The organism is Ensifer sp. LC11 (assembly GCF_001695835.1).
GTDB lineage: Bacteria > Pseudomonadota > Alphaproteobacteria > Rhizobiales > Rhizobiaceae > Ensifer.
On sequence record NZ_MBSO01000025.1, the window covers coordinates 1 to 57,671 of the forward strand.

Annotated in this window: 44 protein-coding genes and 1 riboswitch (1 of these 45 running past the window's edge); of the genes, 26 read left to right on the forward strand and 18 right to left on the reverse strand. The window is 63.1% G+C overall.

Annotated elements, in window-relative coordinates; all coding sequences use genetic code 11:
• Nucleotides 1-501: 501 nt before the first annotated feature.
• Nucleotides 502-1,839, reverse strand: coding sequence for an aspartate aminotransferase family protein (locus BBX50_RS18610; protein ID WP_065776816.1), 1,338 nt, complete (start codon nt 1,837-1,839; stop codon nt 502-504).
• Between the two features lie 148 nt (nt 1,840-1,987).
• On the opposite strand from BBX50_RS18610, the gene BBX50_RS18615 reads away from it, so the two are divergent.
• The gene (locus BBX50_RS18615) at nt 1,988-2,536 is read left to right on the forward strand and encodes a cupin domain-containing protein (RefSeq protein WP_065776817.1); all 549 of its coding nucleotides are present in this window, start codon (nt 1,988-1,990) and stop codon (nt 2,534-2,536) included.
• 201 nt (nt 2,537-2,737) lie between these two features.
• Here BBX50_RS18615 and BBX50_RS18620 read toward each other — a convergent pair whose 3' ends face one another.
• The 4 genes from BBX50_RS18620 to BBX50_RS18635 form a co-directional block, all read right to left on the reverse strand.
• Entirely contained in the window at nt 2,738-3,970 is a 1,233-nt protein-coding gene (locus tag BBX50_RS18620) for a pyridoxal phosphate-dependent aminotransferase (protein ID WP_065776818.1), read from the reverse strand.
• Nucleotides 3,971-3,996: 26 nt separating this feature from the next.
• Nucleotides 3,997-5,529 carry an aldehyde dehydrogenase family protein gene (locus BBX50_RS18625; protein WP_065776819.1) on the reverse strand — a complete coding sequence of 511 codons (1,533 nt, stop codon included), beginning with the start codon at nt 5,527-5,529 and terminating at the stop codon, nt 3,997-3,999.
• Nucleotides 5,530-5,619: 90 nt separating this feature from the next.
• The gene (locus BBX50_RS18630; protein ID WP_065776820.1) at nt 5,620-7,041 is read right to left on the reverse strand and encodes an FAD-binding oxidoreductase; all 1,422 of its coding nucleotides are present in this window, start codon (nt 7,039-7,041) and stop codon (nt 5,620-5,622) included.
• A 10-nt stretch (nt 7,042-7,051) separates the two neighbouring features.
• Complete coding sequence (locus BBX50_RS18635) at nt 7,052-8,452, reverse strand: VOC family protein (RefSeq protein WP_083213536.1); 1,401 nt, start codon at nt 8,450-8,452, stop codon at nt 7,052-7,054.
• A gap of 113 nt (nt 8,453-8,565) precedes the next feature.
• Between BBX50_RS18635 and BBX50_RS18640 the strand changes: the two genes are divergently transcribed.
• The 3 genes from BBX50_RS18640 (at nt 8,566) to opgC (ending at nt 19,857) form a co-directional block, all read left to right on the forward strand.
• The gene (locus tag BBX50_RS18640) at nt 8,566-9,459 is read left to right on the forward strand and encodes a LysR family transcriptional regulator (RefSeq protein WP_065776822.1); all 894 of its coding nucleotides are present in this window, start codon (nt 8,566-8,568) and stop codon (nt 9,457-9,459) included.
• 361 nt (nt 9,460-9,820) lie between these two features.
• On the forward strand, nt 9,821-18,445 hold the full coding sequence (ndvB, locus tag BBX50_RS18645) for a cyclic beta-(1,2)-glucan synthase (RefSeq protein WP_065776823.1): 8,625 nt from the start codon (nt 9,821-9,823) through the stop codon (nt 18,443-18,445).
• Nucleotides 18,446-18,702: 257 nt separating this feature from the next.
• On the forward strand, nt 18,703-19,857 hold the full coding sequence (opgC, locus tag BBX50_RS18650) for an OpgC domain-containing protein (RefSeq protein WP_065776824.1): 1,155 nt from the start codon (nt 18,703-18,705) through the stop codon (nt 19,855-19,857).
• 34 nt (nt 19,858-19,891) lie between these two features.
• On the opposite strand, the gene BBX50_RS18655 is transcribed toward opgC, so the two are convergent.
• Both BBX50_RS18655 and BBX50_RS18660 read right to left on the reverse strand, forming a co-directional pair.
• A complete protein-coding gene (locus tag BBX50_RS18655) occupies nt 19,892-20,524 on the reverse strand; it encodes a LysE family translocator (RefSeq protein WP_065776825.1) in 633 nt (210 codons plus the stop codon).
• A 226-nt stretch (nt 20,525-20,750) separates the two neighbouring features.
• Nucleotides 20,751-22,508 carry a glucan ABC transporter ATP-binding protein/ permease gene (locus BBX50_RS18660; protein ID WP_065776826.1) on the reverse strand — a complete coding sequence of 586 codons (1,758 nt, stop codon included), beginning with the start codon at nt 22,506-22,508 and terminating at the stop codon, nt 20,751-20,753.
• Nucleotides 22,509-22,893: 385 nt separating this feature from the next.
• Here BBX50_RS18660 and BBX50_RS18665 point away from each other — a divergent pair, with 385 nt between their 5' ends.
• Nucleotides 22,894-23,634, forward strand: a complete 741-nt coding sequence (locus BBX50_RS18665) for an autoinducer binding domain-containing protein (protein WP_065776827.1) — start codon at nt 22,894-22,896, stop codon at nt 23,632-23,634.
• Nucleotides 23,635-23,751: 117 nt separating this feature from the next.
• Complete coding sequence (gene pyc, locus BBX50_RS18670; RefSeq protein WP_065776828.1) at nt 23,752-27,210, forward strand: pyruvate carboxylase; 3,459 nt, start codon at nt 23,752-23,754, stop codon at nt 27,208-27,210.
• A 309-nt stretch (nt 27,211-27,519) separates the two neighbouring features.
• Here pyc and BBX50_RS18675 read toward each other — a convergent pair whose 3' ends face one another.
• From BBX50_RS18675 to BBX50_RS18685, 3 genes are all read right to left on the reverse strand, one after another.
• Entirely contained in the window at nt 27,520-28,281 is a 762-nt protein-coding gene (locus tag BBX50_RS18675) for an amino acid ABC transporter ATP-binding protein (protein ID WP_065776829.1), read from the reverse strand.
• Complete coding sequence (locus BBX50_RS18680; protein ID WP_083213535.1) at nt 28,278-28,958, reverse strand: amino acid ABC transporter permease; 681 nt, start codon at nt 28,956-28,958, stop codon at nt 28,278-28,280. Before BBX50_RS18680 ends, BBX50_RS18675 begins: the two co-directional genes overlap by 4 nt.
• Nucleotides 28,959-29,163: 205 nt before the next feature.
• Nucleotides 29,164-29,937, reverse strand: coding sequence for an amino acid ABC transporter substrate-binding protein (locus tag BBX50_RS18685; protein WP_065776831.1), 774 nt, complete (start codon nt 29,935-29,937; stop codon nt 29,164-29,166).
• 273 nt (nt 29,938-30,210) lie between these two features.
• Here BBX50_RS18685 and BBX50_RS18690 point away from each other — a divergent pair, with 273 nt between their 5' ends.
• From BBX50_RS18690 to ispG, 4 genes are all read left to right on the forward strand, one after another.
• On the forward strand, nt 30,211-30,996 hold the full coding sequence (locus tag BBX50_RS18690) for a DeoR/GlpR family DNA-binding transcription regulator (protein WP_083213534.1): 786 nt from the start codon (nt 30,211-30,213) through the stop codon (nt 30,994-30,996).
• Nucleotides 30,993-31,376, forward strand: coding sequence for a VOC family protein (locus BBX50_RS18695; protein ID WP_065776833.1), 384 nt, complete (start codon nt 30,993-30,995; stop codon nt 31,374-31,376). Before BBX50_RS18690 ends, BBX50_RS18695 begins: the two co-directional genes overlap by 4 nt.
• A gap of 28 nt (nt 31,377-31,404) precedes the next feature.
• Complete coding sequence (locus BBX50_RS18700; RefSeq protein WP_065776834.1) at nt 31,405-32,589, forward strand: MFS transporter; 1,185 nt, start codon at nt 31,405-31,407, stop codon at nt 32,587-32,589.
• A 241-nt stretch (nt 32,590-32,830) separates the two neighbouring features.
• The gene (ispG, locus tag BBX50_RS18705) at nt 32,831-34,084 is read left to right on the forward strand and encodes a flavodoxin-dependent (E)-4-hydroxy-3-methylbut-2-enyl-diphosphate synthase (RefSeq protein WP_065776835.1); all 1,254 of its coding nucleotides are present in this window, start codon (nt 32,831-32,833) and stop codon (nt 34,082-34,084) included.
• A 72-nt stretch (nt 34,085-34,156) separates the two neighbouring features.
• Here the strand turns inward: ispG and BBX50_RS18710 are convergent, their stop codons facing one another.
• From BBX50_RS18710 to BBX50_RS18720, 3 genes are all read right to left on the reverse strand, one after another.
• On the reverse strand, nt 34,157-34,798 hold the full coding sequence (locus tag BBX50_RS18710; RefSeq protein WP_065776836.1) for a LysE family translocator: 642 nt from the start codon (nt 34,796-34,798) through the stop codon (nt 34,157-34,159).
• Between the two features lie 80 nt (nt 34,799-34,878).
• Nucleotides 34,879-35,934 carry a histidinol-phosphate transaminase gene (gene hisC / locus BBX50_RS18715; RefSeq protein ID WP_065776837.1) on the reverse strand — a complete coding sequence of 352 codons (1,056 nt, stop codon included), beginning with the start codon at nt 35,932-35,934 and terminating at the stop codon, nt 34,879-34,881.
• A 4-nt stretch (nt 35,935-35,938) separates the two neighbouring features.
• Complete coding sequence (locus tag BBX50_RS18720) at nt 35,939-36,853, reverse strand: polyprenyl synthetase family protein (RefSeq protein WP_065776838.1); 915 nt, start codon at nt 36,851-36,853, stop codon at nt 35,939-35,941.
• 172 nt (nt 36,854-37,025) lie between these two features.
• Here BBX50_RS18720 and mtgA point away from each other — a divergent pair, with 172 nt between their 5' ends.
• The 5 genes from mtgA (at nt 37,026) to BBX50_RS18745 (ending at nt 40,127) form a co-directional block, all read left to right on the forward strand.
• Entirely contained in the window at nt 37,026-37,772 is a 747-nt protein-coding gene (gene mtgA, locus BBX50_RS18725; protein ID WP_065776869.1) for a monofunctional biosynthetic peptidoglycan transglycosylase, read from the forward strand.
• A 102-nt stretch (nt 37,773-37,874) separates the two neighbouring features.
• Complete coding sequence (locus tag BBX50_RS18730) at nt 37,875-38,609, forward strand: DUF1868 domain-containing protein (RefSeq protein ID WP_065776839.1); 735 nt, start codon at nt 37,875-37,877, stop codon at nt 38,607-38,609.
• Complete coding sequence (locus BBX50_RS18735; RefSeq protein WP_065776840.1) at nt 38,606-39,253, forward strand: glutathione S-transferase family protein; 648 nt, start codon at nt 38,606-38,608, stop codon at nt 39,251-39,253. The genes BBX50_RS18730 and BBX50_RS18735 overlap by 4 nt, the downstream gene beginning before the upstream one ends.
• A 145-nt stretch (nt 39,254-39,398) precedes the next feature.
• Nucleotides 39,399-39,584, forward strand: coding sequence for a 50S ribosomal protein L32 (rpmF, locus tag BBX50_RS18740; protein WP_034802928.1), 186 nt, complete (start codon nt 39,399-39,401; stop codon nt 39,582-39,584).
• Nucleotides 39,585-39,725: 141 nt separating this feature from the next.
• Nucleotides 39,726-40,127: a hypothetical protein gene (locus BBX50_RS18745; RefSeq protein ID WP_065776841.1), complete on the forward strand. Its 402-nt coding sequence runs from the start codon at nt 39,726-39,728 to the stop codon at nt 40,125-40,127.
• Between the two features lie 99 nt (nt 40,128-40,226).
• Here the strand turns inward: BBX50_RS18745 and phaR are convergent, their stop codons facing one another.
• A complete protein-coding gene (gene phaR, locus BBX50_RS18750; RefSeq protein ID WP_065776842.1) occupies nt 40,227-40,805 on the reverse strand; it encodes a polyhydroxyalkanoate synthesis repressor PhaR in 579 nt (192 codons plus the stop codon).
• Between the two features lie 224 nt (nt 40,806-41,029).
• On the opposite strand from phaR, the gene BBX50_RS18755 reads away from it, so the two are divergent.
• The 8 genes from BBX50_RS18755 to BBX50_RS18790 all read left to right on the forward strand — a co-directional run bounded on the left by BBX50_RS18755 (nt 41,030) and on the right by BBX50_RS18790 (nt 50,160).
• The gene (locus BBX50_RS18755; protein ID WP_065776843.1) at nt 41,030-42,211 is read left to right on the forward strand and encodes an acetyl-CoA C-acetyltransferase; all 1,182 of its coding nucleotides are present in this window, start codon (nt 41,030-41,032) and stop codon (nt 42,209-42,211) included.
• Nucleotides 42,212-42,224: 13 nt separating this feature from the next.
• Nucleotides 42,225-42,584, forward strand: coding sequence for a hypothetical protein (locus tag BBX50_RS18760; protein ID WP_139108516.1), 360 nt, complete (start codon nt 42,225-42,227; stop codon nt 42,582-42,584).
• Nucleotides 42,585-42,601: 17 nt separating this feature from the next.
• Nucleotides 42,602-43,327, forward strand: a complete 726-nt coding sequence (locus tag BBX50_RS18765; RefSeq protein WP_065776845.1) for a beta-ketoacyl-ACP reductase — start codon at nt 42,602-42,604, stop codon at nt 43,325-43,327.
• 662 nt (nt 43,328-43,989) lie between these two features.
• The gene (locus BBX50_RS18770; RefSeq protein WP_065788388.1) at nt 43,990-47,040 is read left to right on the forward strand and encodes a DEAD/DEAH box helicase; all 3,051 of its coding nucleotides are present in this window, start codon (nt 43,990-43,992) and stop codon (nt 47,038-47,040) included.
• An 8-nt stretch (nt 47,041-47,048) separates the two neighbouring features.
• Nucleotides 47,049-47,462, forward strand: coding sequence for an RNA-binding S4 domain-containing protein (locus BBX50_RS18775; protein ID WP_065776847.1), 414 nt, complete (start codon nt 47,049-47,051; stop codon nt 47,460-47,462).
• 203 nt (nt 47,463-47,665) lie between these two features.
• Nucleotides 47,666-48,004: a ferredoxin FdxA gene (gene fdxA / locus BBX50_RS18780; RefSeq protein ID WP_065776848.1), complete on the forward strand. Its 339-nt coding sequence runs from the start codon at nt 47,666-47,668 to the stop codon at nt 48,002-48,004.
• Between the two features lie 411 nt (nt 48,005-48,415).
• A complete protein-coding gene (locus BBX50_RS18785; protein WP_065776849.1) occupies nt 48,416-48,985 on the forward strand; it encodes a CarD family transcriptional regulator in 570 nt (189 codons plus the stop codon).
• Between the two features lie 308 nt (nt 48,986-49,293).
• Nucleotides 49,294-50,160: an RNA polymerase factor sigma-32 gene (locus BBX50_RS18790; protein ID WP_065776850.1), complete on the forward strand. Its 867-nt coding sequence runs from the start codon at nt 49,294-49,296 to the stop codon at nt 50,158-50,160.
• A 214-nt stretch (nt 50,161-50,374) separates the two neighbouring features.
• On the opposite strand, the gene BBX50_RS18795 is transcribed toward BBX50_RS18790, so the two are convergent.
• The 4 genes from BBX50_RS18795 to thiB form a co-directional block, all read right to left on the reverse strand.
• Nucleotides 50,375-51,886 (reverse strand): M48 family metalloprotease, encoded by a 1,512-nt coding sequence (locus BBX50_RS18795; protein ID WP_065776851.1) that lies wholly within the window; start codon nt 51,884-51,886, stop codon nt 50,375-50,377.
• A 296-nt stretch (nt 51,887-52,182) separates the two neighbouring features.
• Entirely contained in the window at nt 52,183-52,902 is a 720-nt protein-coding gene (thiQ, locus tag BBX50_RS18800; RefSeq protein WP_065776852.1) for a thiamine ABC transporter ATP-binding protein, read from the reverse strand.
• The gene (thiP, locus tag BBX50_RS18805) at nt 52,899-54,527 is read right to left on the reverse strand and encodes a thiamine/thiamine pyrophosphate ABC transporter permease ThiP (RefSeq protein WP_274533987.1); all 1,629 of its coding nucleotides are present in this window, start codon (nt 54,525-54,527) and stop codon (nt 52,899-52,901) included. The genes thiQ and thiP overlap by 4 nt, the downstream gene beginning before the upstream one ends.
• A gap of 7 nt (nt 54,528-54,534) precedes the next feature.
• The gene (gene thiB / locus BBX50_RS18810; RefSeq protein ID WP_065776853.1) at nt 54,535-55,563 is read right to left on the reverse strand and encodes a thiamine ABC transporter substrate binding subunit; all 1,029 of its coding nucleotides are present in this window, start codon (nt 55,561-55,563) and stop codon (nt 54,535-54,537) included.
• 48 nt (nt 55,564-55,611) lie between these two features.
• A riboswitch (TPP riboswitch) is annotated at nt 55,612-55,729 on the reverse strand.
• 137 nt (nt 55,730-55,866) lie between these two features.
• Here thiB and BBX50_RS18815 point away from each other — a divergent pair.
• The 3 genes from BBX50_RS18815 to BBX50_RS18825 all read left to right on the forward strand — a co-directional run.
• Entirely contained in the window at nt 55,867-56,352 is a 486-nt protein-coding gene (locus tag BBX50_RS18815) for a GNAT family N-acetyltransferase (protein ID WP_065776854.1), read from the forward strand.
• An 84-nt stretch (nt 56,353-56,436) separates the two neighbouring features.
• Nucleotides 56,437-57,087 (forward strand): thiamine diphosphokinase, encoded by a 651-nt coding sequence (locus tag BBX50_RS18820; protein ID WP_065776871.1) that lies wholly within the window; start codon nt 56,437-56,439, stop codon nt 57,085-57,087.
• A 3-nt stretch (nt 57,088-57,090) separates the two neighbouring features.
• On the forward strand, nt 57,091-57,671 hold the start of the coding sequence (locus BBX50_RS18825; protein ID WP_065776855.1) for an ABC-F family ATP-binding cassette domain-containing protein. The gene runs 1,249 nt beyond the window's last position; the window shows 581 of its 1,830 coding nt (coding positions 1-581); it begins with the start codon at nt 57,091-57,093; its stop codon lies off the right edge, out of view.

The following is a 57,671-nucleotide window of genomic DNA, read 5'->3' on the forward strand; positions in this document are numbered from 1 at the left end:
AGATCATTCGAAAGGGCTCGTGTCATCAGAAGCTGGCCTCCGCCCAGCCAGCATCTTGAATCACAAAACCGACCGGCCGGGAATCCCCCCAGATTCAGACAAGCAATGAAACGCTCTAAAGATCCGCTACAAGCCGAATAACGTTGCAGGACTGCAGCTTTGTGATTTGATCGCCCATCCAAGTCACATGTACATCAGGACGCGGATGCAACACAACGTCACGCTGGGCCCGTTTTGTGAACGGGTTAGGGCGCTTCTAATCGACACTAAGTACGACCGATCGGCCAGCGGCCAGATAAATGGCTATGGCTACAAATGGTTGCCATAAACAAAAATGGGGCTTTCGCCCCATTCGATGGATTATTGTACCATCTGGATACCGATCGCGTTAGCACCGGATTGTAGATGAGAATAATACCTTTAGCCGGATTCGTCAAGTCGACATAAAGAAACCTTTATGTCGTTTCGGAACCGATTCGATTTTGCTAGTCCGCAGCCAGACTACTTCGCGCGCTTTAGCGCATCGCCGAGGATCGAGACGATCTCGCCGAAATGCTTCTCTTCGGCGATCAGCGGCGGCGAGAAGGCGATGATGTCGCCGGTGACGCGGATCAGCAGGCCCTTTTCGAAGCAATCGACGAAAACATCGTAGGCGCGGGCGCCGATCGCACCGTCGCGCGACTGCAGTTCGATGCCGGCGATCAGGCCGATCGTGCGGATGTCGATGACATTTGGCAGACCTTTCAGCGAATGCATCGCGTCGTGCCAGGCGTCCTGCAACTCGACGGCGCGGGTCATCAGGCCCTCGTCGCGGTAGATGTCGAGCGTAGCGATGCCGGCGGCGCAGGCGGCCGGGTGGCCGGAATAGGTGTAGCCGTGGAAGAGCTCGATCGCGTTTTCCGGGCCATGCATCAGCGCATCATGCACCTTGCGGCTGGCAAAGACCGCGCCCATCGGGATGGCACCGTTCGTCAGGCCCTTGGCGGTCGTCACCAGATCCGGCGTGACGCCGAAGAAGTCGGTGGCGAAGGGGGCGCCCAGGCGGCCGAAGCCGGTGATGACTTCGTCGAAGATCAACAGAATGCCGTGCTTGTCGCAGATCGCGCGCAGCCGCTCGAGGTAGCCCTTCGGCGGGATCAGCACGCCGGTGGAGCCGGCGACCGGTTCGACGATGCAGGCGGCGATGGTTTCGGCACCGTGCAGCGCCACCAGCCGCTCGAGGTCGTCGGCAAGTTCGGCGCCGTGTTCCGGCTGGCCCTTGACGAAGGCGTTCTTAACGGGATCGTGGGTGTGGCGCAGGTGATCCGAACCGGGAAGCTGCGGGAAGACGCGGCGGTTGTTGAGAATGCCGCCGACCGAAATGCCGCCGAAGCCGACGCCGTGATAGCCGCGCTCGCGGCCGATCAGACGGGTGCGCGTGCCCTGGCCGATGGCGCGCTGATAGGCAATCGCCATCTTCAGCGCCGTGTCGACCGATTCAGAGCCGGAGCCGGTGAAGAAGACGCGGTCGAGCTTTTGGCCCTCAGGCCCGGGCGCGATCTCGGCGAGGCGCTCGGCAAAGTCGAAGGCGATCGGGTGGCCCATCTGGAAGGAGGGGGCGAAATCCATGGTCGACAGCTGGCGCTCGACGGCGGCTGCGATCTGTCGGCGGCCGTGGCCGGCGTTGACGCACCAGAGCCCGGCGGTACCGTCGAGGATCGTGCGGCCGTCGGTGCTGGTGTAGTGCATGCCCTCGGCCGAGGCGAGCAGGCGCGGCGCCTGCTTGAATTGCCGGTTGGCGGTAAAGGGCATCCAATAACTGTCGAGAACGGGGGCGTTGGGTTTGGTGTGCTGGTTCATGGCATCCTCCTGAAGTCGCGCGATTGACGCCATGATTTGATTTGCCAAACAAGTCCTTTTCTGCTGGCATTCAAGTCATTGAATTTCATGGAATGGTGTTCGACAATTTGCGGTATTTCGAACAACCTGAACACCTGGACGGAGACTCATGAGCGTCGACATCGGAAACCGGCTTCGTCACCTCCGGCTGATGCACAATCTGTCGCAGCGCGAACTCGCCAAACGGGCAGGTGTCACCAACTCGACGATCTCGCTGATCGAATCGAACGCGTCCAACCCGTCCGTCGGAGCGCTCAAGCGCATTCTCGACGGCATACCGATCGGGCTTGCGGAGTTCTTCTCCTTCGAGCCGGAGAAGCCGCGCAAGGCGTTTTACGCGGCGGAGGAACTGGTGGAGATCGGCAAGGGGCCGATTTCCTACAGGCAGATCGGCGAGAACCTCTTCGGCCGCAGCCTGCAGATCCTGAAGGAATGTTACCAGCCGGGCGCCGATACGGGGAAGGTACCCCTGGTGCATGATGGCGAGGAGGGGGGAATCGTGCTTTCGGGCCGCATCGAGGTCACCGTCGACGATGAGCGACGGATCCTGGGGCCGGGCGATGCGTATTATTTCGAAAGCCGGCGGCCGCATCGGTTCCGCTGCGTCGGGCCGGTGCCCTGCGAGGTGATCAGCGCCTGTACGCCACCGACGTTTTGAGGGGCAGGGATATCCTATTCAAATTGGTCGAGTGGAAGAATGCCCCTCATCCCGCTGCCGCGACCTTCTCCCCGTTTTGACGGGGAGAAGGGATATGCCGCACCCCATTCGCCCTACGTCACCGCACTTTGGTTTGTTTCGTGTGGCACGTCCCCTCTTCCCGCAAGCGGGGAGAGGGCTAGAGTGAGGGCAAATACCCAGTTACGCGAGCCTTGCGCAGGCGTCGGCGATGCGCGTGAGCGCTTCCTTCAGTTCCGCTTCCGAGGTTGCGTAGGAGATGCGGAAGAAGGGCGAGAGGCCGAAGGCGGAGCCCGGAACGACCGCCACATGGGCGTCATCGAGCAGGTAGGCGCAAAAGTCCGTATCCGTCTCGATCTTCTTGCCCGAAGGCGTGACCTTGCCGAGCATGCCGGCGCAGCCGGAGAAGGTGTAAAAGGCACCTTCCGGAACGCGGCAATCGAGACCAGCGATGGCGTTGAGGGCGCTCACGACGAGATCGCGGCGGTGCTGGAAGCTGGCCGTGCGTTCCTTCAGGAACTCCTGCGGCCCAGTCAGCGCGGCAACCGAGGCGGCCTGGCTGACGGAGGAGGGGCAGGAGGTTGCCTGGCTCTGGACCACGGCCATCGCCTTGATCAGGTCGCGCGGGCCGCCGGCATAGCCGATGCGCCAGCCGGTCATGGCATAGGCCTTGGAGACGCCGTTGACCGTCAGCGTGCGGTCCTTGAGGCGGGGCTCCAGCTGCGCCGGGGTCACAAACCGGAAGTCGTCATAGACGATATGCTCGTACATGTCGTCGACCAGCAGCCACACATGCGGATGCTTCAAGAGTACGTCGAGCAGCGGCCGATAGTCGGCAGCGCTGTAGGCGGCACCCGACGGGTTCGACGGCGAGTTCAGCAGCACCCAACGCGTCCTGGACGTGATTGCCGCTTCGAGCTTGTCGGCGGTCAGCCGGAAGCCTGAGGAAGCGTCGCAAGGGATGAGAACCGGCTTGCCTTCGCAGATCTGGACGATATCCGAATAGGAGGTCCAGTAGGGCGTCGGGATGACCACTTCGTCGCCGGGATTGATCGACGCCATCATGGCGTTGAACAGGATCTGCTTGGCGCCTGTTGCCACCGTGATCTCGTCCTGCTCGTAGGCGAGGCCGTTTTCACGCTGGAACTTCTCGCGGATCGCCTTCTTCAGGTCCGGCGTGCCGTCGAGTGCGGTGTACTTGGTTTCGCCGCGCTTGATCGCCTCGCAGGCAGCGTCCTTGACGTAGTCGGGCGTGTCGAAATCCGGCTCGCCGGCGCCCAGAATGATGACCGGCTTGCCTTCGCGCTTCATCGCCTGCGCGCGCGCGCCGATCTTCAGGATTTCGGAGACTCCGATCGAGGAGATCCGCGAGGCGGGCGCAAAGCCCGCCTCCTTGACCGTTTGGTTGATGGTCATGGTCTCTACCTACCTGGTCGCGCCGGTTATTCGATATCGAACGACACGCCCTGCGCCAGCGGCAGAGCCTTCGAATAGTTCACCGTGTTGGTGGCGCGGCGCATATAGGCCTTCCACGAGTCAGAGCCGGATTCGCGACCGCCGCCGGTTTCCTTTTCGCCACCGAAGGCGCCGCCGATTTCAGCACCCGAGGTGCCGATATTGACGTTGGCGATACCGCAATCCGAGCCGTCGACGGCGAGGAAGCGTTCCGATTCCTGCATGTCGCGGGTGAAGATCGAGGACGACAGGCCAGCTGCGACCGCATTGTGGTCGGCGAGAACGGCGTCGAAGTCGCTGTACTTCATGACGTAGAGGATCGGCGCGAAGGTTTCTTCGAGAACCGGGCCGGCCTGCTTCGGCATTTCGACGAGGGCAGGCTTGGCATAGTAGCCGTTGTCGTAGCCGAGTTCGACGCGTTCGCCGCCGGTGACGCTGCCGCCATGAGACTTGGCTTCACCGATCGCCTTCTGCATGCTGTCGAAGGCGGCCTTGTCGACGAGCGGGCCGACGAGGGCGGTCGATTCCAGCGGGTTGCCGACCGAAACCGAGCCGTAGGCCTTCTTCAGGCGCGGAACGAGCTGGTCGTAGACGCTTTCGTGCACGAACAGGCGGCGCATGGTGGTGCAGCGCTGGCCGGCGGTGCCCATGGCGCCGAAGGCGATGGCGCGCAGGGCCATGTCGAGATCGGCCGACGGGCAGACGATGCCGGCATTGTTGCCGCCGAGTTCGAGGATGGCGCGGGCGAAACGCTTGGCAAGGCGCGGGCCGACGTCGCGACCCATGCGGGTCGAGCCGGTGGCCGAAACCAGCGGAACCTTCGGGTTGTCGACGAGGACTTCACCGATGGCGCGGTCGCCGATCAGCACCTGCGACAGGCCCTCCGGTGCGTCGCCGAAGCGGGCGACCGCGCGCTCGAAGATCGCCTGCGAGGCAAGGGCTGTGAGCGGGGTCTTTTCCGACGGCTTCCAGACGACGGAGTTGCCGCAGACGAGCGCCAGCGCCGTGTTCCACGACCAGACGGCGACCGGGAAGTTGAAGGCCGAGATGACGCCGACGACGCCGAGCGGATGCCAGGTTTCCATCATGCGGTGGCCGGGGCGCTCGGTGGCGATCGTGAGACCATAGAGCTGGCGGGAGAGACCGACGGCGAAATCGCAGATGTCGATCATTTCCTGGACTTCGCCGAGGCCTTCGGAGGTGATCTTGCCGGCTTCGATCGAAACCAGGCGGCCGAGATCGGCCTTGAAGGAGCGCAGTTCTTCGCCGAGCAGGCGGATCAGTTCGCCGCGCTTCGGTGCCGGGACAAGGCGCCAGGCCTTGAAGGCTTCGTGGGCCTTTTCGATCTTGGCGGCAGCTTCGGCGGCCGAAACCGTCTTGAGGTTGCCGATCTTTTCGCCGGTGACCGGGCTGTAGGACGGCATGTCGCCGCCGGTGTAGAGTTCCTTGGCGACGCCCATCTTTTCGAGAAGCGCAGCGGCTTCCTTGGTCACGTCGACTTTCTTGGTTGCGATGTTCATGGTCTGACTCCCGTTTTCCTGGCTTAGATCATTGGTTAGAGCGGAATGCGGGCGGAAAACCGCATACACTTTTCCTCATTCCGCTCTGGCCTATCCGAAGCGCACGCTGCCGAGTTTCCCCGGCGAGGTGAGCGTCTTCAGGCCTTTGGCCATGTCCTTGAGTTTGTCTGGCGTATAAAAGTCGTAATAGGCCTGATTGCGGCGGCCGATCGCATGTTCCGCGCTGAAGCTGCCGTGATACTCCTCGACGGCGACCGCGAAAACCCATTCGCGCAGCCGCGGTTCGAAGGTTTCGTCCTGAAGCAGCGGGCTGTCCTTCGCAACGACGAGGTTGAAGTGCACGCCGCCGTCGCCGATGTGGCCGAAATCGCAGACGGTTACGTCAGGAAATTTCGCGGGCATTTCGGCCTTCATATGGTCGCAGAAGGCCATGATGTCACCCCTGCGGAAGGAGACGTCGAAGGCGATCAGCTTGCCCAGGTGCTTGACGCCCTCCGACAGTGCGTGGCGCAGCGCCCAGATCTCGTGCGGCGGGCCGACGAAGGCGTCGGCGAGTGGTGCTGATTCCAGCTCCCAGATCTCGGCAAGTGCCGCTTCCAGCACGGCGTCGAGCGATTGTTCGCCCTCGCGCGGTGCCCAGGTGCGGCTGATTTCGGCGAGGATGACGTAATCCGGAACGTTGCCGCCCTGGAATGGGTTCTTCAGCGACGGCACATGGGCAAAGGCCGCCTTGACGGCATTCTTCGACATGCCCTCGAAAGCCGAGAGATAGGCGCCGAGCCGCTCTTCCATGGCGCGTAGCAACGGCAGCACCTGGGCGCCGCTGGCCGGAACGAGCAGCGCGGTCGCCGTCTGCTGCGGCAGGCGCTCGAGATTCAGCACGCATTCGGTGACGATGCCGAAAGCGCCCGAGGTGCCGACGAAGAGCTGCTTCCAGTCGACGCCGGTGTTGTTCTTGCGCAGGTCGCTTTGCAGGTCGAGCACGGTACCGCTCTCGTCGGCGAGCACGACCTTGAGCCCGAGCGTGTTGCGGCGCACGTCGCCATATTTCAGGAAGCGCGAACCGCCGGTGTTGGTGGCGATCATGCCGCCGATGCGCGGGTCGGCACCGAGGTCGATCGGGAAAAACAGCCCATGCTCTTCCAGCCGCCGGTTGAGATCGGACAGGCGGAAGCCGGCATCCAGTCGCACCGAGCGGTTGTCGAGGTCGAGGTCGAAGCGTTTCGCCAGCCGGTCGAGGCTGAGCACGGCTTCGTCGCCCGACTGGTCCGGCGTCGAGCCGGAAACAAGGCCCGTGTTGCCGGACTGCGGGATCAGCGCGATGCCGTTCGTAACGCAATAGGCAACGGCGGTGGAAACTTCCTCGGTCGTTGCCGGCCGCAGCACGAGCGACGTCCGGCCGCGATCGTAGCGCGCGCCGGTCTCATAGGCTTCGAGGTCTTCAGGACGCGTGACGACACCCTTGTCTCCAAGGATGCCGGTAAGCGCGTCGATGTGCCGTTTGTCGATCATCAGAAGAGCATCATTCCGCAGCGATCGCGCCGGTCAAGGCCCGGATGCAGCTTTCGATCGAAGCCTGCTCGATGCCGGCATAGTGGTCAAACTCGTTGAGCACGGTTGCGCCGAGGTCACTCTCGAAGCGCTTCTGGTTCGGGCTGGCAACGAAGTCCTGCTGGGCGCCGTCGCCGAGGTTCGACTGGAAGATGCCCGCGGCGCTGACCGGCAGGAAGTCTTCGTAGACGATCGCGTCGAACTGGACGAGGCCATCGGCGATCAATGCTTCGATGTCGCGCTTGGCGGAGATGCCGGCCTTGCGGCCCTTCTCCGTCAACGTATAGCTGAAATAGCCGAGGCCCGCCTCGCGGATGCCTGCCCAGGTGTCCGCAAAGGGCTCGAAGGCTTCAGCGAGTGCTGCTCCATATTCACGGGCGTTGGAGCCGTCGGCAACCGGGCGGACGATCTTGCGCGAGGCGTCGAGCAGCTCGTCATAGAGCGCGCGTCCCTTCGGGGTCAGCGCGATACCGCGCTGCTCGATCTCGCCGAAGCGGGCGGTGTGAGACCCCTGCTTCCAGGCGCCGTCGGCGTCCTTGAAGGAAACCGGCTCTTCCAGAGCCTTGAAGGAAGTCTGGCGCAAGAGGATCGGGCACTTGCGGGTCGGCGGACCCTCGACGACCGCCTTCGGCGCAATCGCGTATTCCGGCATCAGTGCCTGCACCTGGTCGATGTCGAGCGTGCGCGGCGTCAGGTGGTTGATGTGCGGACCCTTGAAGGAAACGACGTCGGCGATCAGGCGGTGCGCATCGTGCAGGCGCTTGTACATGTCGGCGCTGACATTGGCCTTGTCGTGCCAGCGGAAGGTTTCGAGAACTTCCGCGACGAAGCGCTCGGCATCCGCCTTGTCGAGGCCGCCGTCACGCTCGGCCTTTTCCACGAGTTCCACGGCACCATCAGTGAAGATCTGGCGCGCTGCCAGAATGACTTCGGCTTCGGCGCGCAGCGCTGCGTCTGCGATCAGGTCGAGGCGCAGCAACGAAGTAAAGACGCGGAACGGGTTGCGCTTCAGCGCGGTCTCGCCGACCGGGCGGAAGGCGGTGGAATGAACAGGAACGCCGGCGGTCGACAGATCGTAGTAGCCGACCGGGTACATGCCCATGACGGCGAAGACGCGGCGCATCATCGAAAGTTCGGCCGGCGTGCCGAGCCGGATGGCGCCGTGACGCTCTTCGGAGATACGGTCGAGCGAATCAGTGGCGTCGAGGCGCTCCTTGAGGGCGGGGTTGGCGGCGAGCGTATCGGCGTTCACCTTGGCGACCAGCTCCATCAGCGTACCGTAGGCCGGTACCTCTTCGCGGTACATGACCGACATGGCTGCGGAAAAGGCCGAACGGATGTCGTCGGCGGATACGAAACTATTCTCTTTCACTGGGGCTCGCCTCGCGCTATGGGTGAAGGACAAGGTCATTCTCATTTCGGATCATATCCGATCGAACTGGCCATTGATCGCGTTGCTTCTGACTATGTTGATGCGAGGCTGGAATGAAGTTGAGCCGCAGGCTGGTTCCCGACGTAACGACGCTGCAGGCGTTCGAATGCGCGGCGCGACATGGCAGCTTCACGCAGGCCGCAGCCGAGCTGAACCTCACCCAGAGTGCGGTCAGCCGGCAGATCAAGGACCTCGAAAACCAACTCGGCGTGCTTTTGTTCGAGCGCGTGCGCCAGCGGGTGATCCTGTCGGATGCCGGCCAGAAGTTTCTGCCGGAGGTGCGTCGTCTTCTCAACCAGACCGAGGAACTGATGGTGCGGGCGATGGCTTCGGCCCGGGCGGACTCGACACTGTCGATCGCCTCGCTGCCCACCTTCGGCAGCCGCTGGCTGGTGCCGCGCCTTCCCGATTTCCTCAGGCGGCATCCGGACACGGTGATCAACATCGCTTCGCGCTCGGCTCCTTTCGATTTCGAAGAGCAGAATTTCGACATCGCCATTCATTACGGCCAGCCGGTCTGGGCGCGCGCCACCTGCAGCTATCTCTGCAGCGAGATCATCGTGCCCGCCGCAAGCCCTGCCTTGCTGGCGGATCATCCGATCGCGACGCCGGAGGATCTCGTCGCCGGTCCGTTGCTGCATCTCGCCACCCGGCCGAAGCTCTGGGCGCAATGGTTCGAGGCGAACGACATGGACGGGCGCGGCGCCTATCGCGGCAACCGTTTCGACCAGTTCTCCATGGTGATCGAGGCGGCGACGGCCGGCCTCGGCTTCGCGCTTTTGCCGCGCTATCTGATCGAGCAGGAACTCGCCGCGGGAACGCTACGCATCGTGCTCGACCGGCCGATGCAGACGGAAAACAGCTATTATCTCGCCGTGCCCGAGGGCAAGCTCGAGAACCCGATCAGCCTGGCTTTCCGCGAGTGGATCACGGAGCAGGTGGGCTGACGGCGCGCGCGCTTTTCTTCAAATTGAAGGAACCTTCCTGGCCCCTTCACGTTTCGCCTTGTCTGCCATCCGCGATGAAGCTTGAGAAGGGGCATTTGAGAGAGCTGTATCAAAGTGCCAAGGGGCGCCGGCAGCGGCCGGTTTCAGCCCTATTCGTCTGTGCGCAAATCGTCCGAACTTGTATGAGCAATCCTTGCAAGCTGTTGGCACCACGGCTAAAAAATGCCATTTTCATGCATCACCGCGGCCTTGAAAAAATCAATGCGCCGCCGGCTTTGCGATCTCCGATGCCCAGTCGAGGGCGGTGCCTGTTACCGCCAGGTCCCGGTTTTCCGGGAAATGACGGTGGATGGGAGGACACATGACCGTGTCTAGCAACGCGCCGGCTACGCCTGAATTCTCAGGACCGCAGCCAACCCGGCACCCCGACGAGGGCCGGGCCGATCAACCCCGGTTGGATTCAGAACCCGTACCCATGCAGCTTCAAACTACGCCGCCCACCTCTCCGCGCGAACCGGAAGCAAAGCAGATCGATTACAACGATTCGATCCGCGCGACCTTCTTCTCGATGGAGGACCTCCGGCAATGCGGCGAGGACCTCGCATTGAAGGGTGTTTCTTCGCTGCCTGGTTTCTTCCCGTTCGAATTCCGGCCGCGGCATCGCGAAAACGAGAGCGAGATCCTGCGCGTCTACCGGGCGACGGCTGCGGACGTAGAGGCGGGAGCGACGATCACGCCGGCGGCCGAATGGCTGCTCGACAACCATCACGTCGTCGAAGAGGCGATCCAGGAAGTTCGTCGCGATTTCCCGCGCCGCTTCTATCGCCAGCTTCCGACGCTTTCGGTTTCGGGCACGGTGATCCCGCGCACCATGGCGCTTGCCTGGCTCTATGTCGCCCATACCCACAGCACCGTGACGCGTGAGAGCATCACGGCCATGGTTGAGGGCTTCCAGAAGCACGAAACCTTCAAGATCGGCGAACTCTGGGCGCTGCCGTCGATCCTGCGCTTCGTTCTGATCGAAAACCTCCGGCGCATTGCCATCCGCGTCGAGCGCTCGCGCGGCATGCGCCGCAAGGCAAACGATATCGCCGACCAGATCATCCGTCTGAACGACCCGGAAAAATGTCGTGCGCTGCTCGCCGAGTCTGAGGCGCTTGCCGCCGACAACACCTTCGTCGCGCAGTTGCTCTACCGCATGCGCGACGGCTCGCAGACCTCGGGCGCCGTGATCGGCTGGATCGAGGAACAGCTTGAAAAGCGCGGCAGCGACGTCGAAAGCGCGCTGGTCGCCGAGCAGAACCGCCTGTCGTCCGGCAACGCGACGATGAGCAACATCATTCGCAGCCTGCGCGAGATCGACGACACCGATTGGGCCGTCTGGTTCGAAAGCGTCAGCAAGATCGATGCGGCGCTGCGCGAAGGCTCCGACTATGCGGCGCTCGATTTCGGCTCGCGCAACAAGTACCGCGACACCATCGAAAAGCTCGCGCGCCGCTCCGGCCACAGCGAATACGAAGTGACCCAGATCGCCGTCGAGATGGTGCGCGAGGCGGAGGAAGCCGCCAAGACCGAGGCGCCGCTGCAGGAGCCGAACGTCGGGTCGTTCCTGGTCGGCAAGCAGCGCAAGGTACTGGAAAGGAAGATCAACTACCGGCCGTCGGTGCTGCAGACCATCATTCGCCTCAGCCGCAAGCTCGATTGGTTTGCGATCGCCGGTCCGAACATTCTGCTGACAATCCTGGCGATGATCGCCGTCTATTCCTTCGTCAGCCCCATGGCGATCCCGAGCGGTGCGAAGCTGATCATGCTGCTTCTCTTCGCGCTGCCGGCCTCGGAAGGCGCCATGGGCCTGTTCAACACGCTGGTGACGCTGTTCGTCAAACCCTCCCGTCTCGTCGGTTACGAATTCATCGACGGGATCCCCGAGCACGCCCGCACGCTTGTCGCGGTGCCGTGCCTTATTTCCAAGCGCGACCATGTCGACGAACTCGTGCGCAATCTCGAGGTGCACTACCTCGCTAACCCGCGCGGCGAGATCTATTTCGCGCTCGTCAGCGACTGGGCCGACAGCAAGGACGAGGAGTCCGGCACCGATACGGACGTTCTCGACTATGCCAAGCGCGAGATCGCCCAGCTCTCGGCGCGCTACGCCTATGACGGCAAGACGCGCTTCTACCTCTTGCATCGCCGCCGCCTGTTCAACGAGCAGGAAGGCGTGTGGATGGGCTGGGAGCGCAAGCGCGGCAAGCTGCACGAACTGAACATGCTGCTTCGCGGCGACCGCGATACCTCGTTCCTGCAGGGCGCCAACACGGTGCCGGACAACGTGCAATATGTCATGACGCTCGATTCCGACACGCGCCTGATGCGCGATGCGGTGACCAAGCTCGTCGGCAAGATGTGCCATCCGATCAACCGCCCGGTGGTCGACCCGAAGACCCAGGACGTGATTGCCGGCTACAGCCTGCTGCAGCCGCGCGTCACGCCGTCGCTGACGACCGGCAGCGAGGCCTCGGCCTTCCAGCGCATCTTCTCGGCCAATCGCGGCATCGACCCCTACGTCTTTACCGTTTCCGATGTCTACCAGGACATCGCCGGCGAAGGCAGCTTCACCGGCAAGGGCCTCTACCACGTCGACGCCTTCGAGGCGGCGCTGAAGGGCCGCATCCAGGAAAACGCCGTTCTCAGCCACGACCTGCTCGAAGGCTCCTATGTGCGCTGCGCCCTGGTGACCGACGTCGAGCTAGTCGAGGACTTCCCGACCCGCTACGAGGTCGAGATGTCGCGCCAGCATCGCTGGGCGCGCGGCGACTGGCAGCTTTTGCCCTATATCTTCAATTTCTCGAACGGGCTGTCGATGCTCGGGCGCTGGAAGATGTACGACAACCTGCGCCGCTCGCTGATCCCGCTTGCCTGGCTCGTCGCCTCGGTCATGGGCTGGTACTACATGGAGCCGACCGAAGCGCTGATCTGGCAGATTGTCCTGATCTTCAGCTTGTTCGTGGCCCCGACCCTGTCGTTGATCAACGGTCTGCTGCCGCGCCGCAACGACATCGTCGCTCGGGCCCACCTTCATGCGGTGCTTACCGAAGTCCGCGCCGCCAATGCTCAAGTTGCCCTTCGCATCGTCTTCATTGCCCACAACGCCGCGATGATGGGCGACGCGATCGTACGCTCGCTCTACCGCACCTTCGTCAGCGGCAAGCTGATGCTCGAATGGCGCACCGCCGCACAGGTGCAGAGCGCCGGCCACGGCACGATCGGCGACTATTACCGCGCCATGTGGATCGCGCCGGCGCTGTCGGCAATCTCGCTGGCGCTTGCGGCGATTTCCGACACCGGCCTGCCGTTCATCGGCATCCCCTTCGCGTTGCTCTGGGCGCTTTCGCCAGCCGTTGCCTGGTTCGTCAGCCAGTCGGCCGAAACCGAGGACCAGCTCGTCGTCTCCGACGAGGCGATCGACGAGATGCGGCTGATTGCGCGCCGCACCTGGCGCTATTTCGAAACCTTCGTGACCGCCGAGCAGCACTTCCTGCCGCCGGACAACTTCCAGGAGACGCCGCAGCCGGTGCTTGCCGAGCGGACCTCGCCGACGAATATCGGCGTCTATCTGCTCTCGGTCATGTCGGCGCGTGATTTCGGCTGGATCGGCTTCGAGGAGACGATCAACCGGCTGGAACAGACGATTGCCACGATCGACCGGATGCCGAAGTATCGCGGCCACCTGTTCAACTGGTATCGGACCAATACGCTCGAAACCATGGAGCCGCGCTACATCTCGTCGGTCGACAGCGGCAACCTTGCCGGCCATCTGATCGCCGTTTCGTCGATGTGCCGCGACTGGGCGGAAGCGCCGTCGGCGCATGTGCTGGGCAGTCTCACCGGTATCGGCGACGTCGTGGCCATCCTCGAGGAAGTGCTGCGCGACCTGCCTGACGACCGCAAGACGGTCCGGCCGCTGCGCCGCCTGATCGAGGAGCGCATCGTCGGCTTCCAGAACGCGCTCGCGGCGGTCATACGCGAGCACGAGTTCGCGTCGATCCGGGTGATCAACCTGGCGGTGCTGGCGCGTGACATGCACAAGCTCACGGTCAATCTCGACCACGAGGTGCGCACGCCGCAGAGCAACGAAGTGACGAAGTGGGCGACCTCGCTCGTCACCACCTGCGAAGCCCATATCGCCGACGGCGTCTTCGACCTCAGCGCCATCGAAACGTTGCGCCAGCGTCTGCTGGTCTTGAAGGATCGGGCGCGCGACATCGCCTTCTCGATGGATTTCGGCTTCCTGTTCCGGCCGGAGCGGCGCCTGCTGTCGATCGGCTTCCGCGTCAATGCCAACGAGCTCGACGAGGCCTGCTACGACCTTCTGGCGTCCGAAGCGCGCCTTACCAGCCTGTTTGCGATCGCCAAGGGGGATCTCCCGACCGAGCACTGGTACAAGCTCGGCCGTCCGATCGTGCCGATCGGCGCGCGCGGCGCGCTGATCTCCTGGTCCGGCTCGATGTTCGAGTACCTCATGCCGCCGCTGGTCATGCAGGAACGGCAGGGCGGCATTCTCAACCAGACCAACAACCTGGTGGTCAAGGAACAGATCAATCACGGCCGCCGCCTCGGTACGCCTTGGGGCATTTCGGAAGCGGCGTTCAACGCCCGCGACCACGAACTCACCTACCAGTACACCAACTTCGGCGTGCCGACGCTCGGCCTGAAGCGTGGTCTTGGCCAGAATGCGGTCATCGCACCCTACGCCTCGATCCTTGCCTGCATGTACGATCCGAAGTCGGCGCTGGCCAACCTTGGGCGGCTTCGCGAAGTCGGTGCGCTCGGCGCCTACGGCTACCATGACGCCGTCGACTTCACGCCGACGCGTGTGCCGGAGGGGCAGAAGTGTGCGGTCGTGCGCAACTACTATGCGCACCACCACGGCATGTCGATCGCGGCCGTTGCCAACGTCGTCTTCAATGGCCGTCTGCGCGAGTGGTTCCATGCCGATCCGGTTATCGAAGCGGCCGAACTGCTGCTGCAGGAAAAGGCGCCGCGCGACATCCCGATCATGAACGCCAAGCGCGAACCGGAATCGGTCGGCAAGGGCCAGGACGATCTCCTGCGTCCGGAAGTCCGCATCATCGAAAATCCGTTGGCGCAGGACCGCGAGACCGTGTTTCTCTCCAATGGCCACTATTCGGTCATGCTGACGGCCAATGGCGCCGGCTATGCTCGCTGGAATGGCCAGGCCGTCACCCGCTGGAAGCCGGACCCGGTCGAAGACCGCACCGGCACCTTCATCTTCCTGCGTGACACAACGACCGGTGAGTGGTGGTCGACGACGTCAGAACCGCGGCGCGCCGCCGGTGAGAAGGTGCTGACGCGCTTCGGCGACGACAAGGCGGAATTCGTCAAGACCGTCGGCGACCTGATCAGCGAAGTTGAGTGCATCGTTGCCACCGAACACGACGCCGAAGGGCGACGCGTCATGCTGCTCAACACCGGCACTCAGGACCGCTTCATCGAAGTGACCTCCTATGCCGAGCCGGTGCTTTCGACCGAAGAGGCCGACAGCGCCCATCCGGCCTTCTCGAAGATGTTCGTGCGCACGGAAATCAGCCGTCGCGGCGACGTTATCCGCGTCAGCCGCAACAAGCGCAGCTCCGGCGATCCGGACATGGAAGTGGCGCATCTCGTCACCGACAATGCCGGCAGCGACCGCCATACGGAAGCCGAAACCGACCGTCGCCGTTTCATCGGCCCCGGCCGGACGCTGGCTGAGGCGGCGGCCTTCGACACGGATTCCGTGCTGTCGGGTACGGATGGTTTCACCCTCGATCCGATCATGTCGCTACGCCGCGTCGTTCGCGTCCCGGCTGGCAAGAAGGTCAGCGTCGTCTTCTGGACGATCGCCACGCCAAGCCGCGAGGAAGTCGATCGCGCGATCGATCGCTACCGCCACCCGGAAACCTTCAACCAGGAGCTCATCCACGCCTGGACCCGCAGCCAGGTGCAGATGCGCCATGTCGGCGTGACCTCTCAGGAAGCTGCAAGCTTCCAGATGCTCGGCCGCTATCTCGTCTATCCGGACATGCATTTGCGCGCCGATGCGGCAACGGTGCAGGCCGGTCTTGATTCGCAATCGAAGCTTTGGCCGCTGGCGATATCCGGCGACTATCCGATCTTCTGCCTGAGGATCAACGACGACGGCGATCTCGGCATCGCCCGCGAAGCGCTGCGTGCGCAGGAATACCTGCGCGCCCGCGGCATCACCGCCGATCTGGTGATCATCAACGAGCGGGCGTCTTCCTATGCACAGGACATGCAGCACGCGCTCGATTCCATGTGCGAGAACCTGAGGCTGCGCGGCCTTTCGGATGGTCCGCGCCAGCACATCTTCTCGGTGCGTCGCGACCTCATGGAGGCGGAGACCTGGTCGACCCTGCTGTCGGCGTCGCGTGCCGTGTTCCATGCCCGCAACGGCACGATCTCCGACCAGATCGCCCGTGCCAACTCGCTCTATTCGCCGGCGCCGGTGAAGGTAGAAAAGAGCGGCGAGTTCGTCGGCCCGCTTTTGGCCGCACCCCAGGACACGACGGACGTTGCTCCGGCAGAGATCCGGGGTGACGGCCTTGCCTTCTGGAACGGTTACGGCGGTTTTGCCGACGGCGGCCGCGAATATGTCGTGCGTCTGCGCGGCGGCGAGGCAACGCCGCAGCCCTGGATCAACGTGATTTCCAACGAGCAGTTCGGCTTCCACATTTCGGCCGAAGGGGCCGCCTACTCCTGGAGCCGCAACTCGCGCGACTACCAGCTGACGCCCTGGACCAATGACACGGTCGTCAACCGGCCCGGCGAGGCGATCTTCATTCGCGACATGGCGAGCGGTACGGTTTCGACGCCCTATGCGGCGCTCTCGCGTCGCCGCTCGGTCGTCTTCGAGACGGCGCACGGGCTCGGCTATTCGACCTTCCGCAGCACCCAGGACGACCTCGAGATCGAGACCACCCAGACGGTGCATCGCAGCCTGCCGGCCAAGCTCGTTCGCGTCTCGATCCGCAACCGTGCGGCAACCGCGCGGCAGCTGCGGGTCTACGGCTATGCGGAATGGGTGCTTGGCAACAACCGTGCCCGCAGTGCGCCGTTCGTCCTTTCCAAATGGGACGAGACGGCCGAGGCGCTGGTGGCGACCAACCCGTACAGCATCGATTTCTCCGGCCGATCCGCCTTCTTCACCGTGGACGGCGGCGAGGCCGCGGGCCATACGGCGAGCCGCCGTGAGTTCCTCGGGGCGTTCGGCGGCATCCTGGTGCCGCAGGCCGTCACCTCGGGCGCTGAGCTCTCCGGTTCCGTCGATGTCGATGGTGATCCTTGCGCCGTCGTCGCGACCGATCTGGTGATCGAGCCCGGTGCCGAGCGGCAGGTGACCTTCATCCTCGGCGATGCCGACAACGAGGACCAGCTTCGCGCCGTCATCGGCGAGCTGCGGCAAACGGCGTTCGACACGGTGCTTGAGGCGACCAAGTCGTTCTGGCGCGATTTCACCGACATCGTGAAGGTGGAAACGCCGGATCCGGCCTTCAATGCGATGATCAACAACTGGCTGCCCTATCAGAGCCTCGGTTGCCGGATCATGGCGCGCTCGGCCTTTTACCAGGCAAGCGGCGCCTTCGGCTTCCGTGACCAGCTGCAGGACACGCTGGCGTTTCTGATCCATCGCCCGGAGCTTGCCCGCGCGCAGATCCTCAACGCCGCCGCCCGCCAGTTTACCGAGGGTGACGTGCAGCACTGGTGGCTGCCGGGAACTGGCGCTGGCGTGCGCACGATGATCTCCGACGACGTCGTCTGGCTCGCCCATGCCGTGACCCGCTACTGCACGGTGACCGGCACCTCGGACCTCCTTTCTGAGCGGCTTGCCTTCATCACCGGGCCGGCGCTGGAGGAGGGGCAGCATGATGCCTTCTACAAGCCGGAAATCTCCGAAGAGATCGGTGACGTCTACGAGCATTGCGCCCGGGCGCTCGATCTTGCGATCAAGCGCACCGGCGATAACGGCTTGCCGCTGTTCCTCGGCGGCGACTGGAACGACGGCATGAACCGGGTCGGCGAGGCCGGCAAGGGCACAAGCACCTGGCTCGGCTGGTTCCTTGCAGGCACGCTCCGCGGCTTCCTGCCCTATGCGCGCGAGCGCAAGGACGAGGCTCGCGTCAGGCGTTGGGAGGCGCATCTCGAAGCCCTCAAGAAGGCCCTTAATGCGGCCGGCTGGGACGGCGACTACTATCGCCGCGGCTATTACGACGACGGCACACCGCTCGGCACGAGCGAGGCGCTGGAATGCCGGATCGATTCGATCGGCCAGTCCTGGAGCGTGCTGTCAGGCGAGGGTGAAGAGCAGCGTTCGCTCAAGGCGATGGATGCGGTCATGGCCGAACTGGTCGATCCGGACCAGCGCATCGTGCGGCTGTTCACGCCGCCGCTCGAACGGACGGCGCAGGACCCGGGCTACATCAAGGCCTATCCGCCCGGCGTGCGCGAGAATGGCGGGCAGTACACCCACGCTGCCACCTGGGTGGCTCTGGCCTTCGCCGAACAGGGCAGGGCGGAAGAAGCCTGGCGCGTCTTCCAGATGCTGAACCCGATCTCGCATGCCGACAGCCGCGAGGCGGCCGAGCACTACCGCGTCGAGCCCTATGTCGTTGCCGCCGATATCTATGGCGAAGGCGATCTGGCAGGGCGCGGCGGCTGGACCTGGTACACCGGGTCGGCTGGCTGGCTCTACCGCGTCGGCGTCGAGGGTATCCTTGGCATCCGCCGGCAGGGCGACAAGCTGGTCATCCGGCCGGTGCTGCCTGCCGCCTGGGAAGGCTACTCCGCCGAAGTTACGCTCAACGGCGCGCGGCACAAGATTTTGGTGCAACGCGACCAGAAAAGCGGCGAGCCGATCGTCAGCGTCAACAATAGTGTCACAAAAAACGCGCATGAAGGCATTTTGCTGTAACGGCCGGTATTGATGACAGGATGAAACCGGCTTTGTTCCCGCAAGGGCAAGGCCGGTTTTTCTTTGCGGATGTTTCGGTGGCACGACCTCGAGGGCCGGGTGTCGTGTCAATTCAAATGCCGCAGCCTTGCGCGTTCAAAAGATGCGCGGTGCTGCGCTTCATGGTGCCGGCCGTTCCGTCTGATTGACGGTATGGGCCACCGGCGCCCGTTTCAACAGGGATGGGGCGGGGCGCCAAATCCTGGAAAACGGACTGCATGCTGCAAAAGACTTTTCAGGGTGGCGCGAATCCTGCGTTCACCCGAATGGTTCCAAAGGAGCGCGACACCCGCCTCGACGTTTTCAGGGCGCTGTGTCTGCTGACGATCTTCGTCAATCACGTTCCGGGACAATATCTCGAATACCTGACCCACAAGAACGTCGGCTTCTCCGATTCCGCCGAAGCCTTCGTGCTGATCTCCGGCCTCTCGGTCGGGATTGCCTATGGCGGCAAGTTCATTGCCGGCGCACGGCTGGCGATGACGCTGAAGATCTGGCGGCGGGCGCTGGCGCTTTACATCGCTCACATCATGACCAGTATCGTGACGCTGGCGATCTTCGCCGGTGGGGCGCTCTATTTCGGGCGACAGGACCTGATCGGCGAGATCAACATCCGCCCGATGGTGGAACAGACCGAACAGGGCATCGTTGCCATGGTGCTGCTCGGACATCAGCTCGGCTACAACAACATCCTGTCGATGTATGCGGCGCTGTTCCTGCTGCTGCCGGGCATCCTCTGGCTGAACGGCGTCAGCAAGAAGCTGCTGCTTTTGTTGTCGGCCGCCCTGTGGCTCACGGCAGGCGTCTTCAAGCTGGTGCCATCGAACTTCCTCGACGAAGGCTATTGGTTCCTCAATCCCTGGTCCTGGCAGTTCCTGTTCGTCATCGGCGTCGTCACGATGACATCAGTGCGCAACGGCGGATCGGTGCCGCGATGGCCCTGGCTGATGGTGCTGTCGAGCGCCTATCTCGCCGTCTCTGCCGTCTGGGTGCTGTTTTCTTGGTGGAGCATCGACCTTTCCTTCGGCCTTCCCGCTGTTCTGACCGGCTTCGACAAGACCTTCCTGTCGCTGCCGCGGCTCACGCACGTGCTGGCGCTCGCCTACATCATCGCCGTCACACCGAAGCTCAGCAACCTCGCTAGGCTCGACAGCGATCACCCGCTTGCCGTCGTCGGCCGCCATTCTCTGCCGATCTTCATCTTCGGCACGATCCTGGCGATGGCCGGCCAGGTGTTGCTCTTCGTCACCGGACGCAACCCCGTTTTGGGCAGCCTCTTCGTCTTCGTCGGCATCGGGCTGCATTTCGCCTATGCCTACTATCTCGAATGGCTGAAGGGGTTGTCGGCGGCCAGGCCGATCCGGGCGACATGAGACGCGCCGCCCGGTGCATTGATGCGTGTTGGCGCTAGTTCCTGGCGCCAAGCGCAAGCCGGCACGCCAGCCCCGTGAAAACGCCTGCGAGCAGGTATTGCGGCAGCTTCGGGAAGCGGCTGAAACCAGACAGACGTTTGCGGATATGGCTGCCGGCAAGGATGACTGAGCCATTCACCACGAGGCCGATCGCGTTCAGTATCGTCGCGAGCAGAAGCATCTGCAGGACCATCGATCCGCCTGCGGGATGCACGAACTGCGGGAACAGGGCGAGCACGAAGAGCGCCATCTTCGGATTGAGAATGTTCGTCATCAGGCCCTCCCCGAAAATCCGCCGGCCTGAAAGTCGCTTGAGTGTCGAGACCGGGGAAGCGTTCGACGCGTCCGCGCGGATTGTCTTGTAGGCTAGATACAGCAGATAGGCACAGCCGGCCCAGCGTACGACCTCATAGGCGATCGGCACGGTTAAGAAGAGCTGGGAAAGCCCGAGTGCTGCGGCCAGCGTGTGGCAATAGGTGCCGAGCGCGATGCCGGCATAGGTGAGAAACCCGGCCGAGCGCCCCTGGCTTATGCTGCGCGACGCAATGAGCAGCATGTCGGGGCCGGGCGTGGCGGTAAGAACGAGGCTGGCCGCGGCGAAAAGTGCGATCGTGGAGATGTCCGGCATGATGATTCCCTTGGAAGTGAAGCCGGAATTCCGATCTATCAAGTTTCGCGGGAATGACAAGGCTGCTTGACGCGGCATTGTCGGAAGGCCGGAAACGCAAAAGCCACCCGCATTTGCAGCGGGTGGCTTCGATGTGCGTGTCGTTGCCGTTGAGACGAGCGGCTTGGATCCTTGAAATGGCGCAGTTCCGGACGGAAAACCGCGCCACACTTTTCCTGGAACTGCTCTAAGCCGCCGTGTGGCTCATGCGGACGTCCTCGTCCGTCAGGATGCCGCTGGCGCGCAAGAGGGCTGCGAAGCGGCCGTTGCTCTGGCTGAGCTCGTTGAAGCCGCCCATCTCGACGATCCGGCCCTGATCCATGAAAATCACCAGATCGGCCTCGCGCACCGTCGACAGGCGGTGGGCGATGATGAAGGTCGTGCGGTTCTTGCGCAGCGCATCGATCGCCTCCTTGACGCGGGCCTCGGTCTCCACGTCGAGCGCACTGGTCGCTTCGTCGAGCACCAGGATCGGCGCATTCTTCAGGATCGCGCGGGCAATTGCCACGCGCTGGCGTTCGCCGCCCGACAGACGGTTGCCGCGCTCGCCGACGACCGTATCGTAGCCGCTGGTGCGGTTTTCGATGAAGTCGCAGGCGGCGGCCGCTTCGGCGGCGGCCATGATCTCCTCGATCGACGCATCGTCACGGCCGAGGCGGATATTGTCCGAGATCGAGCGGTTCATCAGGCCCGCATCCTGGAAGACGGTGGCGATCGAACGGCGCAGCGACTTGCGCGTGACCTTCGAGATATCGTTGCCGTCGATCAGGATCTGGCCTTCACGCGGGTCGTGAACGCGCTGCAGCAGGTTGACGAGCGTCGTCTTGCCGGCACCGGTCGGGCCGACGATGGCGATCGTCTGGCCGGCCTTGGCCGTGAACGAGACGTTGCGCACGCCCTGGTTCGTGTTGGCAAAGTCGAAGGACACGTCGCGGAACTCGACCTCGCCGTTGACGACGGGCAGTTCGGCCGCGCCTGCCGGCTCGTCCCGTTCACGTACGGCGTCTTCGAGCTGGAAGAAGTCTTCAAGCTTGGCGCGGGCTTCAAAGATCTGCGTCACGAAGGCCTTCATCTGGTCGAGGCGACCGATCAGGAGGTTGGCAAAGCCGATAAAGGCGATGACTTCGCCGACGCCGAGTTCGCCGCGCTGCACGAGCACGGTGCCGATGACGAGGATCGCCATCATCGAGATGGTGGAGGCGACGCGGTTCAAGGCACTTGCGAGCGCCCACCAGTCGAGCACGGGGAACTGGGCCGAGATCAGCCGCTCGGTGAACTTCTTCAGCTCGCGGGTTTCGGCCTCGATGCGGTTGTAGCTGTGCACGACCGAGACGTTGCTGATGGCGTCGGACACGTGGGAGAAGACCGTGTGATAGTGGGTCTCGACCGAAGCCTGGCCGTCCTTGGTGCGGCTCATCACCGCCTTGCTGATCATGACGTAGGCCGCACCGAGCACGAGGAGCACGAGCGACAGGCGCACGTCCATGGCAAAGGCAGTCGGAATGAGCAGCACGAGCGCGACGGCGGTTGCCAGGTGCTGGCGCATGAATTCGAGCCAGAGACCAAAGAGGGTTTCGCAGGCGCGCAAAAGCGTGTGCAGCGCATTCGAGGTACCGCGCTGGCTATGCCAGGCGAGCGGCATGGACACGATGCGGCCGAAGGCTTCGGTCAGAAGCGTGGCGCGGCGGCCATGGGCCAGCCGGTCCGCCTCGCGGGCGACAAGTACGAAGGCGACGGTGTTGAACACACCGAGACCCGCCCACATCAAGAGCATCGGCGTGACTTCGCCTTTCGACGAAATGGCGTCGATGATGCGGCCGAACAGGATCGGCTCGGCAATCGTGATGACCGCCAGAATGACGTTGGCGAGAACGATCGCCGAAACACGGAGCTTGTGGACTGCAAGATAACTGAGCGCTCTTGCATACACCTGGAACAATGACACTTGTCTCACCCCTTCCGGGTACCGGATTTGACGCGCCGCAGTCCTTCTGCGGCGGATGCACCCACGTCCTCGAGAGCTAAACGGCGGGCTTTAAGTCCGCCCCTTAACCTCTCGGGGCCGCGCTGAGACGGTCTTTGGCGGCAAAGGGAAGCCGTAGTCGGACGCATGGACAGCCACTCGTTTTCCCGTTTCCCTCTAGAGCGAGCTTGGCGAGAATATTCATAGTCTGCTATCTATCGTGCCAACTCCGATTTCTTGCATATTTCGCATAAGACCGGGCGTGGTATGACGGATTATCGCGGGTGCAACATGAATGGTCGCTGAACGGTGCCTTTATGTCCGGATTCGGAAATGCGACCATATGCATCTACCTGGAAGGTGATCCATGAACATTACGCTGCTCGTACAGTTTCTCGCGCTTCTGGAGGAGATGAAGACTCGCGAGGAAATCATCCCGGAATTCGAGCGCCTGCTCGATCGCTGCGGCTTCGACTTCTACGGTGTCGTCCGGCAGCCGAAGCCGCATGACAATCCTCTCAGGCTCCTGCTTGCCGGTCGCTGGCCGGAAGGCTGGCCGCAGATCTACATTCGCAAGAAGTTCGTGGTTATCGATCCGACCATCCGCTACCTCGGCCACGCCCAGCGCGGCTTCCGGTGGCGCGACACGTTGTTTGCCTTCCGCTCCGATCCGCATCGCAAGCGCATGGAAAGCATGATGATCGAGGCGCGCAACCACGGCCTCTACGACGGCTATATCTTCCCGGTACATGGCCGGCGCGGCCTGCTTGGCAACCTGACGGTCGGCGGTCGTGTCGTCGACTTGAGCCCGGTGGAGATCAGCCTGTTCGACTCGATTGCCAAGCGGCTCTTCTGGAAGCTCTTGGAACTGACCGATCCGGAGGTTTCGGCCGAGCTCGGCTCGCGCGTCGAGGTGCAGATGACGCGGCGAGAGATGGAAGCGCTCAATTATCTCGCCGACGGCATGACATCCAACGACATCGGCAAGGTGCTCGACATTTCGAGCCATACGGTCGACTGGTACATGAACGGCATCCAGGAAAAGCTGAAGGCGAAGAACCGTCACCACGTGGTGGCGATCGCCTTCCGGCTCGGGCTGATCTCCTGACGCAAAGGCATTCGGTTTCCTGTCGCATCTGAAATTGCGCTCTGCTCGGTGACTCGCTAATACTTTATTTCGCGGGTGCAGCATTTCCCGCAATATCAAGTCATTGAGGAGACCGACTTGCCTATCTCGAAGATCCTTGTTGCCAACCGTTCTGAAATTGCCATCCGCGTTTTTCGCGCTGCAAACGAACTCGGTCTGAAAACGGTCGCGATATGGGCGGAAGAGGACAAACTGGCGCTGCACCGCTTCAAGGCGGATGAAAGTTATCAGATCGGCCGTGGCCCGCATCTGGCCCGCGACCTCGGCCCGATCGAAAGCTACCTGTCGATCGAGGAGGTGATCCGCGTCGCCAAGCTTTCCGGGGCCGATGCCATCCACCCGGGCTACGGCCTGCTTTCGGAAAGCCCGGAATTCGTCGATGCTTGTGACGCGGCCGGCATAACCTTCATCGGCCCGCGGCCGGCGACGATGCGCCAGCTCGGCAACAAGGTTGCGGCGCGCAACCTTGCGATTTCCGTCGGTGTGCCGGTGGTGCCGGCCACCGATCCGCTTCCGGACGACGAAAAGGAAATCCACCGCCTTGCCGCCCAGATCGGCTATCCGGTCATGCTCAAGGCCTCCTGGGGCGGCGGCGGACGCGGCATGCGCGCCATCCGCGACCCGAAGGACCTGATCCGCGAGGTGACGGAAGCCAAGCGCGAGGCCAAGGCCGCCTTCGGCAAGGACGAGGTCTATCTCGAAAAACTGGTCGAGCGCGCCCGCCACGTCGAAAGCCAGATCCTCGGTGATACCCACGGCAATGTCGTGCATCTCTTTGAGCGCGATTGCTCCATCCAGCGCCGCAACCAGAAGGTCGTCGAGCGTGCGCCGGCGCCCTACCTCTCGGATGCGCAGCGCCAGGAGCTTGCCGACTATTCGCTGAAGATCGCGCGTGCGACCAGCTATGTCGGCGCCGGCACGGTCGAGTATCTGATGGATGCCGACACCGGCAAGTTCTACTTCATCGAGGTGAACCCGCGCATCCAGGTCGAGCACACCGTCACGGAAGTCGTGACCGGCATCGACATCGTCAAGGCGCAGATCCATATCCTCGACGGCGAGGCGATCGGCACCCCGGAATCGGGCGTGCCTGACCAGGCAGATATCCGCCTCAACGGCCACGCGCTGCAGTGCCGTATCACCACGGAAGATCCGGAGCAGAACTTCATTCCCGACTACGGCCGTATCACCGGCTATCGCTCGGCCGCCGGCTTCGGCATCCGTCTCGATGGCGGCACGGCCTATACCGGCGCCTACATCACCCGCTACTACGATCCGCTGCTGGTGAAGGTCACAGCCTCGGGCAGCACGCCGGCGGAAGCGATCAGCCGTATGGACCGGGCATTGCGCGAATTCCGCATCCGCGGCGTCGCCACCAACCTCACCTTCCTCGAGGCGATCATCGGTCACGAGCAGTTTCTCAACAACACCTACACGACCCGCTTCATCGACACGACGCCGGAACTCTTCCAGCAGGTAAGGCGTCAGGACCGCGCGACGAAACTGCTCACCTACCTCGCCGACGTCACCGTCAACGGTCACCCGGAGGCAAAGGGCCGTCCGAAGCCGCCGGCGGACGCCGCAAAGCCGGTCGTGCCGTTCATCCAGGGCGAAATCCCCGCCGGGACCAAGCAGAAGCTCGACGAGCTCGGCCCGAAGAAGTTCGCCGAGTGGGTGCGTGGCGAAAAACAGGTCTTCCTGACGGACACGACCATGCGCGACGGCCATCAGTCGCTGCTTGCGACCCGCATGCGCACGCACGATATCGCCCGCGTCGCCGGTACCTATGCCCGCGCCCTGCCGCAGCTGTTCTCGCTCGAATGCTGGGGTGGTGCCACCTTCGACGTTTCCATGCGCTTCCTGACCGAAGACCCGTGGGATCGCCTCGCCCGCATTCGCGAGGATGCGCCGAACCTGCTCCTGCAGATGCTTCTGCGCGGCGCCAACGGCGTCGGCTACAAGAACTACCCGGACAATGTCGTCAAATACTTCGTCCGCCAGGCGGCAAAGGGCGGCATCGATGTCTTCCGCGTCTTCGACTGCCTCAACTGGGTCGACAACATGCGCGTCTCGATGGAGGCGATTGCCGAAGAGGACCGCATCTGCGAGGCCGCAATCTGCTACACCGGCGACATCCTCAATTCGGCCCGGCCGAAATACGATCTCAAGTACTACACCGCCCTTGCCGCTGAGCTTGAAAAGGCCGGCGCACACATGATCGCCGTCAAGGACATGGCTGGCCTGTTGAAGCCGGCGGCCGCACGCGTGCTGTTCAAGGCGCTGCGCGAGGCGACGGATCTGCCGATCCATTTCCATACGCACGACACCTCCGGCATTGCGGCTGCGACCGTGCTTGCCGCCGTCGATTCCGGCGTCGACGTGGTCGATGCGGCGATGGACGCGCTCTCGGGCAATACCTCGCAGCCGTGCCTCGGCTCGATCGTCGAGGCGCTGCGCGGCTCGGATCGTGATCCGGGCCTCGATCCCGAATGGATCCGCCGCATCTCCTTCTATTGGGAAGCGGTGCGTTACCAGTACGCCGCCTTCGAAAGCGACCTCAAGGGACCGGCATCTGAAGTCTACCTGCACGAAATGCCGGGCGGCCAGTTCACTAACCTCAAGGAACAGGCCCGTTCGCTCGGTCTCGAAACCAAATGGCACCGCGTTGCCCAGGCCTATGCCGATGCCAACCAGATGTTCGGCGATATCGTCAAGGTGACGCCGTCGTCGAAGGTTGTCGGCGACATGGCGCTGATGATGGTCTCCCAGGATCTGACCGTTGCCGACGTCGAGAACCCGGCCAAGGACATCGCCTTCCCGGATTCGGTCGTCTCGATGCTGAAGGGCGATCTCGGCCAGCCTCCGGGCGGTTGGCCGGAGGCGCTGCAGAAGAAGGCGCTGAAGGGCGAAAAGGCCTATACCGCCGTTCCCGGTTCGCTGCTGCCGCCGGCCGATCTCGACGCGGAACGCAAGAGCATCGAAGACAAGCTCGAGCGCAAGGTCGACGACTTCGAGTTCGCCTCGTACCTGATGTATCCGAAGGTGTTCACCGACTATGCGGTGGCGGTCGATACCTATGGCCCGGTCAGCGTGCTGCCGACGCCGGCCTATTTCTACGGCCTTGCGCCGGGTGAGGAGCTGCAGCCGGAGATCGAGAGGGGCAAGTCGCTGGTGATCCTGCACCAGGCCAAGAGCGAGCCGGACGAGAAGGGCATGGTCAAGGTGTTCTTCGAACTCAACGGCCAGCCGCGCCTGATCAAGGTTCCGGACCGCAACCGCAGTGCTTCGAGCGCTGTGCGCCGCAAGGCCGAGAGCGGCAATGCCGCTCATCTCGGTGCGCCGATGCCGGGCGTCATCTCGACCGTCGCCGTCAACGCAGGTCAGGCGGTCAAGGCCGGCGACGTGCTCCTGTCGATCGAGGCGATGAAGATGGAGACGGCGCTGCATGCCGAGAAGGATGGCACGATCGCCGAGGTGCTGGTGCGCGCTGGCGACCAGATCGACGCCAAGGATCTGCTGATCGTCTACGAAGCCTGAGCCCATTCAACTACTAAAACAGGAACGGCCGGATGAAAGTCCGGCCGTTTTGTTTATGTGAAGGAGGGGGCTGCCTCCCATCGCGGCTGAGCTCGGCTCTCTCCTTCTGTCATCCTCGGGCTTGACCCGAGGATCCATTCACGGGTCGCAGCGGAGCCCGCTTACGGGGTACCAAGCCCAACTTACCCACCTGGGCCGTGACGCATGCTTGTGCTTGGATCCTCGGGTCAAGCCCGAGGATGACGATCGAGGGGATTTCGCTTCTCTTTTCGCGATCAAACCCACCAGCACAAGCCGCCCACTCTCCCTTCAGATCTCGTAGTCGTGCGGGGCGCTCAGCGAGGCGATGAACTTCTTGGTTCGCTCGCGTTCCGGTGTCGAGAAGATCGTCTTGGGCGCGCCGCTTTCAACGATGACGCCGCCATCGAGGAAGATCACCTTGTCGGCGACGCGCGAGGCAAGCCGGAGGTCATGGGTCGCCATGACCATCGTCGTGCCTTCGCGGGCAAGCCGGCTCAGCACCTCGACGACTTCTTCCGCCAATTCCGGGTCGAGCGCCGAGGTCGGCTCGTCGCAGAGCAGCACGCGCGGCGAAGGCGCAAGCGCCCGGGCGATCGCCACACGCTGCTGCTGGCCGCCGGAAAGCGTCGCCGGCCAGGCATCGGCCTTGTGCGCCATGCCGACCTTTTCCAGCAGTTCCATCGCCCGCGCTTTCGCCCTATCCGCCGGCCATTTCAGCACCGTGACCAGGCCCTCCATCACGTTGCCGAGCGCTGTCTGATGCGGAAAGAGCTGGAAATTCTGGAACACCATGCCCGTCTGCCGGCGTAGCCGCTGGGTCGCCGCCCAGCCGACCTTGCGGCCAGGGGAAAATGCGAGCGCCTCGTCGCCGAGCTTGATCGATCCGGAGGTCGGAATCTCCAGCAGGTTGATGCAGCGCAGAAGCGTGCTCTTGCCGCCACCGGAGGGGCCGACCAGCGCGGTCACAGTGCCTTCGGCAAGCGTGACGGAGATATCCTTCAGCACGAGGTTGTCGCCGAAGCGCTTTTCGATGTGGGAGAGCTCGATCATGCGCGTGCCTCCAGGAAGCCGCCATAGCGGGCGAAGCGGCGCTCCAGCCGCACTTGCAGGGCCGATAGCACGGAGCTCATGGCGAGGTAGATCAGGGCCGCCAGGATGTAGAGGATCAGCGGCTCATAGGTGGTGGCGACAATGCGCTGCGCCGTCTGGAACATCTCCGGCACGGTGATGGCAGCGGCAAGCGAGGTGTCTTTCACCAGCGAGATGAAGGTGTTGGACAACGGCGGCACGGCGACGCGGGTTGCTTGCGGCAGGATGGTGCGGCGCATCGCCTGGCTCCAGCTCATGCCGATGGAATAGGCCGCTTCCCACTGCCCGCGCGGCACCGAGGAAATGACCGCGCGGATGATCTCGGACGTATAGGCGCCGACATTCAGCGAGAAACCGATGAGAGCGGCCGTGAAGGCGTCGAGCAGGATGCCGGCGCTCGGCAGGCCGTAGAAGATCACGAAGAGCTGCACGAGCAGCGGCGTGCCGCGGATCACCCAGACGTAAAACCGCGCGATGGCGACGACCGGTGCCGGTCCGAACAGGCGGGCGACCGCGGTTGCGAGCCCGAGCATCAGGCCGAAAATGAAGGAAAGCAGCGTCAGCGGGATGGTGAAGGTGAGGCCGGCCCACAGCAGGGACGGCAGCGAATCCAGCATCAGTTGGAGCCAGGTGGGCAAGGGGCAGGCCTTTCAAAAAGCGCGATCCGCCCCGGGGACCGGAACGGATCGCGATTCATACTGCATAATCCCTCAAATCGGTATCGATTTGGGGCCGAGATTATGCAGAGAGTCTAGAGTGTTACAGCGCCGCGCGTCATGTCTGACGCGCGGCGCTGTAACGAGAATGTCGGGCGGAGAAACCGACCGCGTGCTCGGGACGATGTTACTTCGAGACGTCGGCGCCGAAGTACTTCTGCGAGATCTTGTCGTAAGTGCCGTCCGCCTTGATCTCGACAAGCGCCTTGTTGATGGCTTCGAGAAGTTCCGGCTCGCCCTTGCGGATGATGATACCGGAGAAGTCGGCGTCGGCCTGTTCGGCGGCGATCTTCACCGGCGCGTCGGGCTTCTTCTTCTTGAAGTCGAGGAAGGAGAGGCTGTCGTTGATCGTCGCGTCGGCACGGCCGGTGAGAACGAGCTGGATAGATTGGTCGAAACCGTCGGTGCCGACGAGTTCGGCGCCCGAAGCGGTCGCGAGCTTGCCGAAGTTGCTGGTCAACGACTGGGCCGAGTTCTTGCCCTTGAGATCGGCGAAGCCCTTGATCTCCTCGTTGTCGCTTTTGACGATCAGCACGGCCTTGGAGGCGATATAGGGCTCGGAGAAGTCGTATTTCTTCTTGCGCTCCTCGGTGATGCCGACCTGGTTGATGACCGTGTCGTAGCGGTTGGCGTCGAGACCGGCGATCAGACCATCCCACTTGCCTTCGAGAAATTCGGCCTTGACGCCGAGCTTTTCTGCAACCGCCTGGCCGATCTCGACGTCGAAGCCGACGAGCGCGCCCGAGGCATCGTGATAGGTGAAGGGGGCATAGGTGCCCTCGGTGCCGATCTTCAGCACACCGGCGGATTTGATCGCGTTGAGATTTTCGCCAGCTTCAGCCGAAGCGAAGGCGGCAACCTGGATCAGAGCGGCAGCAAACAGCGTGGGGAGGAGTTTCATCGTGATTTTCCATCTTCTTTCTGGCCCGGCCCGTCGTCCGGATTGAGCGGACAATCGCATAAAAAACCGGCGATCTGAGCGTATAAAACACCAATTCCTGAGCGTTTTGATGAAGAATTTTTCCCGAAATGGCGCCGATCCTGCGCAAAAGGCACAGTGCGCGCGAATTTCTGGCCCGAAGTGATTTGGCCGGTGCCGCGACTTGAAATCGGTTTCAAAATTCGTTATGCACATTTGTAGCGATTAATGCATGTTTGTGCACGATTGGTGGAAATGTCGGGCGAACTCCTACTTCGTGAGCGAAAGACGCTGATCCAGGAGCGGCTGAAGGCCAACGGCCGGGTGTTAGCTGTGGATCTTGCCGCCGAGCTCAATGTCTCCGAAGACACCATCCGCCGCGACCTCAGGGAAATGGCGGCAGCAGGTCTGTGCGAGCGGGTCTATGGCGGTGCGCTTCCGGTCGTTCCTGCGGCGCACAGCACTTTGAGCGAGCGCGTGGCGATGGCGCCGGAGCGCAAGGCAGCGCTCGCCCGCGCGGCGGCAAGGCTGATCAAGCCGGGCATGACCGTGTTTCTCGACGCCGGCTCCACCAACCTTGCCATCGCCCAGCTGATCGAACCGGACCTGCAGGCGACCATCGTCACCAATACGCCGCTGATTGCTGCGGCCCTCATGGAGAAGCCGGGTGTCGAGCTCATCCTGCTCGGCGGGCCGCTGAACCGCGCCGTCGGCGCAGCGGTCAGCGCGCGCGCACAGCGCGACGCGGAACTGCTGAGGCCTGATCTGTGCTTTCTCGGCACCTGCGGCGCCGATGCCGCGGCGGGCCTGACGGCGATCTATTTCGAGGATGCGGAGTTCAAGCGGCTGATTGCGGCGCGCAGCCGGCGTCTCGTCGTCGCCATCACCAGCGACAAGCTCGGGACCGCGGCCGCTCACGCGATCGCCGGTATCGACGACAAGGCGACGCTGGTGCTCGAGGCGGATGCACCGGCGGAGCACCGCGCGGCGTTCGAAGCGGCGGGCGCGGAAATTCTGATGGCGGGAGGACCTGAACGATGACGATCACCCATGTGGCGCTGTGGACCCGCGACCTTGAGGCGATTGCCGGCTTTTGGTCGTCCTTCTTCGGCGCCGAGGTTGGCGACGTCTATGAAAGCCGGCGACGGCCGGGGTTCCGGTCGCGCTTCCTGACCCTTGGCGAGGGCCCGGCGATCGAGATCATGGAAGGCCCCTTTGTTGCTCCCGGTGATCCAGCGGAAGAGCGCACCGGTCTTGCTCATGTCGCCCTTTCACTCGGCAGCGAGCAGGCGGTGAATGCCATGGCCGCGCGCGCCGACGCCGAGGGCATCCTGATCGCAAAGCCGCGCTGGACCGGTGACGGCTTTTACGAGGCGGTCGTCCGCGACCCCGATGGCAATCTGATCGAAATCACTGTTTGAGCCGGCCGATCCGGCACTGAGGAAGACCATGGACCAACGTTCTCCCACCGCGACCGTCCGCCAAGGCTACATGACGCGCAATCGGCTCGCCGTTTCGCTCTTGTTTCTGATGAATGGCTTCGTCACTGGAAGCTGGGCGCCGAAGATCCCCGAATTTAAGGACCGGCTCGGCATCAGCGAAAGCGTGCTCGGCCTGTTGATCCTGATGTTCGGTATCGGCTCATTGGTGCTGATGCCGATCGCCGGCGGGTACATCGCCCGCATCGGTTCGCAGAAGGTGGCCAAGGTCACGGCCATCATCCTGTCGCCGCTGCTTCTGCTCCTGACGCTCGTTCCTGATGTCTGGACAGCGGCCATCGGCATGTTCGTGCTCGGCGGCTTCGTCGGCGCCATGGATGTCGCCATGAACGCCAATGCCGTGGAGGTCGAGAAATCGATGCGCCGGGCGATCATGTCGTCGTGCCACGCCTATTGGAGCCTCGGCGGCCTGATCGGCGCCGGCATCGGCGGTTTCCTCATGGCCCGCTTCGGGGTGCTGCCGCATGTTCTTGTCGTCACCGTGATCTGCCTGACGCTGATTGCGGTCGCATGGCCGATGATCCTTGCCGACAAGCCGCATCCGGCCGCCGCCAAGGAGAAACTTCGCCTGCCGATGACGCCGCTTCCCTGGCTGATCGGCATCATGGCGCTGTTCTCCATGGTGCCGGAGGGCACGGTGCTCGACTGGGGCGCGCTCTATCTGCGCAATGAACTCGGTGCCTCGGTGGAACTCTCGGGCTTCGGCTTCGCCGCCTTCTCCGCCACCATGGCGACCATGCGCTTTGCCGGCGACCTCGTGCGCGATCGTTTCGGGGCCAAGCGGACGCTGCGCATCTGCACGGTGACCGCGCTTGTCGGCATGATCCTCGCCGGCATGGCGCCGAATGCCTATATCGCCATCCTCGGCTTCGCGATCGCCGGCATCGGCATCTCCAACATGGTGCCAATCGCGTTTTCGGCCGCCGGCAACATGCCCGACCTGCAGCCGGGCATCGGCCTCTCGGTCGCGACCTTCATGGGCTATTCGGGCATGCTGTTTGCGCCGTCGGTGATCGGCTTCGTCGCCGAGCATACGGGTTTTGCCATCGTCTTTGCCTCGGTGCCGGTGCTCTTCATCGTCGTGCTCCTCTTGTCGCACCATGCCGTGCATGCCGATCACGCCAAGGGTCACTAGCGAGGAAAAGAGCGGGCGGATATCCGCCCGCATCCCGCGCCGGCTGAAGGGGCGCGAGCCAAAACCATCGTGATGCAGGCGGAACGGCGTCATCAAATCGCCGTCAGGGCATGATGTCGCCGTTGACAAGCAGGCTTTCCTCATCCACCTGATGAGCGAAAAGCCGGAGCTTGATAAGGGAAAGTGTTGCGGTATCCGCGCGCGATCCGCTCCGCCTGAACTGACCGACGAAGAGGCCCTCATGTCTTCCGCCTTCGATTTCGAACCGCAACCCCGCCGTGGCTCCGTCGCTGTCGATGTCGGCGGCGTCATTGTCGGCGGCGGCGCGCCGGTCGTGGTTCAGTCGATGACCAACACCGACACCGCCGATATCGACGCGACGGTGGCGCAGGTGGCGGCACTGCACAAGGCCGGCTCGGAATTGGTGCGCATCACCGTCGACCGCGACGAGAGTGCCGCTGCCGTGCCGAAGATCCGCGAACGCCTGCTGCGTCTCGGTCTGGATGTGCCGCTCGTCGGCGACTTCCACTATATCGGCCACAAGCTGCTCTCCGATCATCCGGCCTGCGCCGAGGCGCTGGCGAAATACCGCATCAATCCGGGCAATGTCGGCTTCAAGGACAAGAAGGACAAGCAGTTCGCCGAGATCATCGAGATGGCGATCCGCTACGACAAGCCGGTGCGCATCGGCGTCAATTGGGGCTCGCTTGATCAGGAGCTGCTGACGCGGCTCATGGACGAGAACAAGGCGAACGGCTTCCCGCTGACGGCCCAAGAGGTCACGCGCGAGACGATCGTGCAGTCGGCGCTGCTCTCGGCAGATCTTGCCGAGGAGATCGGGTTGCCGCGCAACCGCATCATTCTCTCGGCCAAGGTCTCCGGTGTTCAGGACCTGATTGCCGTCTACGCCATGCTGTCGGCGCGCTCCGACCATGCGCTGCACCTCGGCCTGACCGAGGCCGGCATGGGCACCAAGGGCATCGTCGCTTCCTCCGCCTCGCTCGGCATTCTGATGCAACAGGGCATCGGCGATACGATCCGCATCTCGCTGACGCCGGAGCCCGGCGGCGACCGCACCCGCGAGGTGCAGGTAGCGCAGGAGCTGCTGCAGGTCATGGGTTTCCGCCAGTTCATCCCCGTCGTTGCCGCCTGTCCCGGTTGCGGCCGCACCACGTCCACGGTGTTCCAGGAGCTTGCCCAGAAGATCCAGGACGATATCCGCCGCAACATGCCGGTCTGGCGCGAGAAATACCCCGGCGTCGAGGGCCTGAAGGTCGCGGTCATGGGCTGCATCGTCAATGGTCCGGGCGAAAGCAAACATGCCGATATCGGCATCTCGCTGCCGGGCACCGGCGAAATGCCGGCAGCACCGGTGTTCATCGATGGTGAGAAGGCGATGACGCTCCGCGGTCCGAACATCGCCGCCGACTTCGAGACGCTCGTCTCCGGCTACATCGAAAAGCGCTATGGCCGCGGCCAGGCGGCCGCCGAATAGGCGTTTTCGGCAGAGCATTGCCAAGAGACGTGTCAGCCGCGTTCCGCCCGGAGGAGGCGCGCAGCTCCTGATCTAGAGCCGCGACGTCAGCAGCTTGAAGCCGGCAAAGGCGAAGAAGCCGGCCATCAGGCTTTCGATCAGCCGCCTGGATTTGAGATAGGCGCGGTGCACGGGCGACAGCGAGAAGACGATTGCGAAGCCGCAGAAGGTCATTAAGCCCAGAGCCATGCAGCCGCCGATGAAGGTGGCGGTGACGCCAATGGGCGCACCTTCGGGCATGCCGAGCGAGACCAGCATGATCCAGGAAAAGATCGCCTTGGGGTTGGTGAGGTGGATGCCGAGCCCCTTGAGATAGAGCCGCTTCAGCGAGGTCTGCGCCTTTGCTGTCGGCACGATCGCGCTTCTGTCGCGGCGCATGGCGGCGCGGAGCGCATTGTAGGCCAGCCAGAAGAGATAACAGGCGCCGGCAATCTTCAACACGATGATGGCGTGACCATAGGCGCGGATCAGCGCCGAGAGGCCCGACGCCGTCAGCATCGCCCAGGTGTAGCTTCCGGTGAGCACGCCGAGGGCGAGCGCCAGGCCGGCTTTGCGCCCCTGGCTGACCGAGGTGGTGATGATCGCGAGAATCGCCGGCCCCGGCGATGCGGTGGCAATCAGATAGGCGGTCCAGGCGATAAGAAGCTGCGGCAGATAGGGCGTGGGGTCGAACATGCGAAAGGCTCCGGCTCGGTCGCCGGAAGCTAGATCAATTCATCGCTTGTTTGAAACAGCGAAATGTGACCGTGACAAGATCAGAGGATCTCGTCGAGCGCTTCGATCAGACGGGCGCACTCCGCGTCGGCGCCGATGGTGATGCGCAGGAAATCGGAAATGCGCGGCTTGGCGAAATGGCGCACCAGAACGGCGCGCTCGCGCAGCGCCTTCATCAGCGCCTCTCCGTCATGGCCCGGGTGCCGGGCGAAGACGAAATTGGCCCCGGACGGCAGAACCTCGAAGCCACGCTTGGCGAGGTCTACCGTGAGGCGCTCGCGCGACGCGATGATCTTTGCGCGTGTCTCCTCGAACCACATTTCGTCTTCGATCGCGGCGATGGCGCCTGCCTGTGCCGGGCGGCCGAGCGGATAGGAGTTGAAACTGTCCTTCACCCGTTCCAGCGCCTCGATCAGCGGACGCTGACCGATGGCGAAGCCGACGCGCAGGCCGGCAAGCGCACGCGACTTGGAGAAGGTCTGCACGACCAGCAGGTTCTCGTATTTCGAAACCAGCGTTGCCGCCGACTGGCCGCCGAAGTCGACATAGGCCTCGTCGATGACGACGGGTTGGTCCGGATGGGCCGAGACCAAGCGCTCGATGTCGGCGATCGGCAGGTAGATGCCGGTCGGCGCGTTCGGGTTCGGCAGGACGATGGCACCGCAGGGACGGTCATAGTCGGCGAGATCGATCTCGAAGCGATCGTTGAGCGGCACCTCGACCGTATCGATCTCAAAGAGCCGCGCATAGGTCGAATAGAAGCTGTAGGAAATATCCGGATAAAGGAGCGGTGCGTCGTGCTTGAGCAGGCCGGCGAAGATATGGGCCAGCACTTCGTCGGAGCCATTGCCGACGAAGACCTCTTCCGCCGTCACGCCGTAGCGCGCTGCGATCGTCTGGCGAAGCTTCAGCGCCAGCGGATCGGGATAGAGCCTCAAGTCATCGCCTGCCGCTGCACGGATCGCGTCCAGCACCTTCTGCGAAGGGCCATAGGGGCATTCGTTGGTGTTCAGCTTCACCAGGTTGTCGATGCGCGGCTGTTCGCCCGGCACGTACGGCTTCAGCTTGGAGACGATCGGCGACCAGTATTTGCTCATGGGGCTAGTTCCTGCGGTTGGCGACGAAACGGGCGGTTTCAATGAGAATGGCCGAGCGTTCGCCATAGGGTTCGAGCAGGGCTGCGGCTTCTGCGACCAGTTGCTCCAGCCGCTCCTCCGCCCAGGCCTGACCGTGCAGCGCGACGAGCGTACCTTTGCCGCGGGCGGCGTCCTTGCCGGTCGCCTTGCCCATGGTCGCCGCGTCGGCGGTGAGGTCAAGCAGGTCATCGGCAAGCTGGAATGCAAGGCCGATCTTTTCGCCAAAGCGCCGCAGCCGCTGGCGGTCCGCATCGGTCGCGCCGGCGACGATGGCGCCGGCTTCGCAGGCGAAGCGGATGAGCGCACCGGTTTTCATCGCCTGCAGCGTCACGATGCCAGCCTCGTCGGGCGGCGACTTTTCTGCAGCCAGATCGAGCGCCTGTCCGCCGGCCATGCCGCCATGACCCGCGGCCCGTCCGAGCGCCAGGATCAATTCCACCTTCTGGGTGTCCGTCAGCGTCGTTTCCGGGCCAGCGATGATGTCGAAGGCGAAGGTGAGCAGGCTGTCGCCGGCGAGGATCGCGGTCGCCTCGTCGAAGGCCTTGTGCACGGTGGGCTGTCCGCGGCGCATGTCATCGTCATCCATCGCCGGCAGGTCGTCATGAACGAGCGAATAGCAGTGCACGCATTCGAGTGCCGCGCCGACACGTAAGGCCGCATCGCGGCCACCGCCGACGAGGTCGGCGCATTCGATAACCAGGAAGGGGCGCAGCCGCTTGCCGCCGTTCAACACCCCGTGCCGCATGGCGGCGATGAGGTTTGCCGGTCGGGCGATTTCGTCCGCTTCCGTGTCCGCACCGAGCAAGCGCTCGAGCAGAGCTTCGACGGCGCGGGCATTGCCGGTGAGGCGGCTGGCGAAAGTCGGTGTGTCCTGGCTCATGCGCGCTCTTTGGCATGGGTGGTGAGGGCTTTCAACGGGGATTCGTGTCGCAGCCGCGCGCTTTCCCTGGGACAGCCGCTTGCGCGCCTTGCCTTTTGCCAGAAAGCCCGTTCAACTTTGCCGGCCCGTGCATTAAGAGAAGCGGATGGACAGTGAGGTGGACAGTCAGGCCGTGAACGTCGTTCCGGAAGCGCGCGAGGAGGGCGAGGTGCCTTCCAGTCGCTGGTCTTCGCTCCGCCGGACTTTGCGTACGAAGCGTCGCCAGATCGTGCTGGCCGTCCTCGGTTTCCTGATCCTGCCCTATGCACTGATCGTTCTCTATCTCGTAGAATTCATCCACCCGGTCTCGACGCTGATGTTGCGGGATCTCGTTCTTCTTCGCGGCTATGACCGCCAATGGGTCGAGTTCGAGAACATCGCGCCGGTGCTGGTTCAGTCGGTGATGATGTCGGAAGACGGCCAGTTCTGTGCCCATGATGGGGTAGACTGGGGCCAGATGCGCGGCGTGGTCGAGGATGCGCTCGAAGGCGAATCGACGCGCGGCGCCAGCACCATCCCGATGCAGACCGTCAAGAACCTGTACTTGTGGAACGGCCGCTCCTTCCTGCGCAAGGGCATGGAACTGCCGCTGGCCGTCGCTGCCGATTTCGTCTGGAGGAAGCGGCGGTTGATGGAGATCTACCTGAACATCGCCGAATGGGGTGACGGCATCTATGGCATCGAGGCGGCAGCGCGCCATCACTTCGGCGTTTCCGCCGCCAAGCTGTCGCGCCGGCAGGCAGCCTTGCTTGCGGTTTCGCTGCCGAACCCGAAAGAGCGCAACGCCGGAAAACCCGGCCGCGGGCTCAAGCGCCTGGCGAATTTGATCGAGCGCCGCGCCAGCCGCTCCGGCGGCTACATCACCTGTCTTTATGATTGAGATCAGACCTTTTCATTGGATGCCGTCGCCGGGCGATGTCATTCTGGCGTAGTAGAGTTCTGCCATCTGGGCCTCTCTCCACCTAGAAGGCCCGATCGCTCCATGACCTCGATTTCCCCCTCGCTCCTCGCCTTTGGCCGCAGCGCCAACGATACCCCGCCGAAGCACCTCGGAACGCGCTACGCCACGGATGGCCGCTTCCTGCTGGAACCAGGCAATACGGTCGTTTCCCACATTACTGCCGGATCCCCGTCCGAAGCCGCCGTGCTCGCGGTGCGTGATCGTCTGATGGCAATGCCGGAGGCGGCGCAATTTGCCTTCACCCATCCCTCCAGCCTGCACATGACGATCTTCCAGGGCATCATCGAGTATCGTCGCAGGCTACCCTATTGGCCTGCCGACATGGCGCTTGATAGCTCGATCGACGAGATGACCGAGCACTACCGCAAGCGGCTCAAGGATTTTGCGCCGCTGGAGCCCTTCCGTGCCCGCGTGACCGCGATCACCCCGACCGGCCTTGCGCTCGAGGGCGACAGCGCCGCCGATCGGTCATGCCTGAAGGCCTGGCGGGACGCCTTTGCCGATGTGTTCGGCTATCGCCATCCGGATCACGACCACTATGAGTTCCACATCACCTTCGCCTATGTCATCGACTGGCTCGCCGACGCGGCGCTGCCGCGCTGGCAAGAGATGTTGGACGAACAACTTGCCTTCCTCAGGGAACGGGCGCCGGTGATCGAGCTCGATCCCCCAGCCTTCTGCGCCTTTAAGGACATGAACCATTTCGAGGAACTGATCGTTTTCTCGAACGCAGCTGAAATCAAGGATAACAGATGACCGGACTTACTCTTTACGTCGGCAACAAGAACTACTCGTCCTGGTCGATGCGGCCATGGCTCGCGATGACGGCTGCCGGCATCGATTTCCAGGATGTGGTCATTCCCTTCGATTTCGCAGCCGGCAATCCTGATATCCGCGCGATCTCGCCGACCGGAAAGGTGCCGCTGCTGCGCCACGGCGATCTGCTCGTGTGGGAATCGCTGGCGATCATCGAATATGTCGCCGAACTCTTTCCCGACGCCGGGCTCTGGCCCGCCGATCGCCCGGCCCGTGCCCGGGCGCGCAGCTATTCCATGGAGATGCTTTCAGGTTTTCGCGCGCTGCGCGGCGCCTGCCCGATGAACATCCGCCGGCCGAAGCAGGCGCTTTCGGTCGGTGCCGACGTGCGCGCCGATGTCGCGCGCATCGAGCAGATCTGGAAGGAGGCACTCGGCCGTTCCGGTGGGCCGTTCCTCTTCGGACCCTTCACCGCCGCCGATGCGATGTACGCGCCTGTGGTCAACCGCTTCGATGTCTATGATCTCGTTGCGGATCCGGAGACGCTCGGCTACATGCAGCAGGTGAAGGCACATCTCGCCTACCGCAAATGGGAAGAGGCGGCCCGCGCAGAGCCGTGGGTCGTGCCTGAAGATGAGGTCTGAATCGGCAGAGTCGAAAAATTGCCGCTGGGGACTGGTCAAATAGCAGTTGGCCATGTATAAGCGCGCCAAATTTCCGTGATTGACATCTGTTTAACACGGCCATTTCGGCTGCTGAACAGTGTTTGCCCGATAAGTGGAGAATGAAATGGCTGTACCTAAAAGAAAAACGAGCCCGTCCAAGCGTGGCATGCGCCGTTCCGCTGACGCTCTCAAGACTCCGACCTACGTCGAAGACAAGAACTCCGGCGAACTGCGTCGCCCGCACCACATCGACCTGAAGACCGGCATGTACCGTGGTCGTCAGGTTCTGACCCCGAAGGAAAGCGCATAAGCGTTTCCGTTCGCGGATTGGGTTTAAAGGGCTGGCTCTGCCAGCCCTTTTTGTTTTGCAACCGACGTGATCTCGCTTGGACGCCGTGCTATCGCTGGCGCCTCAGGCGAAGACGCCGCATGTCTTGGTCAAGGAGTTCCGATGCTTGCCGCCATTCCGCTGTTGATCCTGCCGTTTGCAATCTACAATCTCGCAATGACCGGAATGTTCGGCGGCATCGCCGGGCTTAACGCCGAGATGTTGTCGCTGTCGATGCTGTCGGGCGCGACCTGGACGATGCGCTTCGGCGACCTGCTGATCGTCGTGGCGCTGGCCCTGCTCTTCGTTGAATTGCTGAAGGCGACCCGCACGAGCGCCCGCGCACTGATGGATCACCTGTTGTCGATGATCCTGTTCATTGCCTTCCTGATCGAATTCCTGCTTTTGGCGCCGGCAGCAACGCAGCTCTTCTTCATTCTGATGACGATCAGCTTCATCGATGTCATCGCCGGCTTTGCCGTGTCGATGCGCTCGGCCGGCCGGGACGTGTCGATCGGCCTCTAGGTCGGGGGCTGTTGTCGCGGAGTTTGGGCGACACGTCTTGCAGGCGTGACGCACGGGCGGAATGTCGTTTCTCGCCCGCTCCGATGTCTGCGGCCGCGCTCAGCCCAAATTGTCGAGCTTGGTCTGCAGCGCGCGAAGCTGTTCCTTCAGCTCGTCGATATCCTTGGCTTCGGCCTTCTTGGTTTCCTTCACCGGCGGCGCGGAAATGAAGGGCGAGAACATCTGCATGGCCTGATGGAACATCTCGGTGTTGCGACGCACCTGCTCTTCGACAAGTTGCAGCGGAACCTGCAGGTTTTTGCCGAGCGGCGTGTCGCCAAAGGCCTTGTTGATCTGCTCGCGCATCTGCGATTGTTGCTCGGTAAAGGCTTGCATCGAGTGTTCGAGATAGCTTGGCACGACCATCTGCATCTGGTCGCCATAGAACGAGATGAGCTGGCGCAGGAACGAGATCGGCAGCAGCGTGTTGCCGGTCTTGGACTCCTGTTCGAAGATGATTTGCGTCAATACGGAATGGGTGATGTCCTCGCCGGATTTGGCGTCCTGGACAACGAAATCCTCACCCTTCTTCACCATGACAGCCAGGTCGTCGAGCGTGACATAGGTGCTGGTCCCGGTGTTGTAGAGCCGCCGGTTCGCATATTTTTTTATAACGATCTGGCCTTCGTGCTTCGCCATCAGGGTCTCCTCTCACCCATCGCCCCGTCTTTATTGCGTTTTTCAGAGTATCCGCAAAAGAGCGCCGCTGACAATGTCTTTGTGCGTTGCGGCGACGCAAGTGCGAAATCTTGTGGTTGCGTCTCCGATGACGGTTTTGTGGCACCGCATCAAGGCGTTTGACTTGCGCCGCGCGCTTTGACAGTCTGCCTTCATTAGGCAAGAAAGATCTGAGGAAACGTCCCATGAGCAATCCCTCCATCGTGATCGCCAGCGCCGGCCGCACCGCGGTCGGATCCTTCAACGGCGCTTTTAGCAACACGCCGGCCCATGAACTCGGTGCCGCCGTCATCAAGGGCGTGCTCGAGCGGGCAGGCGTCGAGGCAGGCGAGGTCGACGAAGTGATCCTCGGCCAGGTGCTGCAGGCAGGTGAGGGCCAGAACCCGGCGCGCCAGGCAGCGATGAAGGCGGGCATCCCTCCGGAAAAGACCGCCTGGGGCATGAACCAGCTTTGCGGCTCCGGCCTTCGCGCCGTGGCGCTCGGCATGCAGCAGATTGCAACCGGTGATGCAGATATCATCGTTGCCGGCGGCATGGAATCGATGTCGATGGCGCCCCATTGCGCGCATCTTCGCGGTGGCGTGAAGATGGGCGACTTCAAGATGATCGACACGATGATCAAGGACGGCCTGACCGACGCCTTCTACGGCTATCACATGGGCATCACCGCCGAGAACGTCGCCCGCCAGTGGCAGCTCAGCCGCGAGGAGCAGGACGCGTTTGCGCTCGCCTCGCAGAACAAGGCTGAGGCGGCACAGAAGGCCGGGCGCTTCGCAGACGAGATCATTCCCTTCATCGTCAAGGGCCGCAAGGGCGACGTCATCGTCGACCAGGACGAATATATCCGCCACGGCGCAACGCTCGACCAGATGACGAAGCTGCGCCCCGCCTTCGACAAGGAAGGCACGGTGACGGCTGGCAATGCTTCGGGTCTCAATGACGGCGCTGCTGCCGCCCTGCTGATGACCGAGGCGCAGGCCTCCAAGCGCGGCATCCAGCCGCTCGCCCGCATCGTCTCCTGGGCAACCGCCGGCGTCGATCCGCAAGTGATGGGCACCGGCCCGATCCCGGCCTCGCGCAAGGCGCTGGCGAGGGCCGGCTGGGCGATCGGCGATGTCGAACTGGTCGAAGCCAACGAAGCCTTCGCCGCCCAGGCCTGCGCGGTCAACAAGGACCTCGGCTGGGATCCGTCGATCGTCAACGTCAATGGCGGGGCTATTGCTATCGGCCATCCGATCGGCGCTTCCGGTGCCCGCGTGCTCAACACGCTGCTGTTCGAGATGAAGCGCCGCGGCGTTTCGAAGGGGCTTGCAACGCTCTGCATCGGCGGCGGCATGGGCGTCGCCATGTGCGTCGAACGGCTCTAGTCGGTTTGACGGCATGAACAGCGCCAGGTGGGTTCCCTTATCCCTCTTGCTGGCCGGTTCGCCGATCGTTTCCGCACATGCCAATCCCGCGCCTCTCGACGAGGCGCGGCTGGTTCAGTGCATGCTGGAACATACAACTTCTGACGAGGAAGTCGTTTTCAAGGATGTGATGGTCGCGGCGCTGAACGATGACAGCGGTGCGCTGAAGGCGTCGCTGGACCAGCTCACCACACTGATGATGGACCTCGCACTGACCAAGTGCGAGGTGGGTATGTCCGCGCTTGCGACGCCGCAGTTTCAGGCGGCCGCCGGGCTCTACGGGCAACAGATCGGCGAAAAGCTGATGAAGAAGGCATTCGAGAAACTGAACTGATCTAGTGGGAGGCGTACATGAGCAGGGTAGCATTGGTCACGGGTGGGTCGCGCGGCATCGGTGCTGCAATTTCCATCGCACTCAAGAATGCCGGCTACAGGGTGGCAGCCAACTATGCCGGCAATGATGAGAAGGCTCAGGCCTTCAAGCAGGAAACCGGCATCCCGGTCTACAAGTGGGACGTTTCCAGCTATCAGGCCTGCGCTGACGGCATCGCCAAGGTCGAGGCCGATCTCGGCCCGGTCGAGGTGCTGGTCAACAATGCCGGCATCACGCGGGATGCGATGTTCCACAAGATGACGCCGGAGCAATGGGGCGAGGTGATCGGCACCAACCTTACCGGTCTCTTCAACATGACGCATCCGCTCTGGTCGGCGATGCGCGACCGCGGTTTCGGCCGCGTCATCAACATTTCCTCGATCAACGGCCAGAAGGGTCAGATGGGCCAAGCCAACTATTCGGCGGCCAAGGCCGGCGACCTCGGCTTTACCAAGGCGCTTGCCCAGGAAGGCGCGGCCAAGGGGATCACGGTCAACGCCATCTGCCCGGGTTACATCGGCACGGAGATGGTGCGCGCGGTGCCGGAAAAGGTGCTGAACGAGCGGATCATCCCGCAGATCCCGGTCGGGCGCCTCGGCGAGCCGGAAGAGATCGCTCGTTGCGTGGTGTTCCTGGCGTCTGACGATGCCGGCTTCATCACCGGCTCCACGATTTCGGCGAATGGCGGACAATTTTTCGTCTGACCCGAACTTTCACGAACGCATGAAAACGGCGCCTGGAAAGGCGCCGTTGTCATGCGGAGTGGAGAGCAAGCCGCACCGGCTTTCCCATGTTTCACGCCTAAGGTTGCGCCGGCAATTCTGCTGTCGTCGTGCGGCGTAGACACTACATCTTGTGGAGAACAAAGACGGAATGACGCGCGGCCAACGAGTCGCCATAGAATGCTCCCGTCCTGGTCGAGGGGGTTGCGTGCGATTCTCATTCTCCCCACTGGGTGGATTCCCGATATATTTCGTTAAAAATTTTCCAGGCTTTCCAGAGTCTTGGATTCCGAATCCTTGGGGCTGTTTGGCGAAGAATGACCGCGTTTCACGCGAGTCACGAGCTGTTAGGCGCCGAGTCGGCGCCAGATTCAGCATGTGGTGCGACGTTCGGTGTTGAAATCTATATGTAGTCGTGAACATACAGTGAATCATGGCGAGTCAGCGATTCGTCTCCGATTCGTTCCATGACTGTTCCGAATCTCGGTTGCGCGCCCACAACAGGTGGTGCAATGGGGGTCGGGGGCACTGAGCGATGGTTTTAGTTGTCCGCGCCCCTTGCGTTTGGCTCGGTGCGTGGGCATGTGTTTGCCGCCAGCGTGAGAAAGCGCTGCCGTAATTTCTGAATGCCCGGGATCGATGACGTGTCCGTTCACCCCATGATCCTGAGCGGCCGCGGTGTCACTGCGGTGCTCGGGCCCACCAACACCGGCAAGACGCATTACGCGATCGAGCGCATGGTCGCCCATGACAGCGGCGTTATCGGCCTGCCGCTGCGGCTGCTCGCGCGCGAGGTTTATACGCGCCTTGTCGAAAAGGTCGGTCACCACAATGTCGCGCTGATCACCGGCGAGGAAAAGATCACGCCGCATCGCGCCCGCTATTCGGTCTGCACCGTCGAGGCGATGCCGCGCGAAACGACCGCATCCTTCGTTGCGATCGACGAGGTGCAGCTCGCCGGCGACCTCGAGCGCGGCCACATCTTCACCGACAGGATCCTGCACCTGAGGGGACGTGGCGAGACGCTGCTTCTTGGGGCTGCAACGATGCGGCCGATCCTCGAACATCTCCTGCCCGGCATCTCCGTCGTCGAGCGCCCGCGCATGTCGCAGCTGCTCTATGCCGGTTCAAAGAAGATCACCCGCCTGCCGCATCGCTCGGCAATCGTCGCCTTCTCGGCCGATGAGGTCTATGCGATCGCCGAGCTGATCCGCCGCCAGCGCGGGGGGGCTGCCGTCGTTCTCGGCGCGCTTTCGCCGCGCACGCGCAACGCGCAGGTCGCGCTCTATCAGGAAGGCGACGTCGAATATCTGGTGGCGACCGACGCCATCGGCATGGGTCTCAACCTCGATGTCGATCACGTTGCCTTCGCCCAGGACCGCAAGTTCGACGGCTACCAGTTTCGCAATCTGAACCCGGCCGAACTGGCGCAGGTCGCCGGGCGCGCCGGGCGGCATCTGCGCGACGGCACGTTTGGCGTGACCGGCCGCGTCGACCCCTTCGACAACGAACTCGTTCATCGCATCGAGGCGCATGAGTTCGATCCGGTCAAGGTGCTGCAGTGGCGCTCGAAGGCTTTCGACTACTCCTCGATCGTCGCCCTGAAGAAAAGCCTGGATGCGGCGCCGACGGTTCCGGGTCTTGCCCGGGCGCTACCTGCGGTAGATCAGCAGGCATTCGAGCATTTGGCGCGCTACCCCGAAATCGTCGACATCACGACCAATGCCGAGCGCGTGGAAAAATTGTGGGAAGCCTGTGCTTTGCCCGACTATCGCCGCATCACGCCGGTCCAACATGCCGATCTGATCTCGACGATCTACGCGGATCTCGTTCGCCGCGGTACAGTGAACGAAGATTTCATGGCAGAACAGGTTCGGCGTGCCGATCATACCGATGGCGAGATCGACACACTTTCGGCGCGAATCGCGCAGATCAGAACCTGGACCTATGTGTCGAACCGACCCGGATGGCTGGCCGATCCGACACACTGGCAAGAAAAGACGCGGGAAATTGAAGATCGATTATCCGACGCACTACATGAACGGTTGACGAAACGCTTTGTTGATCGCAGGACATCTGTGCTCATGAAGCGCCTGAGAGAGAATGCTATGCTGGAAGCTGAAATCAGTGTGAATGGTGATGTCTTCGTCGAAGGACACCACGTAGGACAACTAACCGGTTTCCGGTTTACGCTGGCGACCGGCGGCGACGGACCGGATGCCAAGGCCGTGCAGGGAGCTGCCCAAAAGGCGCTGGCGCTGGAGTTCGAAGCGCGGGCTGCCCGTCTGCATGCTTCCGGCAACAATGACCTGGCGCTGTCGTCGGATGGTCTGGTGCGCTGGCTCGGTGACCCCGTTGCCCGCCTTGCGGCGAGCGACCACGTCATGCGTCCGCGCGTCATCCTGCTGGCCGACGATCAATTGCAGGCCAATGCCCGCGAGCACGTACTGGCGCGCATCGAGCGTTTCGTGAACCATCACATCGGCACGGTGCTGAAGCCGCTCGACGACATTTCGCGCGCGGAAGACCTCGAAGGCCTGGCCAAGGGCCTCGCTTTCCAGCTCGTCGAGAACCTGGGCGTGCTCTTCCGTCGCGATGTCGCCGAAGAGGTGAAGTCGCTCGACCAGGACGGCCGCGCCTCGATCCGCAAGTACGGCGTCCGCTTCGGTGCCTACCACATTTTCCTGCCGGCGCTCTTGAAGCCGGCTCCGGCGGAGCTCATCACGCTTCTCTGGGCGCTGAAGAACGACGGCCTCGACAAGCCCGGCTATGGCGATCTGATCCCGATGCTGGCTGCCGGTCGTACTTCCGTCGTCACCGACCCGTCCTTCGAGCGGACTTTCTACAAGCTGGCAGGCTTCCGTTTCCTCGGAAAGCGCGCCGTGCGCATCGATATCCTGGAGCGCCTGGCCGATCTCATCCGGCCGCTCTTGCAGTGGAAGCCGGGAGCCCAGCCGCGCCCGGAAGGCGCCTATGACGGTCGTCGCTTCACCGCGACCACGTCGATGCTTTCGATCCTCGGCGCGACGCCTGACGATATGGAAGAGATCCTGAAGGGTCTCGGCTATCGCGCCGACAGCGTCAAGGCAGAGGAGGCCGCAGCCTTCCTCGCCGGCCAGGACGGTGCACCGGCCAATGCCGCAGCCGCTTCCGAGCCGGTTGCCGCAGTCGACGACGCGGATGCCGAAGGCGGTGCCGAACATGCCGAGGCGGCAACGGTAGACGCACCTGTTTCCGAAGCCGAAACGGCTGAAGGCGAAGTCACCGTTGCTTCGAGCGAGGCACAGCCGGCTGAAGCAGAGGTAACGGAGGCTGGGGAACCGGTTGAAGCCAAGCCTGTGCTTCTCTGGCGTCCCGGCACCCGCCAGGACAATCAGCGCCAGGGTGGCCGCCCGCAGGGCGAGCAGCGCCGTGGCGGCCAGCGCCATGGTCACGGCCAGGGGCAGGGTCGGGACGAAGGACGTGACGGCGGGCGCAAAGGCGGCCAGCCGGCGCGCGGCAACAAGCGCCACGAGGGCGGCAAGTCGGAAGGCGGCCCGCGCCAGGAACGTGGCGAGCGTCATGACCGTCACGACCGTGGCGGCAAGCAGGGCCAGGGCAAGTTCGAGGCGCGTCCGCCGCGTCGCGAGAAGCCAGTGGATCCGGATTCGCCCTTCGCCAAGCTCGCCGCGCTCAAGGAGCAGATGAAGAAGTAAGGCAGGTCATGGAAAAACAGCCCGCGTCCAACCCGGCATCACGCCAGCGTCTCGATAAGTGGCTGTTTTTCACGCGGCTGATCAAATCCCGCTCGCTGGCACAGAAAGCGATCGAGGACGGTCGTGTGGCTGTCAACGCCCAGCGCGTGACGCAGTCGTCGTTTCAGGTCAAGGCGGGAGATGTGCTTGAGCTCGCTCTCGACCGCCGCGACCTGACCGTGCGTGTGCTTGCTTCAGGGGAACGACGTGGCCCCTACGAGGAAGCGCGGCTTCTTTACGATGATCTCACGCCCGAACAGCCGAGGGAAAAACTCTCGGCTTTTGATCTTGCCACACGCGACCGTGGTGCGGGACGTCCGACGAAGAAAGAGCGGCGGGAAACCGATCGGCTAAGGCCCGATTTCGATCCGCGCGAGGATTAGAAAACTCTGCCTTTCCCGCGGCGTTTCGCGCATTGAATATTCTTGCAAAGGGTCCATAAAGCCTTTACCTGACAGACCCACGTTGGGTGCATCGGTTTTGCTTCGGCAGCTATGCGCGCCGGACATTCCTAGCATGCGCGGACGACGAGCATCACCATTGATTGCCGTCTGCCATCAAACGTGAGCATCGGCTGGAGTACCTCATGACGTATGTCGTGACCGACAATTGCATTCGCTGCAAGTATATGGACTGTGTCGAAGTCTGCCCCGTGGACTGCTTCTATGAGGGTGAGAATTTCCTTGTCATCCATCCCGACGAATGCATCGATTGCGGCGTTTGCGAACCGGAATGTCCGGCCGAAGCCATCAAGCCGGATACCGAGCCGGGCCTTGATATGTGGTTGAAACTGAACGCTGATTTCGCCACCAAGTGGCCGAACATCACGGTCAAGCGCGATGCGATGCCGGAAGCCAAGGAAATGGACGGCGTCGAAGGGAAGTACGAGAAGTTCTTCTCGGCCGAGCCGGGCCAGGGCGACTGAGGCGCGCGGGCGATCCGTTCGCCGGCGCTGTCGAAGCCAAGGCGAGCCCCTGGCGCCAAACCTGGGGAAAACACGCGCTGCGCTCGCAGTTGCGAGAATGGCGGCTTGATGGCTGCCATGCAGCAAATTATTGATTTCGGCACTTTTTTGTGATAGGTTCCTTCTACTGATCCACAGAGGGTGCTTTTGCGCGCCCGAAAACCATCACGAAAGCAAACGATCTCCAAAACGCGGCTTTTCCCAGATACGCAGCATTGCGTTGCACTGTTGTGACCGCGTTTGATGAGGCTGTTTGCGTTCCTTGGACGGACCAGGATGTACCCACCCGGCGGTATCCCCGTCTATCCCGGGCCTCACTGACCCGGCCCCGGCCATAATGGCCGGGTGCGAAACAGGGAGTTTTTGAAACGAATGACGACCCAGCAGAAAAAATCTTCGACACGCCAGGGCTTCAAGACCGGTGAATCGATCGTCTATCCGGCCCACGGTGTTGGCCAGATCGTGGCGATCGAAGAGCAGGAAGTCGCCGGCATGAAGCTCGAGCTTTTTGTCATCGATTTCGAGAAGGACAAGATGCGTCTGAAAGTGCCGGTGGCCAAGGCCGTCAGCATCGGCATGCGCAAGCTTTCTGAAACCGATTTCGTCGATCGCGCGTTGAAGGTTGTGCAGGGCAAGGCTCGCGTGAAGCGCACCATGTGGTCGCGCCGCGCTCAGGAATACGATGCCAAGATCAATTCCGGCGACCTGATTTCCATCGCAGAAGTCGTGCGTGACCTCTATCGTGCCGAAAACCAGCCGGAACAGTCCTATTCCGAACGCCAGCTCTATGAAGCTGCCCTCGACCGCATGGCGCGCGAGATCGCTGCCGTGAACAAGATGTCGGAAACCGAAGCTGTGCGCCTCGTCGAGGCCAACCTCAGCAAGGGTCCGAAGCGCGGCAAGGCGATCGAGGAAGACGACGCCCAGGACGAAGCAGCATAAGCTTCCAGCCCGTAGTGAGACTGCAAAAAAGCCCGGCCATCGCGCCGGGCTTTTTCTTTGATCGCATGGAACTTTTGCCGGCGGCGCGCATTTACATTAGCCGGCAGGAACGCGCCGCTTTCGCGCGCCGGGCGATCTTGGTTCTGTGATTCGTCACCGTTCAGGTTCGTGATTTCGAAGTTAGGGCGCCGCGTCGTTTCTTCAAGTTTCGACGTCGCGACGCAGACGCCCCTGCTGCCGGACGTCGCATCCGTCTGGCTTTTGGACTTCACGCGCAATGGCGCCCGGCGCCAGTCACGGAGTGATCGATGAAGACTCTCACTGCAGACCGGCGGATGATCAAGATCGCGATGGAAGCCCCCTATCTCGAGCGCGACGAGGAACATGCGCTGGCTAAAGCCTGGCGAAACGACAACGATCAGGAAGCCCGCAACAAGATCGCCATGTCGCATATGCGCCTCGTGATCTCGATGGCGGCGAAGTTCCGCAACTTCGGTCTGCCGATGGGCGATCTCGTGCAGGAGGGCCATATCGGCCTGCTGGAGGCGGCTGCCCGTTTCGAGCCGAGCCGCGAGGTGCGGTTCTCGACCTACGCGACCTGGTGGATCCGGGCGTCGATGCAGGACTACGTCCTGCGCAACTGGTCCATCGTTCGTGGCGGCACGAGTTCGGCGCAGAAGGCACTGTTCTTCAATTTGCGGCGCCTGCGCGCTCGGCTTGCTCAAGGCGACAGGCAACTTACATCGCAAGCTATGCATGAGGAAATCGCCGCAGCGCTCGGGGTCAGCATCGCCGACGTGCAGACGATGGATGCGCGGCTTTCCGGCAGCGACACATCGCTTCAGGCACCGGTCGGCGGTGGCGATTCCGATGGCGGCGAACGGTTGGATTTCCTCGCCTCTGACGCGCCGTTGCCGGACGAGCAGGTGAGCGACATGATCGATGGCGAACGTGCCCGCGTGTGGCTTCGCGATGCCTTGTGCGCACTGACCGACCGGGAGATGCGGATCATCCGCGCCCGGCGACTGTCGGAGGAAGGGGCGACGCTCGAAGAGCTCGGCCTCGATCTTGGCATTTCCAAGGAGCGGGTCCGTCAAATCGAGACCCGGGCTCTGGAGAAGCTGAGGGCGGCGCTTGCGACCAAGGCGCCGGCTCTGACGGCAGGCATTCACTGATTGCCGGTTAGATGGCTGGTGCCGCCGCGTCCGTCGGCCGCGCACCTCATGCATAGTGTGCTGTCGATCAATCCTGGGACCATGCTGAAGAGCGGCCTCGTCTGCAAGCGTTCAGACAGCCACGGGCGCCGCGCGACCGGCCAGGGCCGTGAAATGGGGCGTGCTCCCTGGGTTGCGCGCTCTTCGAAACGAAGAGGCTACCAGGCAGCGCGACTTACTCTGAAACGATCTTCACCTTGTCGCCCGGCTTCACCGTGGAGCTGACCTGCATGGCATTGATCACCCTCAACAGATCGAGCTTGCGGTCCGTGCCCATCATGCGGGCGGAGAGTGTTGCGATCGTGTCGCCGGGCCTTACCGTCACAACACGAATGCGCAATGGCTTCAGCGACTGGGCTTCCGAAGGCGTCATCCGCCGGAACGAGCTGCGCAACTGGTTGGCGGTCGGCTCCAGCGCATTCGAACCCTTGGGCACGGCAGTCAGGAAACGGTAGATGCGGGTATCGATGCGGATGACGGTGACGTCGAAATCCCAGCGATCGGCTGACGCCCGCGCGGTTGCGGCTTCCAGGCCGTTGATGTCGATCGGTCTGATCGTATCGGGCTGCAGCCCCGTGACCCAGCCGCTGGCGATGTAGTCCGTCAGGCTGCGCTTGCTGGTGTCCGCCACGCCGTCGAAGCGAACGGCAATGTCGCCGGCGCCGGTGGCCAGAACGGCTTCGGCCTTGTTGTCGATCTGGAAACCCGCCGGCACGTCGAAACGGATGCCGAGCTGGCCGTGCAGGAAGGTCTGTCCGCGGACATAGCCTTCCTGGGGGCTGTCGCCGTAAAGCAGGCCGTCGATGCCGGCAAGGTAATAGTCGCGGCCGCGGTCGCCGCTGGTGCCTTCCGGACCGAAGGCGCGTGCATGCCGTCGGGCGAGATCGACGCGCTGCGGCGCGTTCGGATGGCTCGACAGGAAGTCGAGGCTCTGGTCGGATTCCGGGTCGACCGCAGTGAAGCGGCTATAGGCGGCCATCGAATCGAGGAAGCGCGCGGCCGCGTAGGGGTCGTAGCCGGCCTCACCGAGCATGCGCACGCCGATGACGTCAGCCTGGAGCTCCTGGTTACGCGAGAAGGCTGCGAGCCTCAGTTTGCCGCGCGCCAGCGCCTGCTTGCCGGCAAGGTCGGAGGACAGAACCTCCGAGACCACGCGGCTGGCAATGACTTCGGCTTCCTCGCGCTGCTGCCGCTCTATGCCGTGATTGGCGGTGACGTGTGCCATTTCGTGCGACAGCACGGCGGCGACCTCGGAGGCATCGTTGGCGAGCGCCAGCAGGCCGCGGGTGACGTAAAGATAACCGCCCGGCAGCGCGAAGGCGTTGATCGCCGGCGAATTCAGGATGGTGATGCGATAGGACTGCTGCGGGTTTTCCGAAACCGCCGTCAGTGCGCCGGTGATGCGCGCGACCAGCCGCTCGGTCTTTGCGTCCTTGTACTCGCCGCCGTAGCTCGCGACGATGCGCGGATGTTCGCGCGCGCCCAGCTGCGCCCGCGGATCGTTCTTCTGAACTTCCTCGACGATCTGGGGATTGGATGATGGCGAGACGGTCGGCTCGTAGGTCTGTTCGATCACCGACTGGCAGGCGGAGAGCAGGGTGGTGGCAAGCAACGCAACCACAACGCGTGCACGCAGCCGTCCGCGCTTCGGCGAGAACCGGTCGTGTGTGACTGTATGCCTCTCCATGCCTCAGCCCATTTCCCGTCCGCCGCCCCGCCCATACTCTGCAAGGCGATGGAACGACAGCGTTGAAAGTCCTACTTTTTCAGCCCGGCAGCGTTGCTCCACCGCGACTGTTCAGCCCTGGTCTTGCTGTATCTGATTTCAGCGCCACCTGCCTAGTTTGTCTCGGTAGAAATAGTTGCCCCGTGGTATCACGGCAACGGATGCGCGAATATTCGCGCCGTGCCGGATAATTCGCGCGTCGCATGGCGCCGCGGTCAAATTGTGGCAAATGGCCAAGGGCGAAAAGAAAGCGACCCTCACACATTGCCAAGAAAGCGGTCGATTGCCGCATTGTCCCGCCGCTCCAGGAAGCGGCTGAGGGTGTCATGGGCGATGATACGCCCGCGGTCCAGAAAAAGCACGCTGTCGGCCAAGGCTTTCACGTCATCGGGATGGTGCGTGATGATCAGGATCGTGTTGCCCTCTTCCGCATGCAGGTCGCTGAGGAGTGTGCGCATGCCCGCGCGCATGCCGGGGTCAAGTGCAGCAAAGGGCTCGTCCAGCAGAAGCAGCGGACGATGCCGCACCAGTGCGCGGGCAAGTGCCACCCGCTGGCGTTCGCCGCCTGAAAGCGTCGGTGGCAGCCTTCGCCCGAAGCCTTCGAGCCCGACACGGTGGAGCGCTTCTTCGATCTTCGCGCGATCATTTCCGGTCAGGCGAAGGGCCGGGTCGATACCAAGGCCGACATTGGTCGCGACGTCGAGATGGGCAAAGAGATTGTTATCCTGGAAGATCATCGAAACCGGACGTTCCGACGGCGCCAGCCTGCCAACATTCTGGCCGAGGATGCGGATCTCGCCGCGATCGGGCTCCTCGAAGCCGGCGACAAGGTGGAGCAGGGTCGATTTGCCGGAGCCGGAGGCCCCGGCGACGGCGACGATGCCACCGGCGGCAATCGCGCAATCGAAGTGCAGCGTGGTCGCGTTGAAGCGAACCTCGACATTGCTCAGTTCCATGGCGGTGGAGGGTTCGGTCATGCTTTGCGTCCTTCCGGCCGGCGGTTGTCGTCCGCCGTGCCGAGGATGGTGAAGATCAGGCAGAGAAGCCCGAGGAAGAGGGCGAGGCCGGCCGCATCAGCAGTTCGGTAGCTGCCCATGCGGCTGTAGAGCAGCCAGGGCAGGGTCACCATGTCCTGCGAGCCAAAGAGCGCAACGGCGCCGAGATCGCCGAGTGACAGCGCCATGGCGAAGGAGAGCGCCATCAGCAGAGGCTTGCGAAGTGCCGGCAGGTCGATCCATCGCAGGCGATGGAAACCACGGATGCCGAGGCTTGCGGTCAGCCGGTCTGAGCGTGCCGCATGCGTGGCCATGGCCGGAGCCAGGATGCGATGGACGAAGGGCAGTGCCATCAGCGCATTGATCGCCACGACGATGACGGGTGCAAAGCGCGCGACGTCGCCAAAGGGGCGCAGCAGCAGGAACCAGCCGGCCCCAAGCACGACAGGCGGCACCAGGAGGATCAGCGAGGTGCTGGCGCCGATGGCGCCGGCAAAGCCGCGGGCGGCTGGTCCGGTCTGCCGAGGCGAGACGACCGTTTTCGCCGCACGGATCATCGTGGCGGCCATGGTGACGGACGCGAGGGCGGAGGCCAGCGCAATCGCCGCACTCGTTACCAGCGCCCGGTGGACGTTCCCATCGCGCACGAGTTTCAGCAGATCGGCCTCCAGGCCGGAAACGACGATGGCAACCAGGGGCGCGCCAAGGAAAAGCAGGGCAAGAGCGATCCACGCGCCGTCGGTGAGGCGCGCCGCCCAAGTGCTACCGTCGAAGCGGCGCATGGTTCGGCCGCCGGTCATGCCCTCTTGCGGCTCGGTTGCCAGACGCCTGAGTATCAGGAGCAGGATGCCGGTCATTGCGATCTGCAGGCCCGACAGCGCGATGGCACGCGGCGGATCGAAGTCGAAGCGCAGCGCCTGGTAGATCGCCACCTCGATCGTGCTTGCGGCAGGGCCCCCGCCAAGCGTCAGCACGAGGGTGAAGCTGGTGGCGCAGAGCATGAAGACGAGGCCGGCAGCACCGGGCATCAGCCCGCGCAGGACGGGCCATTCGATGAAGCGGAACAGCGCATGAGACGGCATGCCGAGATTGGCGGCCGAGCGCCAGTATTCCGCGGGGATGCGCTCTAGTCCGGCCAGGAACAGGCGTGCGGCAAGCGGCATGTTGAAGAAGACGTGGGCCAGAAGAATGCCGAACAGGCCGTAGATGCTGACCGGCTGTTGGAGGCCGAGCAGGCGCAGGCCCGAATTGAGGAAGCCCTGCCGTCCCCAGATCTCGATCAGCCCGAGCGCGCCGACGAGAACCGGCAGGCCGAGCGGCAGCGCCATCAGTCGCAGCAGCCAGATGCGGCCGAAAAACCGCGGCCGCCGCGCCAGCGCCCGCGCCACGGGCATCGCGAAGAGTATCGACAACAGTGTCGAGAGCGTCGCCTGCAGCAGCGTGAAGCGGGTGACGCGCCAGATATAGGCGTCGAACAGGGTGCTGCCGTCCGTACCGCCGGTTTGGGCAAGCAAGGCGACGATCGCAAGCCCGACGAAAAGCAGGAATGCGCCGAGGCAAAGAGCCCCGGCGACAATGGTCATGCGGTTTTCGCGAAGAGCGAACAATCCGGCCTCAGTTCTTGCTCATCGCGGCGAGCCACTCGTCGATCCAGGCCTTGCGGTTTTTCGCGACCTCTTCCGACGGCAGCAGGAAGGTGTTTTCCGGCTTGACGAGCTTGTTGAAGGCGTCGGGCAGCGGCTCCTTGGTGGCAGCGACCGGCATCATCCAGTTGGTGGTCGGGATGATCGACTGGAATTCAGCACCGGTCATGAAGGTGAGGAACTGCTTGGCCAGTTCCGGCTCCTTGGCATTCTTGGTCATGCCGGCCACTTCGATCTGGATGTAGTGGCCTTCGGAAAAGGCTGCAGCCTGATAACGCTCGGTATTCTCCGCGACCATGTGGTAGGCCGGCGAGGTGGTGTAGGAGAGCACCATCGGCGCTTCGCCCTTGGTGAAGAGGCCATAGGCTTCCGACCAGCCGGGGGTAACGGTGAGCACGCGATCCTTGAGCTTCGCCCAGGCAGCACCCGCCTCATCGCCATAGACGGCCTTGACCCAGAGCAGCAGGCCCAGGCCCGGCGTCGAGGTGCGCGGGTCCTCGATAACGATCTTCTGAGAGGCGTCGCCTTCGACGAGTTCCTTCAGGCTCTTCGGTGGTGTTTTCAGCGTTTCGGTGTCGTAGACGACGGCGAAATGGCCGTAGTCATAGGGAACGAAAGTGTCGTCGGAGAAGCTGCCGGGTACCGTGATACCGGCTGCTTCGATGCCGTGTGGCGCGAAGAAACCGGTTGCCTTGGCTTCGGCGACAAGATTGGTGTCGAGGCCGAGCACGATGTCGGCCTTCGAAGCCTCGCCTTCGAGCTTCAGCCGCGTCAAGAGTTCGACGCCGTCGGCGACACCGACATAGTTGACCTTGCATTCGCAGGTCTTTTCAAAGGCTTCGGCGACCTTGGCACCGGGGCCCCATTCGGTGATGAAGCTTTCGTAGGTATAGACGGTCAGCGTCTTGTCGGCAGCAGCGGCGGTGCCGGCGAAAACAAGACTCGCGGACGCAGCAAGAGCTAGCCGGCTAAACAATTTGAGTTGCGATGAATTGGACATGAGCACCTCTCTCCCAAAGTTCGTTGTTGCACGGGAAAAGGGCGTATCGATCCGATCGCGTCTAATCCCTCCGCCGGTATGAGCCGGATCAGGTTCCGCGGGTTGGCGTTTCACGCCTCTCAGCCTCCGGCCGCCATGCGGTCGGGAGGCACCCCGTTAGAGCGGCAAGAGATTTACCGCTACGGGGGTTCGGTGGCAAGCGATGTTTGTGGCAAGTCGAGAGCGGCGCTTCGGTCAGGTCATTGGCCCGTGTTTGCGTAAGCCGCCAACTGCGCTACACAACTGCAGCGAGGAGGAAACGCCATGCCAGATATGCTCGTTCGACTTTATGCCCTGCCGGCAGAGCCCCGGTCGCGGCTCGGCCCGGGCATCAGCATCCGCCGCGCCATGGCGCCGGAGCGCCGCCTCGTCGTCTCCTGGATCGAGAAGACCTTCGGGGTCGGCTGGGCAGGAGAGGCGGAAGCCGCCTTCTCGTCGACTCCGACACGCATGCACATTGCCGTGCATGACGAAAAGATCGTCGGCTTTGCCTGCCACGACGTGACGGCGCTCGGTTTTTTCGGCCCGACTGGCGTCAATGAAGACATGCGCGGTCAGGGCATCGGCGAGGCGTTGCTGCTTGCGAGCCTGACGGCGATGCGCGAGGCCGGCTACGGCTATGCGGTCATCGGCGGGGTCGGTCCGGCGAAATTTTATGAACGGGCGGCCGGAGCGATCGAGATTCCGGATTCGACCCCGGGCGTCTATGCCGGCATGCTGTTCCCGGAACCGGTGCCGGAAGGGCACTGACGGCCTCGGCAAATTCTTTCGATCGGGGCGGTTGACGGTTTTCTTCGTTTTCCTTCCGCGGTCCTTTGCGCTATGGGCTTTGCCATGGCTCAATCGACCTTCACCATTTTGCTTGGCGGCGCCCTTTCGGCGACCGACCGGCTGACCCGCCAGCTGAGCGCCAGCCGCTTCGTCGCGGCGGATGGCGGCATGCGCCATGCCCGTTTGCTCGGCGTCGTGCCTGACGTCTGGGTCGGCGATTTCGATTCGACCGAGGAGGCATTGCTTACCGAGTTTTCCGTCGTTCCGCGCGAGCCATATCCGGCCGCAAAAGCGGCGACGGATGGCGAGATCGCGGTCGAGGCGGCGCTTTCGCGCGGTGCGACCAATCTGATCTTTGCCGGCGCGCTTGGTGGCACGCGCAGCGACCACGCCTTCTTGCACCTGTTGCAGGCGGTAGCGCTTGCCGAGCGCGGGTTTTCGGTGCTGATGACTTCGGGCGAGGAGGAAGCCTATCCGCTGCTTGCCGGTACGCTTGAGCTCGATCTGCCGAAGGGTTGCCTCTTCTCGGTTCTGGGATTGACCGAGCTGACCGGCCTCTCGATCGTCAATGCGCGTTACCCGCTCGACGAATTCACCCTGCCGTTCGGCTCGTCCCGAACCGTTTCCAACGTTGCGGAGGGTCCCCTCCGCTTCACTCTCAAGAGCGGTCGCGCCATCGTGCTTGCCCGCCCCTATGATCTTTCCGGAGCCTGAGCCTTGGCGCCCCCCATTCTGAAACTCGATGATATCTTCCTGACCTTCGGCGGTGCGCCACTGCTTGCCGGCGCCAATCTGCAAGTGGAGCCGGGTGACCGCATCTGCCTGGTCGGGCGTAACGGCTCGGGCAAGTCGACGCTGATGAAGATGGCGGCCGGTCTTGCGGAGGCACAGTCAGGCGAGGTGTTCCGCCATCCCTCCGCGACCATCCGCTATCTGCATCAGGCGCCTGATTTTGACGGCTACGACACGGTGCAGGCCTATGCAGAGGCCGGCCTTGGTCCGAGCGACGACCCCTATCGTGTCGCCTATCTGTTGCAGCATCTGGGGCTAACAGGCGAAGAGGACCCGTCGCGGCTTTCGGGCGGCGAAGCGCGCCGGGCGGCGCTCGCCCGCGTCATGGCACCGGAACCGGATATCCTGCTTCTGGACGAGCCGACCAACCATCTCGACCTGCCGACAATCGAGTGGTTGGAAGACGAGTTGACCCGCAGCCGTTCGGCGCTGGTGCTGATCTCGCACGACCGGCGCTTCCTGGAAAAGGTTTCGACGGCCACCGTCTGGCTCGATCGCGGCCAGTC

Coding starts and splice junctions, on each gene's coding strand:
- ndvB (WP_065776823.1), top strand. CDS start 9,821: ATGACCGTGTCTAGCAACGCGCCGGCTACGCCTGAATTCTCAGGACCG.
- hisC (WP_065776837.1), bottom strand. CDS start 35,934: ATGAGCAAATACTGGTCGCCGATCGTCTCCAAGCTGAAGCCGTACGTG.
- BBX50_RS18735 (WP_065776840.1), top strand. CDS start 38,606: ATGACCGGACTTACTCTTTACGTCGGCAACAAGAACTACTCGTCCTGG.
- BBX50_RS18630 (WP_065776820.1), bottom strand. CDS start 7,041: ATGATCGACAAACGGCACATCGACGCGCTTACCGGCATCCTTGGAGAC.
- opgC (WP_065776824.1), top strand. CDS start 18,703: ATGCTGCAAAAGACTTTTCAGGGTGGCGCGAATCCTGCGTTCACCCGA.
- BBX50_RS18620 (WP_065776818.1), bottom strand. CDS start 3,970: ATGACCATCAACCAAACGGTCAAGGAGGCGGGCTTTGCGCCCGCCTCG.
- BBX50_RS18790 (WP_065776850.1), top strand. CDS start 49,294: ATGAAGACTCTCACTGCAGACCGGCGGATGATCAAGATCGCGATGGAA.
- BBX50_RS18760 (WP_139108516.1), top strand. CDS start 42,225: ATGAACAGCGCCAGGTGGGTTCCCTTATCCCTCTTGCTGGCCGGTTCG.
- BBX50_RS18685 (WP_065776831.1), bottom strand. CDS start 29,937: ATGAAACTCCTCCCCACGCTGTTTGCTGCCGCTCTGATCCAGGTTGCC.
- fdxA (WP_065776848.1), top strand. CDS start 47,666: ATGACGTATGTCGTGACCGACAATTGCATTCGCTGCAAGTATATGGAC.
- BBX50_RS18610 (WP_065776816.1), bottom strand. CDS start 1,839: ATGAACCAGCACACCAAACCCAACGCCCCCGTTCTCGACAGTTATTGG.
- BBX50_RS18665 (WP_065776827.1), top strand. CDS start 22,894: ATGAACATTACGCTGCTCGTACAGTTTCTCGCGCTTCTGGAGGAGATG.
- rpmF (WP_034802928.1), top strand. CDS start 39,399: ATGGCTGTACCTAAAAGAAAAACGAGCCCGTCCAAGCGTGGCATGCGC.
- BBX50_RS18765 (WP_065776845.1), top strand. CDS start 42,602: ATGAGCAGGGTAGCATTGGTCACGGGTGGGTCGCGCGGCATCGGTGCT.
- BBX50_RS18640 (WP_065776822.1), top strand. CDS start 8,566: ATGAAGTTGAGCCGCAGGCTGGTTCCCGACGTAACGACGCTGCAGGCG.
- BBX50_RS18655 (WP_065776825.1), bottom strand. CDS start 20,524: ATGCCGGACATCTCCACGATCGCACTTTTCGCCGCGGCCAGCCTCGTT.
- BBX50_RS18730 (WP_065776839.1), top strand. CDS start 37,875: ATGACCTCGATTTCCCCCTCGCTCCTCGCCTTTGGCCGCAGCGCCAAC.
- BBX50_RS18775 (WP_065776847.1), top strand. CDS start 47,049: ATGGAAAAACAGCCCGCGTCCAACCCGGCATCACGCCAGCGTCTCGAT.
- BBX50_RS18615 (WP_065776817.1), top strand. CDS start 1,988: ATGAGCGTCGACATCGGAAACCGGCTTCGTCACCTCCGGCTGATGCAC.
- BBX50_RS18690 (WP_083213534.1), top strand. CDS start 30,211: ATGTCGGGCGAACTCCTACTTCGTGAGCGAAAGACGCTGATCCAGGAG.
- BBX50_RS18755 (WP_065776843.1), top strand. CDS start 41,030: ATGAGCAATCCCTCCATCGTGATCGCCAGCGCCGGCCGCACCGCGGTC.
- thiB (WP_065776853.1), bottom strand. CDS start 55,563: ATGTCCAATTCATCGCAACTCAAATTGTTTAGCCGGCTAGCTCTTGCT.
- BBX50_RS18785 (WP_065776849.1), top strand. CDS start 48,416: ATGACGACCCAGCAGAAAAAATCTTCGACACGCCAGGGCTTCAAGACC.
- BBX50_RS18745 (WP_065776841.1), top strand. CDS start 39,726: ATGCTTGCCGCCATTCCGCTGTTGATCCTGCCGTTTGCAATCTACAAT.
- BBX50_RS18710 (WP_065776836.1), bottom strand. CDS start 34,798: ATGTTCGACCCCACGCCCTATCTGCCGCAGCTTCTTATCGCCTGGACC.
- BBX50_RS18820 (WP_065776871.1), top strand. CDS start 56,437: ATGGCTCAATCGACCTTCACCATTTTGCTTGGCGGCGCCCTTTCGGCG.
- BBX50_RS18815 (WP_065776854.1), top strand. CDS start 55,867: ATGCCAGATATGCTCGTTCGACTTTATGCCCTGCCGGCAGAGCCCCGG.
- BBX50_RS18675 (WP_065776829.1), bottom strand. CDS start 28,281: ATGATCGAGCTCTCCCACATCGAAAAGCGCTTCGGCGACAACCTCGTG.
- ispG (WP_065776835.1), top strand. CDS start 32,831: ATGTCTTCCGCCTTCGATTTCGAACCGCAACCCCGCCGTGGCTCCGTC.
- BBX50_RS18695 (WP_065776833.1), top strand. CDS start 30,993: ATGACGATCACCCATGTGGCGCTGTGGACCCGCGACCTTGAGGCGATT.
- BBX50_RS18795 (WP_065776851.1), bottom strand. CDS start 51,886: ATGGAGAGGCATACAGTCACACACGACCGGTTCTCGCCGAAGCGCGGA.
- BBX50_RS18700 (WP_065776834.1), top strand. CDS start 31,405: ATGGACCAACGTTCTCCCACCGCGACCGTCCGCCAAGGCTACATGACG.
- thiQ (WP_065776852.1), bottom strand. CDS start 52,902: ATGACCGAACCCTCCACCGCCATGGAACTGAGCAATGTCGAGGTTCGC.
- BBX50_RS18720 (WP_065776838.1), bottom strand. CDS start 36,853: ATGAGCCAGGACACACCGACTTTCGCCAGCCGCCTCACCGGCAATGCC.
- BBX50_RS18625 (WP_065776819.1), bottom strand. CDS start 5,529: ATGAACATCGCAACCAAGAAAGTCGACGTGACCAAGGAAGCCGCTGCG.
- phaR (WP_065776842.1), bottom strand. CDS start 40,805: ATGGCGAAGCACGAAGGCCAGATCGTTATAAAAAAATATGCGAACCGG.